54 protein-coding genes and 1 tRNA gene (1 of these 55 only partly in view) are annotated in these 57,066 nt (G+C 52.8%); 35 read left to right on the top strand and 20 right to left on the bottom strand.

The genetic code is table 11. The annotated features are described in order from the left end of the window. On the top strand, positions 1 to 779 hold the 3' portion of the coding sequence (locus B152_RS0120345; protein WP_020594299.1) for a hypothetical protein. Its footprint begins 118 nt before the window's first position; the window shows 779 of its 897 coding nt (coding positions 119-897); its start codon lies off the left edge, out of view; it ends in the stop codon at positions 777 to 779. Positions 780 to 836: 57 nt separating this feature from the next. Here the strand turns inward: B152_RS0120345 and B152_RS0120340 are convergent, their stop codons facing one another. After that, on the bottom strand, positions 837 to 1,367 hold the full coding sequence (locus B152_RS0120340) for a MarR family winged helix-turn-helix transcriptional regulator (RefSeq protein WP_020594298.1): 531 nt from the start codon (positions 1,365 to 1,367) through the stop codon (positions 837 to 839). 113 nt (positions 1,368 to 1,480) lie between these two features. On the opposite strand from B152_RS0120340, the gene B152_RS0120335 reads away from it, so the two are divergent. From B152_RS0120335 to B152_RS25670, 3 genes are all read left to right on the top strand, one after another. Then, positions 1,481 to 2,119 (top strand): nitroreductase family protein, encoded by a 639-nt coding sequence (locus tag B152_RS0120335; RefSeq protein ID WP_020594297.1) that lies wholly within the window; start codon positions 1,481 to 1,483, stop codon positions 2,117 to 2,119. A gap of 106 nt (positions 2,120 to 2,225) precedes the next feature. Then, positions 2,226 to 3,194 (top strand): DMT family transporter, encoded by a 969-nt coding sequence (locus B152_RS0120330; protein ID WP_020594296.1) that lies wholly within the window; start codon positions 2,226 to 2,228, stop codon positions 3,192 to 3,194. Positions 3,195 to 3,464: 270 nt separating this feature from the next. Then, the gene (locus tag B152_RS25670) at positions 3,465 to 5,240 is read left to right on the top strand and encodes a sensor histidine kinase (protein WP_020594295.1); all 1,776 of its coding nucleotides are present in this window, start codon (positions 3,465 to 3,467) and stop codon (positions 5,238 to 5,240) included. 50 nt (positions 5,241 to 5,290) lie between these two features. Here B152_RS25670 and B152_RS0120320 read toward each other — a convergent pair whose 3' ends face one another. Next, on the bottom strand, positions 5,291 to 5,524 hold the full coding sequence (locus B152_RS0120320) for a DUF2164 domain-containing protein (RefSeq protein WP_020594294.1): 234 nt from the start codon (positions 5,522 to 5,524) through the stop codon (positions 5,291 to 5,293). Positions 5,525 to 5,851: 327 nt separating this feature from the next. Between B152_RS0120320 and B152_RS0120310 the strand changes: the two genes are divergently transcribed. Together B152_RS0120310 and B152_RS0120300 are read left to right on the top strand one after the other, a co-directional pair. After that, complete coding sequence (locus B152_RS0120310) at positions 5,852 to 6,058, top strand: cold-shock protein (RefSeq protein WP_020594292.1); 207 nt, start codon at positions 5,852 to 5,854, stop codon at positions 6,056 to 6,058. Positions 6,059 to 6,504: 446 nt separating this feature from the next. Further along, positions 6,505 to 6,684: a hypothetical protein gene (locus tag B152_RS0120300; RefSeq protein ID WP_157231201.1), complete on the top strand. Its 180-nt coding sequence runs from the start codon at positions 6,505 to 6,507 to the stop codon at positions 6,682 to 6,684. Between the two features lie 82 nt (positions 6,685 to 6,766). Here B152_RS0120300 and B152_RS0120295 read toward each other — a convergent pair whose 3' ends face one another. The 3 genes from B152_RS0120295 to B152_RS0120285 are packed head-to-tail and all read right to left on the bottom strand — an operon-like array spanning position 6,767 to position 9,465. Continuing rightward, complete coding sequence (locus B152_RS0120295; protein ID WP_020594289.1) at positions 6,767 to 7,570, bottom strand: endo alpha-1,4 polygalactosaminidase; 804 nt, start codon at positions 7,568 to 7,570, stop codon at positions 6,767 to 6,769. A gap of 12 nt (positions 7,571 to 7,582) precedes the next feature. Further along, on the bottom strand, positions 7,583 to 8,377 hold the full coding sequence (locus B152_RS0120290) for a cobalt-precorrin-6A reductase (RefSeq protein ID WP_020594288.1): 795 nt from the start codon (positions 8,375 to 8,377) through the stop codon (positions 7,583 to 7,585). Then, on the bottom strand, positions 8,374 to 9,465 hold the full coding sequence (locus B152_RS0120285) for a cobalt-precorrin-5B (C(1))-methyltransferase (protein WP_020594287.1): 1,092 nt from the start codon (positions 9,463 to 9,465) through the stop codon (positions 8,374 to 8,376). Before B152_RS0120285 ends, B152_RS0120290 begins: the two co-directional genes overlap by 4 nt. Positions 9,466 to 9,625: 160 nt before the next feature. Here B152_RS0120285 and cobA point away from each other — a divergent pair, with 160 nt between their 5' ends. The 5 genes from cobA to B152_RS0120260 all read left to right on the top strand — a co-directional run bounded on the left by cobA (position 9,626) and on the right by B152_RS0120260 (position 16,172). After that, positions 9,626 to 10,474 carry a uroporphyrinogen-III C-methyltransferase gene (cobA, locus tag B152_RS0120280; RefSeq protein ID WP_020594286.1) on the top strand — a complete coding sequence of 283 codons (849 nt, stop codon included), beginning with the start codon at positions 9,626 to 9,628 and terminating at the stop codon, positions 10,472 to 10,474. 32 nt (positions 10,475 to 10,506) lie between these two features. Beyond that, the gene (locus tag B152_RS0120275; protein ID WP_020594285.1) at positions 10,507 to 11,826 is read left to right on the top strand and encodes a cobyrinic acid a,c-diamide synthase CobB; all 1,320 of its coding nucleotides are present in this window, start codon (positions 10,507 to 10,509) and stop codon (positions 11,824 to 11,826) included. A 168-nt stretch (positions 11,827 to 11,994) separates the two neighbouring features. Beyond that, positions 11,995 to 13,386 (top strand): alpha/beta hydrolase, encoded by a 1,392-nt coding sequence (locus B152_RS0120270; RefSeq protein WP_157231200.1) that lies wholly within the window; start codon positions 11,995 to 11,997, stop codon positions 13,384 to 13,386. Positions 13,387 to 13,700: 314 nt separating this feature from the next. Continuing rightward, the gene (gene mnmA, locus B152_RS0120265) at positions 13,701 to 14,858 is read left to right on the top strand and encodes a tRNA 2-thiouridine(34) synthase MnmA (RefSeq protein WP_026261749.1); all 1,158 of its coding nucleotides are present in this window, start codon (positions 13,701 to 13,703) and stop codon (positions 14,856 to 14,858) included. A 99-nt stretch (positions 14,859 to 14,957) separates the two neighbouring features. Next, positions 14,958 to 16,172, top strand: a complete 1,215-nt coding sequence (locus B152_RS0120260; RefSeq protein ID WP_020594282.1) for a winged helix-turn-helix domain-containing protein — start codon at positions 14,958 to 14,960, stop codon at positions 16,170 to 16,172. Between the two features lie 39 nt (positions 16,173 to 16,211). Here the strand turns inward: B152_RS0120260 and B152_RS25665 are convergent, their stop codons facing one another. Further along, entirely contained in the window at positions 16,212 to 16,763 is a 552-nt protein-coding gene (locus B152_RS25665; protein WP_020594281.1) for a DUF6653 family protein, read from the bottom strand. Between the two features lie 201 nt (positions 16,764 to 16,964). On the opposite strand from B152_RS25665, the gene B152_RS0120250 reads away from it, so the two are divergent. After that, a tRNA-Met gene (locus B152_RS0120250) sits at positions 16,965 to 17,041 on the top strand. Between the two features lie 76 nt (positions 17,042 to 17,117). Here B152_RS0120250 and rtcR read toward each other — a convergent pair. After that, positions 17,118 to 18,722, bottom strand: coding sequence for an RNA repair transcriptional activator RtcR (rtcR, locus tag B152_RS0120245; protein ID WP_026261748.1), 1,605 nt, complete (start codon positions 18,720 to 18,722; stop codon positions 17,118 to 17,120). A gap of 189 nt (positions 18,723 to 18,911) precedes the next feature. Here rtcR and B152_RS0120240 point away from each other — a divergent pair, with 189 nt between their 5' ends. The 3 genes from B152_RS0120240 to B152_RS0120230 all read left to right on the top strand — a co-directional run bounded on the left by B152_RS0120240 (position 18,912) and on the right by B152_RS0120230 (position 22,135). Further along, positions 18,912 to 20,297, top strand: a complete 1,386-nt coding sequence (locus B152_RS0120240) for an RtcB family protein (protein WP_020594279.1) — start codon at positions 18,912 to 18,914, stop codon at positions 20,295 to 20,297. A gap of 193 nt (positions 20,298 to 20,490) precedes the next feature. Continuing rightward, a complete protein-coding gene (locus tag B152_RS0120235) occupies positions 20,491 to 21,624 on the top strand; it encodes an alpha-hydroxy acid oxidase (protein ID WP_026261747.1) in 1,134 nt (377 codons plus the stop codon). Positions 21,625 to 21,712: 88 nt separating this feature from the next. Continuing rightward, entirely contained in the window at positions 21,713 to 22,135 is a 423-nt protein-coding gene (locus B152_RS0120230; RefSeq protein WP_157231199.1) for a hypothetical protein, read from the top strand. A gap of 38 nt (positions 22,136 to 22,173) precedes the next feature. On the opposite strand, the gene B152_RS0120225 is transcribed toward B152_RS0120230, so the two are convergent. From B152_RS0120225 to tmpA, 3 genes are all read right to left on the bottom strand, one after another. Continuing rightward, entirely contained in the window at positions 22,174 to 23,010 is an 837-nt protein-coding gene (locus B152_RS0120225; protein ID WP_020594276.1) for an alkaline phosphatase family protein, read from the bottom strand. Positions 23,011 to 23,107: 97 nt separating this feature from the next. Continuing rightward, positions 23,108 to 23,686, bottom strand: coding sequence for a (R)-1-hydroxy-2-trimethylaminoethylphosphonate oxygenase (gene tmpB / locus B152_RS0120220; RefSeq protein ID WP_020594275.1), 579 nt, complete (start codon positions 23,684 to 23,686; stop codon positions 23,108 to 23,110). Next, positions 23,683 to 24,837: a 2-trimethylaminoethylphosphonate dioxygenase gene (tmpA, locus tag B152_RS0120215; RefSeq protein ID WP_020594274.1), complete on the bottom strand. Its 1,155-nt coding sequence runs from the start codon at positions 24,835 to 24,837 to the stop codon at positions 23,683 to 23,685. The genes tmpB and tmpA overlap by 4 nt, the downstream gene beginning before the upstream one ends. A 121-nt stretch (positions 24,838 to 24,958) precedes the next feature. On the opposite strand from tmpA, the gene B152_RS24560 reads away from it, so the two are divergent. From B152_RS24560 to B152_RS24555, 4 genes are all read left to right on the top strand, one after another. Next, positions 24,959 to 25,840 (top strand): LysR family transcriptional regulator, encoded by an 882-nt coding sequence (locus B152_RS24560; protein WP_020594273.1) that lies wholly within the window; start codon positions 24,959 to 24,961, stop codon positions 25,838 to 25,840. A gap of 164 nt (positions 25,841 to 26,004) precedes the next feature. Then, positions 26,005 to 26,568 carry a DUF2589 domain-containing protein gene (locus tag B152_RS0120205; RefSeq protein ID WP_020594272.1) on the top strand — a complete coding sequence of 188 codons (564 nt, stop codon included), beginning with the start codon at positions 26,005 to 26,007 and terminating at the stop codon, positions 26,566 to 26,568. Positions 26,569 to 26,581: 13 nt separating this feature from the next. Next, a complete protein-coding gene (locus B152_RS0120200) occupies positions 26,582 to 27,220 on the top strand; it encodes a DUF2589 domain-containing protein (protein WP_020594271.1) in 639 nt (212 codons plus the stop codon). Between the two features lie 323 nt (positions 27,221 to 27,543). Then, positions 27,544 to 27,705: a hypothetical protein gene (locus B152_RS24555; RefSeq protein ID WP_020594269.1), complete on the top strand. Its 162-nt coding sequence runs from the start codon at positions 27,544 to 27,546 to the stop codon at positions 27,703 to 27,705. Between the two features lie 3 nt (positions 27,706 to 27,708). Here the strand turns inward: B152_RS24555 and B152_RS0120185 are convergent, their stop codons facing one another. Continuing rightward, a complete protein-coding gene (locus B152_RS0120185) occupies positions 27,709 to 29,502 on the bottom strand; it encodes an SLC13 family permease (protein WP_020594268.1) in 1,794 nt (597 codons plus the stop codon). Positions 29,503 to 29,866: 364 nt separating this feature from the next. Here B152_RS0120185 and B152_RS0120175 point away from each other — a divergent pair, with 364 nt between their 5' ends. Continuing rightward, positions 29,867 to 30,823, top strand: a complete 957-nt coding sequence (locus tag B152_RS0120175; RefSeq protein ID WP_020594266.1) for a calcium/sodium antiporter — start codon at positions 29,867 to 29,869, stop codon at positions 30,821 to 30,823. An 89-nt stretch (positions 30,824 to 30,912) separates the two neighbouring features. Here the strand turns inward: B152_RS0120175 and B152_RS0120170 are convergent, their stop codons facing one another. Further along, complete coding sequence (locus tag B152_RS0120170) at positions 30,913 to 34,050, bottom strand: efflux RND transporter permease subunit (RefSeq protein WP_020594265.1); 3,138 nt, start codon at positions 34,048 to 34,050, stop codon at positions 30,913 to 30,915. Between the two features lie 3 nt (positions 34,051 to 34,053). Beyond that, on the bottom strand, positions 34,054 to 35,235 hold the full coding sequence (locus B152_RS0120165) for an efflux RND transporter periplasmic adaptor subunit (RefSeq protein ID WP_020594264.1): 1,182 nt from the start codon (positions 35,233 to 35,235) through the stop codon (positions 34,054 to 34,056). Between the two features lie 116 nt (positions 35,236 to 35,351). Between B152_RS0120165 and B152_RS24550 the strand changes: the two genes are divergently transcribed. Next, complete coding sequence (locus B152_RS24550; RefSeq protein WP_020594263.1) at positions 35,352 to 35,957, top strand: TetR/AcrR family transcriptional regulator; 606 nt, start codon at positions 35,352 to 35,354, stop codon at positions 35,955 to 35,957. 150 nt (positions 35,958 to 36,107) lie between these two features. Next, entirely contained in the window at positions 36,108 to 36,476 is a 369-nt protein-coding gene (locus B152_RS0120155) for a hypothetical protein (protein WP_020594262.1), read from the top strand. Between the two features lie 51 nt (positions 36,477 to 36,527). Here the strand turns inward: B152_RS0120155 and B152_RS0120150 are convergent, their stop codons facing one another. Next, on the bottom strand, positions 36,528 to 37,916 hold the full coding sequence (locus B152_RS0120150) for a multicopper oxidase family protein (protein ID WP_020594261.1): 1,389 nt from the start codon (positions 37,914 to 37,916) through the stop codon (positions 36,528 to 36,530). A 123-nt stretch (positions 37,917 to 38,039) separates the two neighbouring features. Next, positions 38,040 to 38,945, bottom strand: coding sequence for a LysR family transcriptional regulator (locus B152_RS0120145; RefSeq protein WP_211212261.1), 906 nt, complete (start codon positions 38,943 to 38,945; stop codon positions 38,040 to 38,042). A 186-nt stretch (positions 38,946 to 39,131) separates the two neighbouring features. Between B152_RS0120145 and B152_RS0120140 the strand changes: the two genes are divergently transcribed. After that, complete coding sequence (locus B152_RS0120140; protein ID WP_020594259.1) at positions 39,132 to 39,896, top strand: SDR family oxidoreductase; 765 nt, start codon at positions 39,132 to 39,134, stop codon at positions 39,894 to 39,896. A 62-nt stretch (positions 39,897 to 39,958) separates the two neighbouring features. Here B152_RS0120140 and dtd read toward each other — a convergent pair whose 3' ends face one another. The 3 genes from dtd to B152_RS0120125 form a co-directional block, all read right to left on the bottom strand. After that, a complete protein-coding gene (gene dtd / locus B152_RS0120135; protein WP_020594258.1) occupies positions 39,959 to 40,420 on the bottom strand; it encodes a D-aminoacyl-tRNA deacylase in 462 nt (153 codons plus the stop codon). A 13-nt stretch (positions 40,421 to 40,433) separates the two neighbouring features. Beyond that, positions 40,434 to 40,850, bottom strand: coding sequence for an OsmC family protein (locus B152_RS0120130; RefSeq protein ID WP_026261742.1), 417 nt, complete (start codon positions 40,848 to 40,850; stop codon positions 40,434 to 40,436). Between the two features lie 199 nt (positions 40,851 to 41,049). Next, a complete protein-coding gene (locus B152_RS0120125) occupies positions 41,050 to 41,541 on the bottom strand; it encodes a PAS domain-containing protein (RefSeq protein ID WP_020594256.1) in 492 nt (163 codons plus the stop codon). A 167-nt stretch (positions 41,542 to 41,708) separates the two neighbouring features. On the opposite strand from B152_RS0120125, the gene B152_RS0120120 reads away from it, so the two are divergent. After that, entirely contained in the window at positions 41,709 to 42,128 is a 420-nt protein-coding gene (locus B152_RS0120120; RefSeq protein ID WP_026261741.1) for a secondary thiamine-phosphate synthase enzyme YjbQ, read from the top strand. 37 nt (positions 42,129 to 42,165) lie between these two features. On the opposite strand, the gene mog is transcribed toward B152_RS0120120, so the two are convergent. Next, positions 42,166 to 42,705: a molybdopterin adenylyltransferase gene (gene mog, locus B152_RS0120115; protein WP_020594253.1), complete on the bottom strand. Its 540-nt coding sequence runs from the start codon at positions 42,703 to 42,705 to the stop codon at positions 42,166 to 42,168. Positions 42,706 to 42,913: 208 nt separating this feature from the next. Between mog and ubiT the strand changes: the two genes are divergently transcribed. The 9 genes from ubiT to B152_RS0120065 all read left to right on the top strand — a co-directional run bounded on the left by ubiT (position 42,914) and on the right by B152_RS0120065 (position 51,884). After that, on the top strand, positions 42,914 to 43,648 hold the full coding sequence (gene ubiT, locus B152_RS25660) for a ubiquinone anaerobic biosynthesis accessory factor UbiT (RefSeq protein ID WP_020594252.1): 735 nt from the start codon (positions 42,914 to 42,916) through the stop codon (positions 43,646 to 43,648). A 2-nt stretch (positions 43,649 to 43,650) separates the two neighbouring features. Next, positions 43,651 to 44,631, top strand: a complete 981-nt coding sequence (gene ubiU, locus B152_RS0120105; RefSeq protein ID WP_020594251.1) for a ubiquinone anaerobic biosynthesis protein UbiU — start codon at positions 43,651 to 43,653, stop codon at positions 44,629 to 44,631. Positions 44,632 to 44,633: 2 nt separating this feature from the next. Then, positions 44,634 to 45,536, top strand: a complete 903-nt coding sequence (ubiV, locus tag B152_RS0120100) for a ubiquinone anaerobic biosynthesis protein UbiV (RefSeq protein WP_020594250.1) — start codon at positions 44,634 to 44,636, stop codon at positions 45,534 to 45,536. A 101-nt stretch (positions 45,537 to 45,637) separates the two neighbouring features. Then, positions 45,638 to 46,102, top strand: coding sequence for a PAS domain-containing protein (locus B152_RS0120095; protein WP_020594249.1), 465 nt, complete (start codon positions 45,638 to 45,640; stop codon positions 46,100 to 46,102). Positions 46,103 to 46,301: 199 nt separating this feature from the next. Next, entirely contained in the window at positions 46,302 to 47,624 is a 1,323-nt protein-coding gene (locus B152_RS0120085; RefSeq protein WP_026261740.1) for an acetyl-CoA hydrolase/transferase family protein, read from the top strand. A gap of 145 nt (positions 47,625 to 47,769) precedes the next feature. Next, complete coding sequence (panB, locus tag B152_RS0120080; protein ID WP_020594246.1) at positions 47,770 to 48,540, top strand: 3-methyl-2-oxobutanoate hydroxymethyltransferase; 771 nt, start codon at positions 47,770 to 47,772, stop codon at positions 48,538 to 48,540. A 261-nt stretch (positions 48,541 to 48,801) separates the two neighbouring features. Next, entirely contained in the window at positions 48,802 to 49,026 is a 225-nt protein-coding gene (locus B152_RS0120075) for a hypothetical protein (protein ID WP_020594245.1), read from the top strand. A 96-nt stretch (positions 49,027 to 49,122) separates the two neighbouring features. Continuing rightward, a complete protein-coding gene (locus B152_RS0120070) occupies positions 49,123 to 49,482 on the top strand; it encodes a hypothetical protein (protein WP_020594244.1) in 360 nt (119 codons plus the stop codon). A gap of 92 nt (positions 49,483 to 49,574) precedes the next feature. Beyond that, positions 49,575 to 51,884 (top strand): molybdopterin guanine dinucleotide-containing S/N-oxide reductase, encoded by a 2,310-nt coding sequence (locus tag B152_RS0120065; RefSeq protein ID WP_020594243.1) that lies wholly within the window; start codon positions 49,575 to 49,577, stop codon positions 51,882 to 51,884. A gap of 15 nt (positions 51,885 to 51,899) precedes the next feature. Here the strand turns inward: B152_RS0120065 and B152_RS25655 are convergent, their stop codons facing one another. Further along, a complete protein-coding gene (locus tag B152_RS25655; protein WP_020594242.1) occupies positions 51,900 to 52,742 on the bottom strand; it encodes a trypsin-like serine peptidase in 843 nt (280 codons plus the stop codon). A gap of 303 nt (positions 52,743 to 53,045) precedes the next feature. Here B152_RS25655 and B152_RS0120055 point away from each other — a divergent pair, with 303 nt between their 5' ends. Both B152_RS0120055 and B152_RS24535 read left to right on the top strand, forming a co-directional pair. Beyond that, positions 53,046 to 53,963 carry an OmpA family protein gene (locus tag B152_RS0120055; RefSeq protein ID WP_020594241.1) on the top strand — a complete coding sequence of 306 codons (918 nt, stop codon included), beginning with the start codon at positions 53,046 to 53,048 and terminating at the stop codon, positions 53,961 to 53,963. Between the two features lie 383 nt (positions 53,964 to 54,346). Next, the coding region (locus B152_RS24535) for a DUF5801 repeats-in-toxin domain-containing protein (RefSeq protein WP_033407088.1) at positions 54,347 to 57,066 on the top strand (2,720 nt) is incomplete at its 3' end.

The raw sequence follows: 57,066 nt of genomic DNA, 5'->3' as shown, positions 1-57,066 counted from the left end.
AGGATCGCCGCTATGAATATCAGCATCAGTTGCTGGAACTGGCGCTTGAAAAAACCGTTGAGGAATTTGGTCCCTATCGGCTTGAACGCTCAAAAATGGGTGCAAACACCAAGCGGGCGATGATTGAGGTTGAAAAGGGATACTACCCGAATTTCTTTGTTGCCAATGCGGTCACGCTTGAACGTACCCAGGAGATGGTGGCGGTGCCTTTTCCGATAGATCTGGGCATTCTTGGTTATCGGGTGTTTTTTGCATCCGAACAGACCCGAGAGAGGTTGCGTCTGGTTAGCTCGCTGGAGCAGTTACAGAAATTCACGGTAGTTCAGGGAATTGGCTGGGGAGATACCAAAATCCTGAAGCAGGCTGGTTTCAGGGTGACAGAAGCCAGTGATTATCACGGTATGTTTCAGATGGTCGCCAATAACCGGGTGGATCTTTTTCCCAGAGGGATCAACGAGTTTTTACAGGAGTGGGAGGCCAACCGTGAGGTTGAGAACCTGTCCTACGATACGCAGCTGATCCTCTATTATCCCTTTCCCAAGTTCTTCTATACCGCAAAAGGCAACGAGGCTCAGGCGCAGAGGGTTATGACCGGGCTGATTGCCGCCTATGAAGACGGGGCGCTGCTCAAACTCTGGCAAGCAGAATATCAGGCCAGTATTGACAGGATCAACCTGTCTTCGCGCCGAATACTTTCGGTCGAGAACCCTGATTTGGACAGGATTGACCCGACCTACAAAAAGTATTTCTACCTGCCGTCCCAGGTCTTGACCCAGTAAGGGTATCCTTATCTTTCTGATCCAATGTTATCGGATCCGGGGCTATCGGATCCCCGGCTATCGAATCTTGGCCAACAGGCTTCGCAGCTGATCGCGCTCGATCTCTGTCAGTGCTGAAATCATGTTTTCTTCTGTCCGGACGTGAGAGCCGACGATTTCATTGGCCAGGGAAAAGCCTTCCTCGGTCAGGGCTATTTTAAGGCCGCGCCGATCCAGGGGATCACTGGCACGGAGGACAAGTCCCCGCTTTTCCAGACGGTCGAGTCGATTGGTCATGGCTGATGTAGAGAGCATCATATCCTTGGCCAATGCCGAGGGAGAGAGCGTTTCGCCCTTGCCCTGACGACGCAGGGTGAGCAAGACGTCAAAACCGGCAAAATCCAGACTGTACTGAACCAAATTGGCCAGAACCTCCTGGCGCAGTCTTTCTCCGGCACGCCAAATCTCGCCGCAAACCGCCATGGGCGAGGGGTCAATATCCGGTCTTTCCCGTCGCCACTGCGCCAAAATCGAGTCCATCGGGCCGCCTTCGGCATTTGCGGAGGCAGATGACGGGCGTGATTTTTTCTTCAAGGGATCTTGACTCATGGCACTTGGCACCTTAATTGTTCGATATAAAGTAATTTGATATCGAAATAATTATTGTCGAAATACATGATGTCAAATTAAAATGAAATCTCTTTGATGTAAAGGATAGGGACATGCCTTTTGATGCGAATGATGTCGATGATGTCAGGAAAAATTCGAGAATCCCTGATTTTCCAGTGGAACCTCTCTTTATCGAACGCTGGTCACCAAGAGCCTATGATGGCGTTTTTCAGCTGTCGGAAACAGACTTGATGACAATGCTTGAGGCTGCGCGCTGGGCGCCTTCGTGTTACAACATCCAGCCCTGGCGCTTTCTTTATGCTTTTCGGGGAGACAGGCACTGGGATGATTATCTATCTTTGCTTGATCCTTTTAATGCTGGCTGGGCAGCCCAGGCTTCTGCCCTGGTGATTGTTCTGTCTGATAAAATGATGCCGGGCGATGAAACCCATCCTGCCAAACCTTCGGGGTATCACTCGTTTGATACCGGGGCGGCCTGGGCGCAGATGGCACTGCAGGCGACGGCGCTGGGGTACCAGGCTCATGCCATGGCCGGGATCTTTCATGACCAGATTGCTGAAAAACTTCAGGTTCCAAAGCAGTACCAGGTCGAAATTGCTGTGGCGCTTGGCAAGCGGGCTGATCCTGCTGTCTTGCCCCAAGAATTGCAGGAGCGGGAGGAACCAAGCCAGAGATATGGGTTGCAAGAGATTGCTTTTTCGGGGTTATTCCCCACAGAGGCACTGAGATAATCTCATATGGGTTTCCGCCGGGAGTTTAATGGGCCGGGAGCTTATGGAAGGCGATTTGTAAAAACACCGGGCAGTCTTGTCTGGTTAGAATTCAGGAAAGTGAAGCATGATGCCGGTTTCTTCTGAAAATTCTGTTGATGGCGGGAGTTATGGGGAAGGTGCGATGAAAGGGCCGAGGCTTTTCGGCAGTCCGGTTTCTCTTCTGCTGGTGACGGGGACGCTGATCGGTTTTAACTTCCCCCTGGGCAAGATTGCGGGTGAAGCCGGAGTTTCACCGATGATCTGGGCGCTGATTGTCTCGCTGGGGGCCAGTGCAATGCTGTTGCCCGTTCAGCTGTTGCGCCGTCGGCTGACGTTGCCGAAAGGGCAGATGCTGCGCTATGTCATTGTGTCTGCGCTGATTTCGTTTGTTTTTCCGAATGTGCTTTTGTTCAGTGTTATTCCCCATGTTGGCTCAGGTTATGCCGGGTTGATGTTCGCCCTCTCGCCTGTTTTTACCCTGACACTGGCTGTGCTGTTTCGGCTTAAAACTCCGGGACGTCTCGGGCTTGCGGGTATCGGACTGGGACTGGTTGGTGCGATGCTTGTCAGCATTACCCGGGGGGCTGCGCCTGAAGCCCCTGAGCTGATCTGGATTATTGCTGCATTGCTGGTCCCCGCGACCTTGGCCTGTGGCAATATATACAGGACAATGGACTGGCCGGATCAGGCACAGCCGGATGGGTTGGCCTTCTGGAGCCACGGCTTTGCCCTTGTGGTTTATCTGCTGCTTCTGCTGGTGAGTGAAGGGACGATCCCTCTGGCTCAATTGAGCCTGGTTCCCTGGACCGCCGTGGCGCAAGGGGTTGTGGCTGGCTTGACCTTTCCAGTATTCTTCAGGCTTCAGCAGCAGGGGGGGCCTGTGTTGTTAAGTCAGATCGGCTATGTCGCTGCAGCTGTCGGGCTGCTGGTTGCGACGGCCCTGCTGGGCGAGGTCTATAGTGCGATGACCTGGTTTGGGGCGGGGGTGATTGCCCTGGGGATCGCTGTGACAGTCATTGCTCAGGTACAAGAGAGAAAAGAAATGACCAGGTGAAAGAGAACGCATTAGAAGAGGCTGTGAGCCAGTTGATCATCTGGATTGATCGGCAGAACTAATCCGAATGAGTTTGCTATAGTATCTGGTATGACAGAGAGCTTAGCCCTTACTGCTCAGGCCGATATTGAGTGCTGTCAGAATAGAGAGTTAAAGTGAAGTTACGTCTATAGGTGCACTATTCCCCCTGAGGGCTTGTCCTCATAGTGTTATGGCGATAGAAAACATTGTCACATAGCAGGCAGATAGCGGGAATAAGGCGCGTAGTAGATGATATCCTGGTGGAAAAACCCTTATTCGGTGCGCGGACCTCTTATTCTGATTATCGGCCTGATTCTGATGGCCGGATTTCTGATCACGAATATTCTGAACTATCAGGTTTCGAAGAAGACACTGCGTGATGCTCTGATCCAGAACGAGCTGCCGCTGACCAGTGACAATATCTATTCAGAAATCCAGCGCGATCTCCTGCAGCCGGTTTTTGTTGCTTCCCTGATGGCCAATGATGTTTTTGTCCAGGACTGGCTGACAGAGGGAGAACAGAATGTTGAAAAAATTTCTCAGTACCTTGGAGAAATTCAACGGGAATATGGGTTGTTCACCAGTTTTCTAGTGTCAGAGAAAACCCGGAATTATTATCATTTTTCCGGCTTGAGCCAGTCTGTTTCAGAACAGGACCCAAAGGATAACTGGTTTTTTCGGGTTCGTGAAATGAAGGAGATTTACGAGCTGAACGTTGACCTGAATGAAGAACAGGGCAATACGGCTACTATCTTTATCAATCACAAGATTCTGAATGCGAAGGGTGAGTTTCTTGCTGCAGTCGGGGTTGGGCTGGAACTTGATACCGTTGCCGAGATCGTGGGGCGTTACGAAGAAATATACGGAAGAAGTGTCTACTTTGTTGATGAAACAGGTACGATTTCTGTGCGCTCTCGCGGAGCTTTTGTTACAGAAGACAATATCTACGAGGCCCAGGGGGTCTCTGGTCTGGCCAAAGACATAATGTCTCCCAACCCCGGTTTTTTCGAGTATGAGCGGGACGGGGAAATCATGCTGCTCAACTCTCGTTATATTCCAGAGCTTGGGTGGCATGTCATTGTCGAGCAGCAAGAGGCAGAGTCTCTTGAGGCCATCCGCCAGGGATTGCTGGCCAATTCTCTTGTTGGTGTTGTTGTGATTGCGATCACGATGCTGATTGTCTTTCTGACACTGAGTATTTTTCATTCCCGGCTTGAACAGATGCTCAAAGAAGCCAAGGTTGCACATCAGAAAATGGCAAGACAGGCTGCGGAGCTTTCAGAACTCGCGGAACAGGAAGCCGAGCTGAACCGGAGACTTAGCTATGAAGTTGATATCAGAAACAGGTTCTTTTCCATCATATCACATGACTTGAAGAGCCCCTTTACTGCGCTGTTGGGCATGACCCAGATGATGTCACAAAAGGCGGGGGATTTGAGCAGGGAGAAATTGACCAGCTATGCTGCGGATGCGCATGAGGCTGGAAGCCGGGTTTATGGCCTGTTAAATAACCTGTTGGCCTGGTCACGGTTGCAAATGCTGGAAAGTTCGCCTGATCCGGAAAATGTTTCGCTAAAAGAACTGGTCAAGGAAAGTATCGATATCGTCAGGCCGCAGGCCCTGGAAAAAAACATAAACCTGGAAAACCAGGTCGAGGGCACCACAGTCTTTGCGGATAGAAATATGGTGCTGACGGTCTTACGCAACCTGCTTACCAATGCGGTTAAATTTACGCATGAAGGTGGCCGGATCGAGGTTTCTGTCGATTCTTCTGGTAACAATATGTATGAGATTATTGTCTGCGATAATGGAGTTGGTATGACTCCAGAGCAGATTGGGAAAGTTTTTTCACTGGATGAAAAGACCTCGACAAGGGGGACTTCTGGTGAACCGGGGACGGGCTTAGGCCTGCCGCTTTGCAAAGATATTCTGGAGCGAAACAGTGGGGAAATCCGGGTAAAAAGCGCTGTCGGAGAAGGCGCCTGTTTTTATGTCCGTCTGCCAGGAGAACGAAAGGGAGAATAATTTACACGCGGGGTTCTTTCAGCCTCCTGTTTGCCTGTACTTGGATTGTTTTATTCTTCAGGTAGATAAAACTGGGCATCGAGGTCGTCAATTTTCTCTGCCATATACTTTCGGGCATCTGCGATTCCCTGATTGTAGTGAGAAGGACCTAACTTCCTGTGTAGAAAGTCGACGAGGGCTTCAGCGCGAAAGTCGCTTAGATTCTCGTCAAACTCTGAATAATAAAAGCTAACGAGCTCTTGAATAATTTCGGATTTACGATCGCTTGCAAGCTTGACGGACATTGGTTTTCTATTCCTGTGTTTTCTATTCAAATCTGGTTGCTGGAGGCGATGAACAGTGGGGCGGGGACCAGCGAGATCAGACAAAGTGACTGATTGAGAAGACAGCATACAATTGGCTTACCCCGTTAAGATGAAAATCTTTCCCAGTTGACTCTTCTCCAATATCAGCTATAAGTGCGGCATACGTATTGCATCTACTTAGTGTTATTTGAACTTTCGGTTCGCCGATGAGCTTTCTAATCCCTGACAGTGTGAGCGTTGAAAAAACCGTGTTTTGCATGAGGTAAGACACAAAATCTAATTCTTCCTGTCATGAGGATATATATTATGACTATCGGTACAGTAAAATTCTTTAATGCAACTAAAGGCTTCGGTTTCATTGAGCCAGAAGATGGTTCTAACGACGCTTTCGTTCACATCTCTGCTGTTGAACGCGCTGGCCTGTCTTCTTTGAACGAAGGCCAGAAAGTTTCCTACGATCTGGAAGCTGGACGCAACGGCAAGTCTTCTGCTGAAAACCTGAAACTGGTTTAAGCTTTAGACAAACGTCTGAATGCGAGGAAGGGTTCGCGGTTTCGCGAACCTTTTCTTTTTCTGTTCAAGATGAATGATCTTCCCGGAATGATTTTTCCGAAATGAATTTTCTGGAAAATTCGGGAAACAGTCAGGCTGGATATTCAGGCCTGATTTCTGGTCTGGTTTTGGCCTTTACGGAATTATCGAGCTCAGCTCTAATCTCCGGTTTGTTATGAAGCATTTACTCCCCATATATAACAGAGCGATGAAGCTCAGGGGCAGGTTTCAGACATTTGTATCTCCGGCAGTGATCTGAAAATAGAATCTGCACGACTGTTTCTGATTCGCGGTAAAATATACCGTCCAGAGGCCAAAGCAGGCCTATCTTGCGCAAATTTTTCAAAACTGGGCTGATTTATAACCGCTTAGTACCTAAAACTATACTCAACAATAAGAAGAAAAAAATGACTAAAGAACTTAATTTCCTAATTACTTATGGCCTTCATAATTTTGTGACCCATTCACTTAAGAGCGGACGCCATACCTTTAAAATTCATAAGGCTGAAAGCCTGAAGATGATTGCACATGCCAAGAATCTTATTCAGGAAAATTTCGGGCGCTCGGTAAAGATCCAGGTTGTCTAAGCCAGAGTGCTTGGAGGTTCTGTCCTTTTCGGAAAACCCCTGGTTTCACAAAGCTCAGTGATCTTGCCGTATCCAGTAAACATTAGGGGCAGCTAGCACCTGTGATCCGGGTTAATTCCCTGTTTTTCAGGATCAGGCTTATCCCTGTTTGTTTTGCTTTCTGGCAATAGGGGGCTATCGTCTGTTGCCTGTCGGTATATTCGGCAGCAAAAACAGCTTTGCCCACGTCAAGGAAGGGTGACATTTCCTGGCACCAGCCCTCGGTAAAACAATCCTCGGTCAAAGCCCAGTCAAAATGGACTACCAGGTCGCGGGCCAGATCAGGCGCATTTTTCTGGCCGATGGACAGCCCGCGGCTGTGGGCTTCTTCGGCCAACCAGATGTTATAGACAAGCTGATCCTGTCGCGAAATTTCAAAGCCGGTTTCCTCGTTGTGCAGATCCATATTGTCGGGTTCAACCCCGTCAAAACCTTTGGCTGCACAAAGGTCGAGGCGCGCCAGCATAATCGGTGCGAGCGAATCCCGTCGACGGATATCAAGCCACTTTTCCCCTGCCCATCCTTCATAATCGTTACCCAGAATTTCAGGAGGGAAGATTCCGGCGTCGGCGCGCCAGTCTTCCCAGGCGCCGACATTGATATAACAGACTACTTTAGTGCCACTTTGCTGGAGAGCTTCGATGGTTTCCCTTGAGATGTCGAAGAGATCGAGGTCTATAATCTGGACCTTGCGATCAAAATTGTGTGGCGGTTGCAGCTGCCAGTCCCAGTCAAGAATGCCCTGTGGTTGCCACCAGCTCCCGGCAACTGCAGGCACAGCCGGGACGGTCAAAAGCAATAGGGAGAGAAGCAGGCGGTATTGTTGATGAGGCAGGTTGAAGTGCAAGGTCGGCCTGTCCTAGTTTGTCATGCTGTTTAGCAAGTCTTCAAGCCACTCTACTGTCTGTCGGGGTGTTTCTATGACAAAGGATCCGGCAGGGATTGCCGGGCGCTCGATCATCAACACAGGCAGAGCAAGGTCGCGGGCGGCTCTGAGTTTGGCCTCTGTCGCCCTGCCGCCGGAATTTTTGCTCACAAGCAGATCAATCTGATGTCGTTTCATCAGGGCCAGCTCCTGCGTCAGGGAAAAGGGGCCGCGTTCGAGAAGGAGATCCATGTTAGCTGGAGGTTTCTCGAAACAGGGGGGTTCGATCATCCTGGCGATAAAGTGATGCTGTGAGAGGGTCAAAAAGGCTGGGAGTTCCTGCTGTCCGGTGGTGAGAAATACACGCCTGCCTGAAGGCAGGTTTTTTATATAACTCACGGCGCTGGAAAGGTTGGGAAGGGAAATCCACCGGTCTTTTTCTTGAGCTTTCCATGTCGGGCGACGTAAAACCGCGCGCGGAATAGCTAGCTGATCGCACGCGCGGGCGGCATTATCGGTCATGTTCCTGGCAAAGGGGTGTGTGGCATCGATAACAGCATCAATGAATGTATCTGCCAGATAGCTTTTTAGGCCTTCAACCCCACCAAATCCGCCAAGGCGTTCGGTGCCGGAAACAGCGGCCCTTTGGCTTGTAACACCCGCGCGTGAGGTAACAGGTGTAAAGTCATTATGTTTTTCAAGTAGTTCAGCAAGTTCATTGGCTTCGGTGACACCGCCGAGGATCAGTACTTTCAATTGTGAAACGGACCTCAGGATGGGGGCTTTCATGAAGCGATCTCGCTACGGGCGATAATTTTACCCGGACGGTCGATGAGAATAACATCGACGGCAGTTTCGCCTTTGAGGATTTTAAGGGCTTCATCGCGTGCCAGATTTGCAATGCACTCAGCCAGAGGGATGTTTTCTTTCAGGCTGCGGGTCAGGATCTGGTTGGCTGTGTTTGCGGTTTCGGCTTCTTTGAGGAAATCTTCCGAGGCTCCAAGCTCCCTGAGCCGTTCAGCCAGCCAGCTCATGTCGACCTGGCTGCGACCGGAATGTAAATCCAGATGGCCCATAGCCAGCTTGGTCAGCTTGCCAAAGCCACCGCCGATTGTCAGGCGGGGCAGGGGGTGAGTTTTGAGGTACTTCAGCATGCCACCTGCAAAATCCCCCATATCGAGCATGTCGCCTTCGCCGAGGCCGTAGAAATCCATGACGGCTTTTTCTGATGTGGAGCCTGTGCAGCCCGCAACATGAGATCTGCCTGTGGCTATGGCGACGTCGATACCGCGATGGATAGAGTGAATCCAAGAAGAGCAGGAAAAGGGAACAACGACACCCGTAGTGCCGAGGATGGAGAGGCCGCCGACAATACCCAGTCGCGGATTCCATGTTTTCTGGGCCAGGGTTTCACCGTCAGGAATGGAGATCGTAATCTCTACATCACCCGTGCCGGTATGCGCGGCAGCAACTTCGGCAATGACGGCCTGCATCAATTGGCGTGGTACAGGATTGATTGCTGGTTGCCCCGGCGGAATTGGAAGACCGGGTTTGGTTACCATTCCCACGCCTTCGCCTGCGTGAAAGACTACGCCGCTTCCAGGCAGGCCATGGCGAACAGAGGCCATGATAATGGCACGGTGGGTTACATCGGGGTCATCGCCTGCATCCTTGATGATTGCTGCCATGGCCATATCTGAAGTTTTTTCTTCACGGCAAAGCGCAAAAGCAGGTTGCTCTCCCTTGGGCAGGGTTATAGTAACGGGATCGGGAAAGTTATTTGTAAGGAGAGCTGTATAGGCCGCTTTGGTTGCCGCAGTGGCACAGGCACCGGTAGTCCAGCCTCTTCTTAATTTTCCTTCAGGTTTTCGTGCCATGACGTTATTCTACAGACCGTTTGGCTTGTCTCCGGGTGGGCCCGCCAGTTACCGATGTTTCTCAATACAGCAGACTTTTCCACTGGTAAGGCTGTGTAAGGAAATAGCGGGTATGGTGGTGTCAATCAAGCGAAGCTACACGAGAAGGACAGTGTGATAAATGGATAAACTGCTTCTTGATTTGCCGGAGTTTCAACCCGGCTGGGTCTGGCTGGTCGGGGGAGGCCCCGGAGATGCCGGATTGCTGACGCTTTATGCCCTGCATGCGCTGAGGTCAGCCGACGTGTTGGTCTACGATGCGCTGGTCGGAGAAGATATTCTCAAGATGGCCCGGCCGGATTGTCTGCTTGAATACGCGGGTAAACGGGGGGGCAAGCCTTCGCCAAAGCAGGCCGATATTTCCCAGCGGCTGGTTCAACTCGCCCGCGAAGGCAAGAGGGTTTTGCGCCTGAAGGGCGGTGATCCCTTTGTTTTTGGCCGCGGCGGAGAAGAAGCACTGACCCTGGTCGAGGCCAATGTTCCTTTCCGGATTGTTCCCGGTATCTCCAGCGGTATTGGCGGGCTGGCCTATGCCGGGATTCCGGTAACACACCGCGAATGTAACTCTGCTGTGACCTTTCTGACCGGGCACAATGCCAACGGGATTGTGCCGGATAATATCAACTGGGCGGGTATTGCTCAGGGATCTCCTGTGATTGTGATCTATATGGCGATCAAGCATCTGGGCGAAATCGCTGCCCGGCTGATGGAAAACGGACGATTGCCAAGTGAAGCTGTTGGCATTGTCAGTAAAGCTTCTACGCCTCAGCAGGAAGTGTTGGAAACCACCCTCGGCAGCTGTGTCCAGGATGTGGAGGCCTGTGGCATCCAGCCGCCCGCTCTGGTGGTGGTGGGTGAAGTGGTTCGGCTGCGGTCCGGGTTGGACTGGCTCGGGGCAATCAATGGACGGGTACTGGAAAGTGATCCGCTCGGCCATCGGGACAAGCCGGAAAAGACTGCAAGCGCCTAATGTGGTGATATAATCTTAGAGGGGAAGCGCAGATGCAACAATCCAGCAAGGGCCTGATCATTGCCGCGCCGTCCTCTGGGAGCGGCAAAACCACGCTGACCCTCGCTCTGCTGCGGCATTTCCGAAATAATATGGAACGTGTGTCGCCAGTAAAGGTGGGGCCTGACTATATCGACCCGGCCTATCATGCTGCTGCTGCGGGCAGGCCCTGTTATAACCTTGATCCCTGGGCTTTGCGTGCCGAAAGTCTTGCCGCGCTTGTTGCCCTGGCCGGACGGGATGCGGAGGTCATTCTGGCCGAAGGGGTGATGGGGCTGTTTGATGGTGCCGTAGGTGGTGCTGGATCAACCGCTGCCCTTGCCAAAAAAACCGGCTGGCCTGTGGTTCTTGTCATCGATGTCAAGGGCATGTCGGCTTCTGCCGCCGCGGTGCTGCACGGCTTTGCGAGCTTTGATCCTGAACTTGATATTGCTGGAGTTATCTTTAATCGGGTTGGGTCTCCGCGTCATGCGGCATTGCTGGATGAAGCCTGCCGTCCTCTCGGAATTCCAGTACTAGGGCATTTACGCCGACAGGACGAGATGGTGCTGCCCAACCGGCATCTTGGTCTGGTACAGGCTGTTGAACACAGCGAACTGGATGGGTTTCTGAACCATGCCGCTGAACAGGTTGCCTGGGATGTTGACTGTCGTGCCTTGCTTGATCTGGCACGTCCCTCGCGTCTGGCTGTGCGGGAAATGGGCACGCTGGTGCCGCCGATCGGTCAGCGCATTGCTGTGGCGAGTGATGTTGCTTTCTCTTTTTGTTATTCGGCCTTGCTTGAGGGATGGCGTCAGAGCGGGGCAGAATTGACGTTTTTCTCTCCTCTTGAAGATCAGCGCCCCGCGACAAATGCAGATGCAATCTATTTGCCCGGCGGTTATCCGGAGCTTCACGTCGGACAGCTTGGTGCCAACCAGAATTTCATGGGGGCGCTTCGCACTGCTGCAGAGAAAAAAACCACCATCTTCGGTGAGTGTGGCGGTTATATGGTTTTGGGACAGGGGTTGATCGATGGTCGGGGGGATCATCACGCCATGGCAGGGCTGTTACCTGTCGAGACTTCTTTTGCTGTTCGCAAGTGCTCCCTCGGCTACCGGGTTGTGCGAAACCTGGTTGAAAGCCCGCTTGGCTTGACAGGGCAGGGGTTTGCCGCTCATGAATTTCACTATTCCACAGTCGTCAGGGGCGAAGGAGAGCAGCCGTTATTCCAGGTCGAGGATGCGGGAGGAAAGGATCTGGGGACAGCGGGCTGCCGACTCGGGTCTGTGCTGGGGTCCTATATTCACCTGATTGATCGTCTGCCAGAGTGATGATTTGAAGCAGCTTTTCCAAAGAAAATAGAAAAACGAGGCCTCAAGTGTTAGTGTTCGGGGGCAATTGTCGCGTATTTTAGATAAATTTTTGCTATAGTGGTGATGCGCCGACCTGAAGTGACAAGCAAAACAAGTTCCTTTTGAACAGCATGTATAGAAAATCAGGTGAACAGAGAACGGTTTCATAGTTCTGCCCAGTGTCTTCCGCCCCCGCGTCCCTTTCCCATGGTACGGGGAACGATAGGGCGATATCTGGCGCGCCCCTGGTTTGATGCCCTGGCGTTGCGTCTGGGGGTCAACTATCTCTTTCCTTTATCGCGCATCCTCCATACAGCGATTGCTTGTGAGGGTGATGCGCGTGTCCTTGCTGACAGGCTTCAGCTTAAACAGGCCCTGCCTGACAGTTGTGATGATGCGCTGACCGAGGTCAGTATTCGTCATTATGTTGCCAAGTCTGCTTTTGAGCGCTGGAAGGTTGTCATGTTCGGTGACGATCTCAGCATTGCCGGACGGATTTTTTCAGAGTTGCGCCGCCAGGAAACCGCCCAGAGGTTACTGGAATCGGCTCTGCTGTTTCGTGATCTGCGCCGTCAGGTTGCCCCGATTGGCTGGGATCTGCCGACACCAAGAGATTTTCAGGAAAAATATGCTGATTTTCTCAAAGAGCCGGAAAAAGCCTTTGCTCCGCCCTCTGCCATGCCCCGGATGGTGATGTCGCATTCCATTCACGGGGTCTACGGGCGCGAATACTGGTTGCGATATCCCTCTCTTCTGGGAGGAGGGGAAAACTGGGTACGCTGTTATGAGCCTTTGACGGGCCTGGAGCCTGATGCACCGACCTTTATATTTTTGCAGGGGCTTGGTGTGGAACAGGATTGCTTCCAGGATCGGGAAGATCCGATTTGCGCCTTGACCGAGGCCGGATTTCGGGTTTTGCGGGTGCAGCAGCCGGAACATGCCTTTCGTAAAACCTCTGGCTGGTTTGCCGGGGAGAGAACCCTGGCCCGCGGTCCGATCGGGCTGGTCGAATTCTTTCGTCAATGGATCAGTGATCTGTCCGTCCTGATTGACTGGGTGCGCTGGCAACGCGGTGGTCCGGTCATTCTGGGGGGAGTCAGTATGGGAGCTCTGACCGCGCAGCTGCTCTCTACTGTTGCCTGGAACTGGCCGGACAGACTGAAGCCAGACGCGCTTTTGTTAATTGCCACCAGTGGTGATGTTATGGGGGTGTTGAAAAAAAGTTGCCTGACGGGTGCGCTGGGGGTGCCGAACCAGCTTCACGAACTGGGCTGGCGAGAAGAAGACTACACCCGCTGTTTGCCTTTTGTGCAGCCTGCCGGTCATTCCGTGGTTCCGCCCCATAAGACAATCATGATGCTGGGGCAGTCCGATGATCTGACTCCTTATAAGGGGGGGCTTGCTCTGGCCGATCGCTGGCGCGTCCCGCCGGAAAACCGTTTCTTGCGCAGAGGAAAAGGGCATTTCTCCCTGCTTATTGATTTGGTTCGGGACCCCATCGTTCTTCGCAGATTGGTTGATGTTGCCCAGGCAGACTGAGAATAAGTACCTTTTCAAGCCCGGAAAATTGTTGATTCCTGACCTTTACCAGTATGAATTACCCTGTATGCATTTCTTGCACAGGGCCTCTGTCGTCCAGACCATTAACAAAAGACAGCTTCTCTGTTAAGCTGCGCAAAATTCCGGAACAGGTTTGTGCTGGCTATGCCCGATTATCTTCCTCGGGTATTAAGGCTTGATTGCCAGTGCTGTGCGCCTTACATAGGCCGGGAGAGTAAACAGGCTTTGGATGTCAGTCTTTATCCCTTTTGAAAAATGGGCTGACAACACAAGACAAACGAGATGGCAGATCGATGAATTCTCTTGGCATAGATAAAGACCCCAAGGACACGCGTGTGGTTGTTGCCATGTCCGGTGGTGTGGACAGCTCTGTTGTCGCCTGTCTGCTCAAGGAAGAAGGTTATGACGTCATAGGTGTCACGCTGCAGCTCTATGATCACGGGATCGCGCTGGAGAAAAAAGGTGCCTGCTGTGCGGGGCAGGACATCTATGATGCGCGGATGGTCGCGGATCGTTTTGGTTTTCCCCATTACGTGCTCGATTATGAATCCCGTTTTAAACAGGATGTAATGGAAGACTTTGCCGACAGCTATATGCGCGGCGAGACCCCCATTCCCTGTGTGCGCTGTAACCAGAAGGTCAAGTTCAAGGACATGCTGGCCATGGCCAAGGATCTGGGCGCCGATGTTATGGCGACCGGGCATTATGTGCAGCGGATTGAAGGGCCAAACGGCCCCGAATTGCACCGGGCTTTTGATGACAGCAAGGACCAGACCTATTTTCTCTTCACCACAACGCCGGAACAGCTTGATTTCCTGAGGTTTCCTCTGGGCGGACTGCCTAAAACCGAAACCCGCGAGATCGCAGAGCGGATGGGTCTGTCGGTGGCCGACAAGCCGGACAGCCAGGACATTTGTTTTGTGCCGGACGGGTCCTATGCCCGGGTGGTTGAACGCCTGCGTCCCGGTGCACTGGACCAGGGCGATATTGTCCATCTGGATGGGACCGTTCTGGGGCAGCACGACGGCATTATCAAATATACAGTTGGACAGCGCCGGGGGATCGGGGTTGGCGGGACAGCAGACCCGCTTTATGTGATCCGCCTTGACGCCGAGAAGAAACAGGTGGTGGTTGGCCCGAAAGAAGCCCTGTCGCGCGATGTTATTCTGGTCAGTGAACTGAACTGGCTGGGCGCGCCACTCAGCGATCTTGGACGCAAGGTCTCGGTCAAGATCCGCTCGGCATCAAAACCCTCCGAAGCGACGATCTATCCCGAAGGCCAGGGCCTGGGGATGGGCGGTGCCCGGGTGGTGTTGCATGATCCCCAGTTCGGTATTTCCCCGGGGCAGGCGGCCGTGTTCTATGACGGCAACCGCGTGCTGGGCGGTGGCTGGATCGTCTCGACAGAAAAGCAGCCACTTGCCGCAGAAAAAGAACAGGGTGCCGCTTAAGACTGAAGGGCGAAGCCCAGCTTTTCATCTTGACTGGATTTTCTAATTTGTTCCTGTTATGTTCGGGGTGAATTCTCATCGCCCGCGAGCTTTTTCCTTATGCTTCTCCAGATATCAAATTCCCAGGCCCGCCGTCTGTTTATGTCCCGGCAGGGGCTATGCGATAACCCGACCTCCAAACAGAGCAGGGGGGCGCTGCTCGAATTGATCGAACGTATGGGCTTTGTCCAGGTCGACAGTATCAACACGGTGGAACGGGCGCATCACATGATCCTGTTCTCGCGCAACCAGACCTATCGAAAAGAAAACCTGAACGGCTTGCTGGAACAGGACAGAGCGCTCTTTGAGCACTGGACCCATGATGCCTCTGTCATTCCCACCCGCTTCTTCCCCTATTGGAGGCACCGATTTGAGCGGAATGAAGCTGCCTTGCTTGAGCGTTGGCGGAAATGGCGCCGGGAGGGTTTCGAAGAAAGTTTTGCATCGGTACTGGAGCATATCCGGGCCGAAGGTGCGGTTTTGTCACGGGATCTGCTGGCGCTTGAAGGTGGAAGCAAAAAGCCCAAAGGCAGCCAGGGCTGGTGGGACTGGCATCCGTCAAAAACCGCACTGGAGTTTCTCTGGCGTACCGGGGCGCTTTCTGTGGACCGAAGGGAGGGATTCCAGAAAGTCTATGATCTAACCGAGCGGGTATTGCCACCTTCGGTGACTGAAAAGAGAGTGATGGATGTTGATTTTCTCGACTGGTCCTGTCGCTCGGCGCTGGACAGGCTCGGTTTTGCTACAGCAGGCGAGTTGGCCGCTTTCTGGGACGGGATTTCTCCGGCCGAAGCAAAGGCCTGGTGCCAGAGACAGTTGGGGAAGGATCTGGTCGAGGTCGAGGTGGCTGGCGCAAATGGTTCCAGTTCGCGCCGGGTCTTTGCCTATGGGGATATCGAGCAGCAGCTGGAGCAGTTGCCTTCGACACCGGGGCGGGTTCGGGTGCTCAGTCCTTTTGATCCCCTGATCCGGGACCGCAAGAGAACCGAACGGCTGTTCGACTATCATTACCGGATCGAGGTCTTTGTTCCTGAAGCAAAGCGTCAGTACGGCTATTATGTTTTCCCGCTGCTTGAAGGGGAAAAGCTGATTGGCCGGATCGATATGAAACGGCAGGAACAGGCGCTTGTGGTCAAGGGGCTGTGGCTTGAACCCAAAGTTAAGTACTCGGCGGGCAGGCAGCGGGCGATAGAAGCCGAGCTCGAGAGGATCAGGCGCTTTGTCGGGCAGGACGGACTGCTGTTTGAAAAAGGATATCTGAAAGATACTTCCTGAGGGGGAGGATATTCGTCGAAAAATCAGCGGGAAGAAAAGTCAGTAAACCCAGTCGGCCAGTTCTGGATGGGCGTCGGTGGCATCATTGAACAGCCAGACCATGCGGTCACAGAACCACATCTTACCAACAATCATGGCGAGGGCAAAGAACATGGTCGGCCAGAAGAGATTCAAGGCAGCTGTTATAATCCCGCAGATAAAACCGATGCCCGCAAGTGCGCCGAGTAAACGTGTGGCTGTCCGGTGCAGGTCGAGAATTTCCTCCAGCCCGTTAAAGGGGACTTCTTTGAGCCAGACTCTCTCGCCGAAGGTGACCTGTGACGCCCAGGAATCAGTGTGCCGGGGTTTGGGGAAGGCACGCGGGTTGAGGTACATCCAGAAGGCAAAAGTCAGGATGAAAATACCGGCAAGCGTCCAGCCCCAGCTGCTGTGGCTCCAGACCGCCGGGAAGATCATCCAGCCGGTTGCCAGCCTTGACCAAACGCTTAAGGGGTGAGAGTGATGTTCCCAGGTGGTGCGGTTCATCGAGAATTTGATCGCCATTTCAGCTTTTGTCCGGTTGGTTATGGTAGAGAGAGTAATTTCTGCCATACTATTCATCAAGTTAATGTTGGGGGCTCTGGTTTCTGACAAAAGGGGCTTCTGCCCCGGTTTACGGAGAAAAAAATGTTTCTGGCCCTATTCGACTATTGACAGTTCTGTTCCGGGGCATTATCACCCTCTCACCACGCAGGAAGATGACGAATCAGGCCTGCGACAGTCAGATCAGACACGATGTGATTGTCACTCTGTGGCGGAGTAGCTCAGCTGGTTAGAGCAGCGGAATCATAATCCGCGTGTCGGGAGTTCAAGTCTCTCCTCCGCTACCATTTCTCTCCCCTTATTATCTTTCCGGTTTTAGGCAATTTGGCTCGTGTTGGTTCAGAGATATTCTGAAACTGATGTTCATTTCTGAATTTTTTCAAACATCAGATCAAAGCGCTGCAGGTACTTGCGTAAACGATCAGCATCGTTGCCGCTTTTTTTATTGTTGCGAGAGATCGCAAACAGGGTTCGCCCCGCGGCGCTAAGTGTTTTGCTCTGCTGGCAAACCGACAGCACGGTGCCGAGCTGTACCCTGTCAAACAGATCAAGCTGGTCGATCTGCTGTTTGTCCAGGTGGTGTTTCAGGAGATCGTCATTTGAGTTCCGGTTCTCTGCTGCGGCGTTCCAGTGTTGTTTTAGGCGGTCGATTTCTTCCCGGACAGTGGTTTCGTCGATCCGGCCCTTTGGCGCCAGAGTAGCCATACGGGTAATGGATGCGGAAAGATCCCTGAAATTTGCTCGCCACAGGGCTTCAGGCTCATGGGCAAAACTAAGATAAAGGTCCCGGGCTTCCTTGTTGAAGGTGATGTTGTCGCCCTCTTGTTCGGAGTAGCGCCGCAATTCAAAATCCAGATTGGGTTCAATGTCTTCAAGGCGGTCTTTCAACGCGGGGAGCTGAAAAGTCCAGAGATTCAAGCGGGCATAGAGATCTTCGCGAAAGCTGCCCTCTCTGACACAGGCGGCCAGATCCTTGTTGGTGCCTGCCAGAAGCTGGAAATCTGAAGTGCTGTCCTTGTCTGCGCCTACGGGGAGGAATTTCTTTTCTTCGATGGCCCGCAGACACATCGCCTGTTCATCCAGACCCAGTTCACCGATCTCGTCCATGAAAAGCACACCTTTGTCGGCTGATTTCATCAGGCCTGCGCGATCAGACTGGGCGCCAGTGAAGGCCCCTTTGGTGTGGCCAAAAAGCGTCGACATGGCCTGATCCCCGCGCAGGGTGGCGCAGTTGACCTCAATAAAGTTACCGGAGACTTGGCGACGGGCCTTTTTCAGTTCAAAGATCCGTTTCGCCAGCTGGGATTTCCCGGCCCCGGTTGGGCCGGTGAGCAGAACGGGCGCCTTGGAGCGGATCGCAACCTTTTCTATCTGGTCTATCATCAGGTTGAAGGCCGGGTTTCTGGTCGCGATACCTGACTTGAGGAAAGATGCGGCTTCGTCGCGTTCAAGGGCGAAACGCCTGGAGATTTCGTCGTAGCGCGAGAGGTCTAGATCAATGATCGCATGGGCCCCAACTGGACTGTAATCCCTGTCCGCTTTGCTGCGGGGGGAAAGCTGGAGCAGGCGGGCGGGGATAAAATGGGCCTCGGTCAGGAGAAACCAGCAGATCTGGGCCACATGCGTTCCGGTGGTGATGTTGACCAGATAGTCTTCCTTGTCCGGGTCAAAGGGATAGCTGCGGGCAAAGTCGTGCAGGACAGTATAGACCTCACTGAAGTCCCAAGGATTCTGCATGGGAAGGATATGTTCCCTGACTTTGGTATGAGGAGAGACTTCGGCAATGTCTTGAATGATAGAGCGGGCGAGATTGGCGGAGCGACCGCCCCTGATCAGCTCTAGGCGATCAACAGACAGTCCCGGTTGCTGGCACAAGGCAACCGAAGGGCGCCATCTCTCCCAGCGTTTGTCTTTGGCACCGGTATCAAGGGTTGTGCCAAGAAAACCAATGATCACTAGCTTTTTCATAATTTATCCCAAGTTATAATTTTTATATTATTATATACATAATTTTATTTATTGGAAATTTTGTCTTTTGGTCTGGTTTTGAAAATTATCATTTAAAATTAAATGGATATGGTGGAAATAACCTCTGTGACGTCAATCTGGCATGTAACTTGAAATATCTCTGTCATCAAAAGAAGAGAAAGTGAAAAAATGACTGAGAGTATTACAGGTCAGGATCTGATCGATGCGGGTTTCCCTACCGGAAAGTGGTTTGGCAAAGCATTGAGAGAAGCGAACGGAGTTCTGGAAGCTGGCGGCAGCTTTGAAATGGCGATCGAATTGGCGCGAACTTTTGAGCCTGCGCCTGCTGTGCCGTTAAAAGCGGTCGAGGCTGTAGACTTTCATCTGAACATTGAAGCTGAAACCGAAGATGAAACCGCGAATGTGGAAGCCGTAAAGCGCACCATGGCAGAGCTGATGCGAACACCCGTCGTTCGGTCCGGAGCTGTGATGCCGGATGCCTGTCCTGCGGGGCCTCAGGGGACGATCCCGGTTGGCGGAATCGCAGTTTCTGAAGCAATTCATCCGGGGATGCATTCGGCTGATATCTGTTGTTCGATGGCGCTGTCGGTCTATCCCGGAATTGCGCCTGCAGTTCTGCTGGATGCTGTGCATGCCGTCACGCATTTTGGTCCGGGCGGGCGTCCGCGCGGACAGCAGATTAGGCCTTCGGATGCTGTCATGGCCCGGTTTGACGCCAATCCTTTCCTACGGAATGTTGCGAGCAAGGCGATTGAACAGTTCGGTACCCAGGGCGACGGGAATCACTTTGCCTATGTCGGCACGATCAAGTCGAGCGGAGAAACGGCGCTGGTCACCCATCATGGGTCCCGTGCACCCGGTGCCCGACTTTATAGTGCAGGGATGAAACTGGCGGAGAGATATCGCCGGGACCTGTCGCCGGAAACCCTGAAAGAGAATGCCTGGATTCCTGCAGACACGCGGGATGGGGACGACTATTGGGAGGCCTTGCAGATTATCCGTGACTGGACCAAGGGCAATCATCTTGTGATTCACGATATGGCAGCAGACCGTCTGGCGACGTCGGTTTCCGACCGTTTCTGGAACGAGCACAACTTTGTCTTTCGCCGTTCGGACGGGCTGTTCTCTCATGCCAAGGGGGCGACACCGGCGTTTAACGGCTGGGCAGAGGACGCCACCGATCTGACATTGATCCCGCTGAACATGGCGGAACCCATTTTGATTGTTCGTGGCAGTAATGCGGCAAATGGTTTGGGATTCTCACCACATGGAGCCGGGCGGAATTTTTCCCGTACCCAGCACAAAAAGCGGCTGATGGGGCGCAGCAACGAGGAAATCTTCGCCGAGGAAACCAGAGGTCTGGATGCCCGGTTCTTTACCGGGCAGATGGATATTTCCGAATTGCCCAGTGCCTATAAAAACGCGGCAACAGTCCGAAAGCAGATCAGTCGTTATGGCCTGGCCGATATTGTTGACGAAGTTTTGCCCTATGGCTGCATCATGGCCGGGGACTGGCAGATCAATGCACCGTGGCGCAAGAAAAAGAGGTGGTGATATTTCCATAAATGTTTCGTATTAAATAATCAGCCCCGGCAAAAAGTCGGGGCTGATGTGTAAGTGGGGACTGCGATAATTAACCGCAGATACTGGTATACAAGTTTAAAGGCTGGTAAGTATGGTGACCAGTGCCCTGATGCTTTGGTTGTGACAGGGGAGTTTGATCGTTTTTGCGGGAGATAAAGGTATCATGGCAGCTGTTCTGGAAATCGCCGATCTGAAAAAGTTGGCCCGTCGCCGGGTGCCGAAGATGTTTTTTGATTATGCGGATTCCGGATCCTGGAGCGAAGGTACCTATCGGGCCAACGAAAGTGATTTCCAGAAGATCAAATTCCGCCAGCGGGTGGCGGTGGACATGACCAACCGGTCCCTGGCGACGCAGATGGTCGGGCAGGATGTTGCCATGCCCGTGGCGATTGCCCCAACCGGGCTGACGGGTATGCAGCACGCGGATGGTGAAATCCTGGCGGCGCAGGCCTGTGAGGAAGCGGGTGTACCCTTTACCCTTTCGACCATGTCGGTCTGTTCCATTGAGGCGGTCGCGGCAGCAACGAGCAAGCCGTTCTGGTTTCAGCTCTATGTGATGAAAGACAAGGATTTTGCCGGGCGCCTGATTGACCGGGCCAAGGCTGCGGGCTGTTCGGCTCTGGTCTTGACTTTAGATTTGCAGATCCTGGGGCAGCGCCACAAGGATCTGCGTAATGGCCTGTCCACACCACCGAAGTTTACGCCGCATCATATCTGGCAGATGGCGACAAGGCCGCGTTGGTGTCTGGGCATGCTGGGCACCAGCAACCGATCCTTTGGCAATATTGTCGGGCATGCCAAGGGGGTGAAAGATCTTCGTTCTCTCTCCTCCTGGACCGCGGAACAGTTCGATCCCAAACTCTCGTGGGAAGATGTAGCCTGGATCAAGGAACGCTGGGGCGGCAAGCTGATCCTTAAGGGTATCCTTGATGCTGAAGACGCCGTCATGTCCCTGCAAACCGGCGCAGATGCTATCATCGTTTCAAACCACGGCGGCAGGCAGCTTGACGGGGCGATTTCCTCTATCGAGGCTTTGCCCGAGATCGTGGCAGCCGTTGGCGACAAGGTTGAGATCCATATGGATGGCGGTATTCGTTCGGGGCAGGATGTGCTCAAGGCTGTGGCTCTTGGAGCCAAAGGCACCTACATCGGACGTCCTTTCCTCTATGGACTTGGGGCCATGGGCAAGGCGGGGGTGACAAAGACGCTGGACATTATCCGCAGTGAACTGGATGTGACCATGGCTCTTTGTGGCAAGCGGGATATCAGGCAGGTGGACAGCACGATCCTGCGTTAGGTCGGGATCTTTTGATCTGTTTGTGTTTGAGTTGCTCCGGCGGATCCGTTAAAGCTTTGACCTGTTCAAGTTTATGGAGAAATGTCTGTTGCCTCGCTACGATTTTTACATCGCCTATCTGCGCTTTCTGGCCAAGCGCACAGAACGGATCAACGATGAAGTGGCCGAGATGATGGATATTCTGGGCTCTGTTGCTGATCAGATCGAAGCCGGACAGGCTGAAACTGGTCAGGCAGAGACTGGTCCGGCAGAAGGCAAACCGGTGGCTTTCGTTCTTTCGGCAGTGCAGCTGCGTTTGGGGGCCAGAGCCCTGGCCGGGGTAGCCGGGTTCTTGCAAAAACAGATCTTGCCGGAAGTGGTGGCCAATCAGAACAGCGCGGGCGAGCGCGATGTGCGCTGGGTGATTGACACTTCTATGGCCCTGACGTCAAAAATCCTGATGCATGCGGAAATCACCAAAGATGCCGAGGAACTGGCGGTGACTTTACCCCAGCCGCCCACAGTTCATTAGGGGCTGATCTTTAGTAAACCAACTGTCAGAACAGTTCCCTATTTTGCAAAGAGGGGTGTTGCTTTCATGCTGTCGGGGATTGTTGCACCAAGGCGCTGTAGTACCGATGGGGCAATGGCCAGCTGATCAAGCAGACTGTCTGGCTTGGCGGTAATATTTCCCTGGCCGATATAGTAAAAGGCTACGTTGCGCATGATGTCTTCTGCGCCGCCGTGATGACCGTCTGCATTCATCCCGTGATCCGCCGTGACGATGATTTCGTAACCAGCCTCGAGCCAGCGGGGGATGCCGCGGGCCAGGGCATTGTCGATACGCCAGGTCTGGATGCGGTACTGGGATGAGTCGGCGGTATATCGATGGCCGAGGCTGTCGACCGATGAGCTGTGCAGCAGCAGGTAATCCGGTGCGTGACGGTTGATCAGCAGGCTGGCCTGGGCGCAGAGGTCAATTTCAGCCGGGGCACAGATATTGGTGCCGTTGTAGCCTTCCATAGAATAGAAGCGCCCGTACTGGATATTTTTAGTCTCGTCTTCGACCTCGATATGATCAAAAAGATCATAGGGACCGTTGTAGAGGGTATGGAAATAGGAGTGGGCAACTGCAGCGGTTTTGAAGTGCTGGTTGTGCAGGCTCTGGAATATATTGGGTACGATGGAGGGGCGCAGGGCTTCGTTGCCTGTTACGCCGTGGTCGATGGGGGAGAGGCCACTGTGGATGGTTTCATACATGGCGGCAGAGATGGTCGGCAGGGCTGCGCGCATTTTCCAGCGTTTGGCCCGGCCCAACTCTACCAGTCCTTCAAGATAACCGCATTGGGAAACAGCGGTGTCATAACCGACACCATCCATGATCACGAGGAGTATCTTGTTGCCCATCAGTGCTCGCCTGTCTTGTTTGTAAGGGGTCAGCAGTAAAATTCAACCTTGTGACCCCGGAGAGCTTAACACCGGGGGCACAAGGTCGCTGGTTTTTTTATCCGGCAAAGCCGTCAACGACGCGCTGGAGAATGGGGGCATAATATTCAAAGGGCGGTGTTGTTACCTTTGGATCCTTGCCTGCATCATCCCAATAGCGCACCTGGACGATTTCTTTCAGGTGCGGATTTTTTTGCATTTCGGTGATTTCCTCAGCGTTCATCGGTCCCCCCTGAAGGTTCAGGGTGTGGATGGAGGCATCGGAGAGTTTACCAAAGTAGCTGTCATCGGTGGCACAGAGATAGCGTTTTGCTGCGACATGCTGGCGGACACATTCGGTAATGACCGGCGGGAAGAAAGCCTGCAGAACGGCGGCTCCTGCTTCGTCGTGATGATTGTTGATCCCCTTGGCCAGAGCATCGTCGGGAAACTCGTTGGTGTAGTGGCCGATATCGTGGAGCAGAGCGGCGGCAATCAGGATGTCTCCGGCACCTGCCTGTTCGGCCAACTGGGCACCCTGAAGCATGTGTTCAGACATGGTGACCTGTTCGCCGAGATAGGAATCTGCGCCGCGACGGTGAAAGATATCGCCAATAAAATCAACGATGTTGTCTTTGTTTAAAATATCAAAAGTCATTCTGCTGCCTCCTGCATTTTTTCTTCCAGGGCGGCAAGGGTCGAGAGCAGCCCGTCCTTGTCAGCGTAGCAGCCTTGAAGCCAGCGGGTTCCGGCACCGGAGAAGCCTTTTCGGGCGTGCAGAACGCGGGTGTTGTCGACGATGAAAAGATCTCCGGCTTTCATCTTGAAGGTCACTTCCATCTCTGGCCGTTCGATGATTTCTGCCAGTTTGCGGTAAGCCCAATAATAATCAGCCATAGAATCAAAGGGGATATCGGTATAGGGAGCTGAAGAACGGTTATTGAAACGGATGGCGATCAGTTCGCCATCGGGGCCGAGTTCGATCATCGGACGTTTGGCGCGCAGGCGGATATCGTCGGCACCGGCATATTCAAAGCGTACGGGGAAACGGGCGAGAAGCTCAAAGCTCTCCGGAGATTCCTGTCGCAGAACCTGAGCGGCTTTGAAACCATCGACCACCATGGACTCGCCACCATCGGCAGAGTTTTCCAGGCAGGCGAGAAGTTGCAGTGTCGGAACCGGATCGCGGTAAGGGTTGTCGGTATGTGCCTGAAGCCCCAGGCCGGTATAGGCGAGGTTGACCGGGTTGATCTCGGAGCGGACCTCGAACCAGCGGCCATAGTTGGTTTCGCGGATGTAACCGAAGAGTTCCGCCACTTCGCAGAGGCTGCCGCTGTCTGTGGACAGGCCGGTCATGATGGCAAGACCATAACGTCGTACGCCCTCAAGCCAGTGAGCAAGGGAATTTGGGTCAACTTTGGCCTGGGTGAGGTCAACGGTCGGGACCGAGGCATTGAGGCCAGCGTCCCAGGGCGTGATATGGTCCGGGCACCAGCCGCGTTCTGTGACAGCCGGGGTGTCATAAATCCTTTTGCGCAGCCAGTTGCCGGAGAAAACCAGTTCTTTGTTTTCTGGTGCCATACGCAGATGCAACTGGTCTCCTGCACCGATTTCGGCGGAAGTCATTCTGGTGTTGGCAGGAATATCGAGGATGGTGATCAGGCGCTGACCATTGCCACTGGCCCGGGTTTCCGGGTCCTGGGCATTGTCTCTGAGCCAGATCGCATGAAAACGGGCGGTTTTCCCATCGCTCCACTGCAGGCAGATGGCTTCACCGTCCTGAAGGATACCAGCGGTTTCCAGTGACATTTCTCTCTCCGTAAGGGCTGTTTTTAATAATTGACTCGATTAGTCACCTAAAAAGCAATAAGAACAATAAATATAAAATAGGTCTTTGACCCTGTTATAATTATGCCTTGGGGATAACATATTGTCTTTATTGCCACCTCTGGATTGGCTGAAAACCTTTGAGGCGGCAGCCCGTCACGAAAACTTCACAGAAGCTGCTGATGAACTCGGCCTGACCCAGGCGGCGGTCAGCCAACAGATCCGCAAGCTTGAGGCGCATTTCAAGGTGACACTGTTTCACCGTCTGGCGCGCGGGGTTGAGCTGACGGCGGAAGGGGATGCTTATCTGCCCTCGGTGCGTTCTGCCATCCACGCCCTTGCCCGCAGCACCGAGGATCTTTTTGGTAAAAAAGGCTCGAAGGTGGTCACCATTGCCTGCCCGGCGTCAATCGCCTCGCTCTGGCTGGTGCCGCGGTTGCAGTGGATTATTGCGGCGCGTCCCAAGATTTCTCTCTCCGTTGCCGCAATCCACCGCCCGGCGGATTATGAGGCGATCAAGGCAGATATCGAGATCCGTTTTGGCAATGGCAAGTGGGACGGTAAAATTGCAACCCATCTGTTTTCCGAAGTTCTCTCGCCGATCTGTGCGCCCTCTCTTTTGGCTGGTGTTCCTGAAGGAAAGTGGCGCAGTCTGCCCTGCATCCGACTGGCCGGGCGGCGCAGTGGCTGGTCTGAATGGGCAATTGAAGCCAAGATATCGCCACCGCGTAAAACCGCGATCCGTTTTGACAGCTTTATCACGGCACTGGATGCAGCCAAAGCCGGGGTTGGGGTCCTCTTGGCCTCGCTGCCGCTGAGCGAAGCCGCGCTGGCAAAACGTGAGGTTGTCCGCCTGTCGCCAGTGGAGCTGGCCATGCCGATCGGCAACTGGCTGGTGCGTAATCCGGAAGTGCAGATGCGGGCCGAGGTCGAGGAACTCTGCCGCCTGATATCGCATTCGGTTACCCGTGATCCGCTCCTGTAACTTATTGTAAAGGGAGAAGCTGTTATACATCTGACGCTCGAAGTATCCTTCCGAACCGGGATAAATTCTGGCGATAAGGGATGCATTCATATGGTTGTGACTAAATAGGTTTGATATCCCATGGGTTGATGTTAACGTTATGTTAACCAACCTGGAGGGTCAGCTTGTCTCAATCTCTTCAAAACCTTCTCGAAGGGATTTACTCTTCGGTTCTTGAAGCCCGGCGCTTTGTGAACATGCAGCATCTGAAGCTGTTCCAGTCCTATTTCGAAACCAAAGTGATAACGGATCCGGACACGGGCGACAAAATTGAGATCTATGTCCCCCGTCTGGTTGCGATGGCCACGAGCAAGGGAGTGGGGGATCAGGAGACGTTCGAAATATTCGAAGCTGCTGCGGTGACACTGGTGCCAATGTCTACGCTGTCGATTGATACATTGGAAATTGAATTTGAGACCAAGCTGACCAATCTGGATGTCACCCCGACAACCAAATCATCCGATGAAGATGCAGCTACGAAAGATAAATCGGAAGACGACAGCGGTATTATCCGGCGGACGATTGATGATCTGTTTGGAACGGCGTCCGAAATTACCATTATGCCCAAGGGCGATGGTTTTCAGTCCTCTACTTCCCCGGCCAAGGTGAAAATCAACTTTAAAATGTCAGATCCTCCAGAAGGTGTCAGCCTGATTCAGGAACAGCTACTGGATTATCTGAGAACATAAGGAGAGCAGACAGATGGCAGATGACAAAACACCCGCCAAAGGGAGTGGCGGATCAGCAATTGGTAATGAGCTGGGCAGTATTCCAATGGAATACCTGATTGCTGCTCCGCTGGCGGCATCGATCAAAGCGCAGAAGCAACTGGGGCACGAGATGGTCAGCTTCATCAACATGCTGGCCTACGGGGAAGAAGGGACGCCGAAAACAAAAGGGGCAACGCCCAAGGATATTCTGAGCTTGCCGATGAAGCTTGAACGCCCTGTTACCGGAGACGATGGCCAGATTTCGGTGCATTCACTTACCGTTGCTCCCCCCGTGCTGGGGCTGGTGCCCATCCCAGCTCTGTTAATTGACAGCGTTGATATTAATTTTTCGATGGAAATCCATACGGTCGATACGGCAAAAAGCAGTTCATCGGCAGAAGTGGAAGCGAAAGCCAAGGCCGAAGCCAACGGGATTTTTTATAGCGGCAGCCTTGAGGTGACAGGAAAAATGTCGGCTCAACGTGAAAATACCCGCTCGACGGACAAGACAGCCAAATATGATGTGACTGTCAGAGCGACACAGCAACCTCCGACTGAAGGCATGTCAAAGCTGATGGATTTGCTGGCAAGTACCGTTGAGCCAATCAAGCTGGAGAAGAGCAAACCCTGAACTGATATCTATATAAAGGGAAAGCTGAAATGTTAAGGTGCACGCAATGCAACGCAACGTTTGCTGCGGGGACCTGCCCGCGGCACCCGTCAGCTCGAGCGACAAGATTTGGAATTAAATCGGATGGCAGTGTGGATAGCCCCCCGCAGTCTGCTCAACCCGCCCGGCAAGGCCGTCAAGCCCGGCAACCTCTTCCTCCCCAGTCAGCAAGTTTCAATCAGGGAAGACCGCAAGGCGTAAATTTGCGGGTCAATCGGAGAGTCCTGCAAAGCGCGATTGACCGTCGTCATGTTCAAGACATGAGAGGAGGAGGTTTTGGCTGGATGACTGTGCGAGGGGATCGGCTACATGCCTATGGATACCGTGATGAAAGTGGCGACTTTATCGTCAATGGCATCGCTGCTGGTGCCCATGGTGCCGCAAGGCGACCCCAGCTTAACCGTGCACAGGCTGATTCTGCATTACAGGAATTGTTCCGGCGCTGACTGTTATTCGACCAGCAAAGGCCAGATGTAGGGGATTGTGAAAACTGTTGTCACCCCGACGACAATGTTCATCGGGATACCGATCTTCAGGAAATCAGAAAAGCGATAGCCTCCGGCGTTATAGACCAGCGTGTTGGTCTGATAACCCAGCGGTGTGGCAAAGCTGGCGCTGGCGGCGAACATGACGGCGACGACAAAGGGGCGGGGATCAAGGCCGAGTTGTGCCGCTATTCCGGCAGCAATCGGGGCCATGAGGACGGCAACGGCGTTATTGGTTACCAGCTCGGTCAGGATCGAGGTGACTGCATAGATCAGGGTCAGGGCGAGCAGGGGGGATACCGTGCCGAGTAGAACGGTTAGCTGCCCGACAATCAAACCAAGCGCGCCGGAACCTTCAAGGGCAGCACCGAGGGTCAGCATTGAGACAATCAGCAGCAGCAGACGGCCATCAATGGCACCAACACCTTCATCTGCATCAATGCAGCGGGTAAGAAGCACAACAGCAACTCCCAGAAGGGCGAGGGGAAGGATTGGTGCGATATCCAGTGCGGCCAATAGAACAACACCGATCATGCTTGCCAGAGCAATGGGGGCTTTTGTGCGGCGGAAGGCGCGCGAAGCTATCGGGGAGAGCAGGATCAGGCGCTCTTCCTCTTCCAGCCGTTTGATATCCTCGGTCGACCCCTCCAGTAAAAGGGTATCTCCGACCTCCAGCCGGATTGTCTGGAGTTTCTGGTCCTGCAGGGTTCCCTCGCGGTGCAGGGCCAGAGGGTAAACACCAAAATGGCGTCGCCATCTCAGTCGGCCGAACATTCTGCTTCTTGCCCGCGTATTGGGGCCGACCAGGGCTTCGACCACGACGGATTGCCGGGCTTTAGATGCCTCTGCTCCGGCAATGGAGGCACCCTGGGCGGTTCCTTCGCGAAAGCCCATGATTTCTGCATCAGCAGTCTTGATTACCACCTGGTCTCCGGGAGCCAGCCGGGTTGTTTCCAGGCTGTCCCGCAAAGAGAAATCTGCGCGGATAACATCGACGACCAGTCCGCCACCTCGACGGAAAGCATCGACCTGAAGAGGAGACTGTCCAACAAGTGGAGAACCGACCGGGATCAAAAGCTCAGCGAACCACATACGCTGTTCTCTTGCTGCTTCGGACAGGCTGGAGTTTTTGCGATCGGGCAAGAGTTTCGGGGCGGTGAGGGCGAGAAAACTGCCGCCGACCAGAGCAACAATGATGCCCAACGGAGCGATTTCAAAAAGAGTAAAGGGAGCCAGGCCGATTTCCCTGGCGACACCATCGATCAGAATGTTGGTTGAGGTGCCGACCAGAGAGCAGGTTCCGCCGAGGATGACCATAAAGGAAAGCGGCATCAGCAGCCGGGATGAGCTGGTGTTGGCATCCCGCGCCAGACTGATAACAACGGGGATCAGAACCATGACAACCGGGGTATTGTTCATAAAGGCCGAGATGCCGGCAGCCGCACAGAAAAACAGACCGATGGTCAAGAGAGGGCGGCGCTTTGCCTGTGCGCTGAGACGGACAGTTGCGGCCTCCAGCACCCCTGTCCGGACCAGTGCGGCACTGAGGACAAACATGGCCCCGATTGTTGCGGGAGCCGGGTTGCCAATGGAGTTGAGTACCTGTTTTGTGTCGACCAGTCCAAGAGCGAGAGCTGTTGCTGCCCCGGAGAAAGCAATGATTTCCGGGGATCTTATTTCAAGAAAAAACAGCAGGAAAACCCCGAGCAGCAGGAACAGGGCGATGTAAGGGGCGCTGGCTCCCAAATCAACAAGCATGGAAGGTTCTTTCTGCTTTTTTCATGCCTATTATTCCTTTTCCAAACAGGATCTCAAGCTCATCTTGGGGTCCAGCCCCGGTGTGGCGGCTGGAGACACAAAACGCGTGCCGGAAGTTCAGACGATACATAACGAATCCAGACTTGTGGATGTAGTTGTGTCCTGATGAAATCTACTGTGTCTTCTCCCGGGCGTCACAAAATATATATTTTCTGGGCAGACTTGCTTTTAGCCCAAACTCTCCCAATTCATGGGCTGCAGCAGGAGGAGGCATAACGTGCGATCCCCGTTCTTCCAATTTCAGTGCTGATGTACTCCTCGTTTGATTCAATCTTATCTAATCTGCTGCGGAAGGCTGGTTTCCATGCTTACATTTGCCGGAATTGTTGGTGGTTTGATATTGCTGGTGGCAGGTGGTGATCTGCTGGTGCGCGGAGCCTGTTCACTCTCTCTCAGGCTCGGTGTTTCTCCCCTGTTGATCGGCTTGACGGTTATTGGCTTCGGGACCTCAACACCGGAACTGGTCACCAGCCTGCTGGCTGCCTCACTTGATCTGCCCGGCATTGCAATTGGTAACATCGTCGGCAGCAACATCTGCAATATCCTGCTGATTCTGGGTGTTTCTGCGATCATCTATCCCCTGGTGATCTCTCGCGCGGCTTTCTTCCGCGATGGGGCTGCCCTGGTCATTGTGACTCTGCTTTGTGTTGTTGTTCTGCTGACGGGCTATCTTGAGCGCTTTTGGGGGGCTGTGTTCGTGTTGCTGCTTCTTGCCTATATTGTCCTTAGCTATCTGAAAGAGAAAAGATCATCTCCGGAGGGAGGTTGCGGGCAGGAAGTCTCTGCTCAGGATCAGATTTCCCAGATGAGTATTCTGAAAGCGTCTCTGTTCACAGTGGGCGGGATTGCCCTGACTATTGCCGGGGCCAAGTTTCTGGTCGATGCGGCTGCAGGGCTGGCTGTGGAGGCAGGGATATCGGAAGCACTGGTCGGTGTGACGATTGTCGCGATCGGAACCTCGTTGCCTGAACTTGTGACCTCGGTGATTGCAGCGCTGAAGCGCCAGACGGATCTGGCCTTGGGGAATGTTATCGGCAGTAACATCTATAACGTGCTGGGTATTCTGGGCATCACGGCCCTGGTTCAGCCGATTACCGTTCCCGATGAGATTGCGGGCTCTGATGTCTGGGTTATGCTGGGGGCGACACTGCTTCTGATCGGATTTTCTGTTTGGGGCTGGAAACTGAGCCGTTTGAAAGGCGGTGTGTTACTCGGTTGTTACGGCGGATATCTTGGTTACCTTGTTGTGCCGTTGCTGTAGATCAGAGGCAAAGACGGTTTCATCTCTGATCTATTTGAGGAGGGAGATCCCTTGTCTCCCTCTCTTTATAGTCAGCTTGAGGCGGTTCGTTATGTTGGTTCCGGCGGGGCAGGGTCGTTGGCGTCATTCTGGCCAACCCCAAGAAATGCACGCCTGAAATCTTCGGTAATCGCAAGGAGTACCGGTACCAGAATCAACATGAGTGCCGTCGAGAACAGCTCGCCATAGGCCAGGGAAACCGCGGCAGGAATAAGATACTGTGCCTGCTCGGAAGTTTCGCTGAGCAAGGGAGTAAGACCGATAACTGTTGTGGCTGTCGTCAGGAAAATGGCACGGAATCTGCCCAGACCAGCCTGACACAGGGCGTCAGAAGCCGCTATGCCTCTTTCGCGAAGCTGGTTATAGCTGGTTATCAGGACGAGACTGTCATTGATGACAACACCTGTCAGAGCCAGCATCCCAAAAAAAGACAGGACCGAGAGTGGCAGATCCATAATCAGATGGCCGAGCGCCGCAGAGACAAATCCCAGCGGTACGATGGCAAGAATGATAAATGGTTGCCAGTAGGATTTGAGTGGCACGGCCATCAAGACATAAATCATGACGGCAGCAAGCAGCAGGGCCTGTTTCATTCCCCCCTGTATTTCACCGATTTCTTCCAGCTCCCCTGCCTTTTTGACCTCCAGGCCGGGATAGCGGGCGACCAGTTCGGGAACAAGCTGTTCAAACACCGCCTGGGCAACTTCCTCGGGGGCGACCAAAGAACGGTTTATAGAGGCAGCGACTGTATTGACCAATTTTCCGTTCTCACGATGTATGGTGCCTGAGACGTACCCTCCCCTGATCTCGGCAACAGACTGAAAGGGGATCCAGTTTCCGTTATTACTGCGCAACCGGCTTCGCAGCAGGTCGTCGATGCTGTCGCGTGTCTTGTCCGTGTTCTGGGCGATAACCTTGAGTTCTGTGCCGTCCCGCATGATTTTCTGAACCTCGGCTCCGCCAAAGGCATTGCCTATCTGGGAGGCCAGCGTCTCTGTGGTAAAGCCGAGATGTCGTGCTTCGGGTTTGACTCGGATGTCCAGCTCGGGCTGGCCCGGGGTCAGGCTGTCGCGGACATTGTTTACACCATTGATCCCGGCCAGAAATTCGCGCAGATCTTTACTGGCTAAAGCAAGAAGATCAGTATCTTTTGCATAGAGGCGCAGAAGAAAACCCCCGGCGAGTTCTTCCGAACCTGTGAACTGGAGCTGGGTCGCGCCTTCTATTTGTCCTGTGCGTTGGCGCCACTGTTCCATAAATTCTATAATCCCGAGATCAGGGCGTTCTGAAACGGGTGTCAGCTCGGCAAAAAGCTGTGCTGTACTTGTATCCGATATGATCAGAAACATGGAGCGTACGGGAGCAGCTTCCAGTGATTTTTCCTGCTGGAGGGATTTGCTGAGCTCTTCTCCGATAACCCGGATGCGGTCGAGGTTGTCTCTGGTCAGTCCAAAGGGGGCGCGGGCGTCCATTTCCAGATTCACAGTAATGACCTGTCCGGGGACATCAGGGAAAAAGACTGTCCTGATCTTGCCAAGGCCGATCAGACCGATCCCGAGCGTGGCCGCAGCGATAAAGAGTACGAGGGTGGCATAACGGTGCCTGATGGCACTGACGAGCAGTGGTGCATAGATTCTGTCGCGAAATTCCAGCAAGAGATGCTGGGTGGTTTGCTGTATTCTGGCCCAAAGCCGACCCGGAAAGAAACGGGGCTGCTGGTGCAGGTTTGTATGAGCGAGATGGACCGGGAGTATAAATTTGCTTTCAATCAGAGAAAAGACCAGGGCAAAAATGACAATTCCGGAAAAACCGGCAAGAACTTTTCCCAGAGGATTGTCCAGCAGCAGCATGGGGAAAAAAGCGGCGATGGTCGTCAAAACACCGAATACTGTTGCGACGGCAACTCTCTTGACCCCCTTTTCGGTGGCAAGAAACGGATCTTGAGCCGATTGACGTTCTTCGAAAACACTTTCCCCGACCACCACGGCATCATCAACGAGTATGCCAAGCACGATAATCAGGCCAAAGGTGGTGACATCGTTCAGGGAGTAGTCGACCCACTTTGAACCGGCAACGGCCAGAGCACCCATAAGGGAAACGGGAATGCCCATGGCGACCCAGAATGCCAAGCGTACATTCAGAAAAAGCGAGAGAACTAAAAGTACCAGCAAGAGACCCTGGATACCGTTGTCTTTTAAAAGGCCCAGCCGTTCCGCGATATAATCTGCGCTATCGCCCCAAATCGTGAGTTTAATGTCGGGTGGCAAGCGGGTCCTGAAAGTTTCAACAACGTCATGAACCACTTCTGATACCCGGAGCAGGTTTTCCTTCTGGCCGATCAGAACCTCCATACCGGAGGTCAGTTCACCATTAAAACGAAACAGATAGTCTCCTTCTTTGAAGTTGTCCTGGACTGTGGCAATTTCCCCCAGAAGAATGCGGGTACCATCTGTGCGCTCAACAACCGGGATTGCGGCATATTCTGTTGAAAACCTTGCCTGGTTATCAGCTTTCAGATAAATAGTCCCGCCTCTTGTGCGCAGGACACCAGACTGGAAATTCAGCGAATTTAACCTTATCCGGGTGACGACATCGGCAACCGTGAGGTCGTGGCGCTGGAGGATTTGTGGATCGAGTTCAATCTGCATTTCCCGCTCATACAGCCCCCAGATATTCATCCGGGACAGTTCAGGGCGCGAGAGAAGCTCCTCGCGCAGGAGTTCGGACAATTTTTGCAGAGTTACTGGATCGGTCTGGCCATGGAGATTGAGATAGAGTGCCGGAAAATCAAAACCACCGTCTTCTATGACGGGGCGTTCTGCTGCTGAAGGGAAATCTGAAATGCCATCTATCCGCAAGCGTACCTTGTCCAGGAGCTTTTGCAGGTCCTGTCCACCACTGCGACGCAGGGTTACAACCGAAATATCGTTGTTTGATTGAGAGCTTATACTGCGAACACCCTCGAGACCTTCGAGTGCTTTTTCGATCTTCCGGGTTATCAGTTCGTCAATCTGGGCCGTGGATGCACCGGAATAACTGGTTGTAATGCTAATGCTTTCCGGAGGGATGCGCGGAAAGCCCTCAATGCGAATTGTGGTCAGTGCCAGCCAGCCAAGGAACAGGAAAAATGCCATCATCAGGTTGGCGGCCACGGGATTTTTGATGAACCATCCGGTCAGGGAATGCATGACTTATTCCTCCTTTTCCCGGGCACGCACTTTCAGGCCGGGCAGAAAAGAAACCAGCGGGGTGATCGCGAAGCGCCAGGAGGTCTCCCCGACTGGTGCCTGAATGATAATACGGTCATTTCGGCGCGAGAGGACAAGCGGCTCGAGCCTTTGCAGGCGGTCCTGCTTGTCGAGATACCAGAGATATCCGTCTTTGGTGAGGGAGGAGGCCGGAATATCCAGAGCTTCGGAGATGGTTACACCGGGGAGGGACAGTTTGACAAAATCGCCGGAAAGGACCTTTGAGGTGTCTGCTTCTTCTATATCAAGAAAGATTTTATACTGGCGAGTGGCTTCATCCAGAAACCCGCCGCCCCGACGGATCCTTGCCAGCGCGATTACTTCGCCGGCTTGCCCTGTTACCTTCGCTTCCAATCCGGCAAAGGGTTTCTGTAGCAGGGTCCAGTCCCGTCTACCAATCTCGGCCTCCAGCTCGAACCTTGTGTTATCAACCAGCATGACCAGGGGATCGCCCTCATTCACCATCTGACCGGGGCTGACAAAACGCCGGGTTACAAAAGCAGGGAAGGGGGCAAGGATCATTGTATCATTTAGCTGTTGTCTTGCTGCGCGGACGCGGGCTTCTGCCGAGGCGACCAACTGCTTGGCAATTTCCAGCTGGGGTATTTTCAGAGCAAAATCGTTCGGTGCTTTTCTGCTGCTGCGCTCGAACTCTTTCTGGGCAAGGTAGTTGGCGTTCTTTGCTTTCAAAAGTTCGAGATCAGCTTCCTTGCGGGCCAGATCAGCGGCAGAAAGTTCGGCAAGATAGCGGCTGTTTTCTATTTCAACAAGCGCAGTGCCCTTATCAATGACTTCACCGGCAAGGGCGCTGTTGTGGACCCGGTTTATTTTCCCGGATACTGCAGCCCGCAGCTCGGCAGACCAGCGCGGGCGTATTTCTGCAAAAGAAGTTATCTCCAGAGTTTCCGGTCCGGTCTGAACCAGTTCAAAGGAAACCAGTGGTAACGGGGCGAAGGTTTCTGTTCTGGCGATATCGGCGGTGTCTTCCTCCAGGGCAAGCAGGAAAAGTACCCCGATCAGCGTTATCAGAGAAATGGTTATCCATAACCACCGTGCATGTGGCTTGCCTGCGCCGAGTGGCTTGGTTATTCCTTCATTGGGAGCTGGCGGCGCGTTGTCAGTCATTATGCCCTCAAAACATCAGTTGCATGGATTCATGATACACCTTAACAAAAGCGAACGTTCGTTCATTTAATTAAGATTGTCTTTGTTCCTTTGCAAGCCGAAACTGGAGTAGCCTTATGGAAAAAAGTGGCAAGCGCGATAAATCAACCCACCAGCGGCGACAGCTGATTGTCGAGACAGCCATAAAATGTTTTGCGGAAAAAGGCTTTCATCAGACAAGTATGCGGGATCTTGCGAAAAATGCCGGAATCAGTCTGGGGAATGTCTATAACCACTTCGACAGTAAAACCGCGCTGGTGCAGGAGATCGCAACACTGGAAGCTCAGGAGTTTCTGGAGTTTCAGTCTGTTCTGGAAAACACACGGGATCCGGTTAAGGCACTGGACCGCTTTCTGGTAATCTATCTCGAAGCCTGTTCTGAACCGGAATATGCCTTGCTTGCGGCAGAAATTCTTTCAGAAGGTTTGCGCAATCCAGAAATTCGCTCCGGTTTTCTCAACAACCGATCTCTTCTTGTATCGACCCTGGCCAGGGTTGTGCAGGAAATAGCAGATAAAAACTTGTTGATTTTAAATCCTTCTGCTGTTGATTGCGCCGAGTTGATTCTGGACATTGTTGAAGGGTTTTCAATTCGGCAGTCATTTTCCGGCAACAGCGAAACAAACAAATCTGCTGCCCCTGTCAAAGCCGGAATATATCGGTTAATCGGACTAAAGCCGTGAGGGCAAACTTTTGCTTTAGCTGCTGAACAGAAAATCGGTAATTCTGTTGAAAATTATCTCAGACCTTAAACAGGTGATTGCCTCGTCCTTTCTGCTGGGCTAGAAGCCGAAAAGAAACAGCAGAAATACTGCCGTCACAGGTGCGGACTGATGAATAGAAAAACGTCTTTTGATCTGTCGGTGATCAAGGATACCCATTTGAGAAACCGTCTTGCTGAAATGTTTGAAGCAGCAGCCAAGATGTTTGCGGAAACACCCCTGTTGCAAATCGGTGAGCCCCAGCGACAGAATCTGCTGAACATGCGTCAGGAATATCGTTCGGAACTTGCGCAGCTCTGCAAGGAGGGAACGGATATCGGGTACAAGGAAGAATGCCTCAAGTCGATCAGCTGTTTGCTCAGCGGGTTTGACCAGTTTCTGTCGGCCATGGATGTGGCCCGTAAGGGGCTTGAGGTCATGGCCTTTTGGCCTGATGCGCTGCGCAACAAAGCAGACTTGGCGGAAACTGCTAACGACTAGCTGGCGATCTGACTGTTCAAGAAAAGAAATTCAGGTCTGAACCGGGTTTACTCAGGTAATGCGGATAAAGCTGCTCATCCCGGTTTTCTGGTGTTCGATGATATGACAGTGCAGTAGCCAGTCCCCCGGATTGTCCGCGACAAAGGCCACATCTATCTGTTCGTCCGGCAACAACAGGGCTGTATCCGTGATCAAGGGAGCGAGAGGACGCTTGTTGGACTTCAGCAATGTGAAAGACAGGCCGTGCAAATGGATCGGGTGGCTGTGCGGTGTGCGGTTGATAAAGCTGAAAATATAGCTTTTGCCGAGTTTCAGTTCTGCCATCGGTGCCATCGGATCGGGCGACACTCCAGGCCAGGGCTGACGGTTAATGGCCCAGAAGGAAAAACCCAGGCTGCCGCAAAAGCCGCTTTTGGGGGCTGATTCAGCCGTGGCTGTGAATTCAAAGGGGATGTGTTCGGCAGAGGCCAGATCGGGAAGCGGTACTGGATTGGCAGGCAAGGGTCTGAGGTCACCCAAATCACGTTTGAGGGATTGCCCTCTGGTTTTCAGGGTTGAGACCGTCCAGGGAGTTGAGGAAGAGTAGTTGATTAGGGTGACTTCTCTGTCTTCTTCACCGGGGAGAAGGATGGCAAGATCCATGCGTTGTCCTGGACCAACACTTTGTTGATCCAGTTCGGGTTGGCCCGGCGTTGGATAACCATCAAGTGCAATGATCTTTGCCTGGGCACCCGAAATTCCCAGTTTAAAAATCCGGGTGACGTCGGAATTGACAATGCGCAAACGGATCAGCCCGCCACTGGAAACCTCGTAGTGCGGATTTTCCTGCCAGTTTGCGGTCTTGACCGTGCCAAAGGTTCCGGAACGGGCGCTTTTTCGTGCCTGATACAGCTTGATAAACTGGCCGTCTGATCCCAGCCGCCAGTCCCGAAGGTTCAGGGCAATATCCTGATCAAAACCCGGGTCGGTTTCTTCCTCGACCACCAGAACACCATTGAGACCATAACTCATCTGTTCCAGTGTATTGCAGTGGGGATGATACCAGAAAGTACCCGCATCAGGTGGGGTAAAGATGTAATCGAAACTTTCGTGCCGGTTAACATAGGGCTGGGTCAGGAAGGGAACACCATCCATTGCATTGGGCAGGCGCAAGCCATGCCAGTGAATTGTGGTCTCTTCCGGCAGGGCATTTTCCAGCCTGACATGAAAAGGCTGTCCCTGTCGTGCGCGCAAAACCGGAGCCGGACCTGTGCTGTTGTAGGAAAAGAGTTTTCTGGTCAGGATACCGGGCAGGAAGCTGTATTCTGTCAAAGCGGGTTTGAGCAGAAGATCAGGCTGTGCCTGTGCCCTTGCCCCGAGAAAGCCGACGGTAGTCCCCCCGGCCACGGCAGAGGCGGTAAGCAGAGAGTTTTTCAGAAAGTTGCGCCGAGTTTGAGCCACTTGAACACCAGAGATCAGAACAAAAAAACAGTATAAAAATCAAAGAATTGTCTGACAAGAAAAAGCCGGGGAAATCGACGGCGACATTTTGACCCGGATCAGGAACAGCTGGTTGGCTGTGGTTTAAGCCAGGGGCGCGAAGCGGGAGAGGCGTGGACGCAGAAAGTCTACCGCGGCTCTTACTTTCAGGGGGAGGAAATTCCGGCTGGGATAGAGCAGCCAGGCCCCGGTATCAAAAGTCGTTGCCGTGACGCGGTATGTCGGGAAGAGATCCTGACAGCGACCCTCGGCAATAGTCTGGTCGATCAGCCAGTTGGGCAGCAGAGCAAGTCCCTGATCTGCAAGTACACTGTCGCGGATTGCCAAAGCATTGGAGATCACCAGATTGCCCTTGACCGGGATTGTGCGGGACTTGTTGTCTGCCGTGCGGAAATGCCATTCCGTCCGGTATTCGGGCAGGTCGAACAGGATCATATCCTGACGGGCAAGATCTTCAGGGGTTTTGACAGGCTGAGATCTGGCAAGATATTCCGGGCTGGCAACGACGCGGTAGCGGGTGGCATGAAGCTTTGTACAGATCACATCTGTTTTGATTTCCGGGGCGAGACGGATCGCCAGATCAATTCTGTTGTCGACAAGATCGAGTTTTTCGTCGGTCAGCAGCAGTTCCAGCTTGATATCGGGAAAAGCAGTGCGAAAAGCGGGGATCTGTGCAAGCAGACAGCTCTGCCCATAAGCGACGGAGGCGGTAATACGCAGGGGGCCACGAGGTTCTGTATGGACGGCAAGGGCTTGCTCCCGGGCGAGTTCCAGTTCTTCGGGAATGGCCTGGACCCGGGCGAGATAAAGCGCTCCTGCTTCAGTCAGTGTCAGGTTGCGGGTTGTGCGCTGGAACAGGCGGACAGCCAGTTCATTTTCCAGTCCGGCGATGATCCTCGAGACAGAGGAGGGATCAATATTCTCCTTTCGTGCAGCAGCTGCAAAGCTGCCGAGCCTGGCTACAGCCATAAAGATCTTGAGAGCATTCATATCCATTCATGTATTTTATGCATGATATAGATGAATATAAAGACATTTCGTGAAAATTTATCTTTGACATACTGGGACAAATTCGGCTGTAAAACAGACAGACAGACAGACAGACAGACAGACAGACAGACAGACAGACAGACAGACAGACAGACAGACAGACAGGCAAGCAGGAAGCAGGGAGTAATGATGACAGAATTGGCGGGTAAGGTGGCCTTGATTACTGGCGCAAGCAAGGGGATCGGGGCAGCAACGGCGCTTGAATTGGCGCGGCAGGGTGTATCGGTTGTTCTGGCCGCACGTAGCGCTGAAGCGCTTGAGGAAGTCGCCGGGAAAGTTGAGAAAATGGGCGGGAAAGCCGCGGTGATTTCCTGTGATGTGAGCAGCTATGAGGATCTGTCTGCTGCTGTGCAGCTCTGTCAGGAGCAGTTTGGCGGGCTGGATATCCTGATCAACAATGCCGGGGCGATTGATCCCATCGCCAGGCTGGCTGACTCTGATCCTGTGCTTTGGGCAAGGGCTGCGGATGTGAACTACAAAGGGGTTTATTTCGGAATACACGCGGCGATTCCGGTGATGCAACAACGCGGCAGCGGCGTGATCATCAATGTCAGTTCCGGTGCTGCGACTGCCGCACTTGAAGGCTGGAGCCACTACTGCTCAAGCAAAGCCGCGGCCCTGTCCTTGACCCGTTGTGCAGATCTGGAATACCGGGCGCAGGGGATTACTGTAATCGGCCTCAGCCCTGGTACCGTGGCAACGGACATGCAGGTCTCGATCAAACAGTCGGGAATTAATCCGGTAAGCCAGCTTGATCCATCGGTACATGTTCCTGCGGACTGGCCTGCCCGGGCGATTGCCTGGCTTTGCACTGGAGCTGCAAAAGACTACGCGGGTACAGATTTTGTCCTGAAGAATGAGGAAAATCTTCATAAAATCGGGCTGATTTAAAAGGGCGGAAAGGGTGACGCAAGCCCGGTGCAAGAGGCCAGGACAGGCTGGTCCGATGGAGATCAGCCCTTGTCCTTTGAATCCATAATGATGGTTACAGGACCGTCATTGAGTAGCCTGACTTCCATCCGGGCACCAAAGACGCCCTTCTCGACAGGATGTCCAAGCTTTTCCAAGCTGTGGCAGAAATGCTCGTAAAGCCGCCTGCCGTCATCGGGGCTGGCGGCTGCTGAAAATCCCGGGCGGTTTCCCTTGCGCCAGTTGGCAGCAAGAGTGAACTGGCTTACAGCGAGGAGGGAGCCGCCAATATCAGCAAGCGAGAGGTTTATCTTGCCCTCCTCATCGGTAAAGATGCGCATTTTGCTTATCTTGCTGGCAAAATAATCTGCCTCGGCCAGTTGATCGCCCTGTTCAGCGCAGAAAAGCACCAGAAGGCCCTTGCCGATGGCACCTGTGATCTCTTTGGTGGTTGCTCCCTCGACAGTGACGGAGGCTTCGCTCACCCGCTGAACAACGGCTTTCACTGAATTTTTCCGATCATGACGGCAAAATTTCGAAGCTGTGGGTAACTTCGGCGGTCTTGCCCAGCATAATCGAGGCGGAGCAGTATTTGTCTGCCGAGAGTTCAACTGCACGTCCGACTTTTTTGTCCGTCAGTCCGGCGCCCATAACTTTAAAGTGCAGGTGAATTTTGGTGAAAACCTTTGGTTCACTGTCTGCGCGTTCCGCGGAGATATCGACCTCGACGTCTTCGATATTTTCCCGCCCCTTGCGCAGAATATGCACCACGTCATAGGCCGAGCAGCCGCCCATGCCCATCAGCAGCATCTCCATCGGACGAGGGCCGAGGTTTTTCCCGCCACCTTCCACGGCTCCATCCATAACCACAGCGTGCCCGGACCCACTTTCTGCCATGAAGGCTACATTTTCTATCCACTTGATACGTGTTTTCACCCGGGGTTACTCCGTTTATGACTGTTGGTTATGACTGTTGGCTATGGTGGCTGAAAGTGCAAGGTAACGCCAGTATCCAGAGCTGTTCAAGAAGAAAGATGAGGCTGGCTGTCACAGAAGCGGCTGAGGGAAAAGGCCGAGCTTTTCGGGAGCGAATCTGAAGATAACTGACAGAAACCCTCGGATAGAAATTTATGATCTAGCGGTGAAAATAGATGGAATTGAGTATCTTCAGCTTGATCTGGGGGTGCTCGATCCGGAAGGGCAGGAATAAAACGGTATAGGCTTTTTTTTGCTCTTCGGGGCTGGCCTCGATTTTCCAGTTCATGTTTTTTTGAACCAGATGGGGCTTGTTGCTATTGAGTACGTGAGTCAGGCGATTTTTGACATCCCCAAGAACTCTTGCGGGGAAAACATCATCCAGTGGGGAGCGCTTGGATGGAATACCAAAATTCTCCCGGCAGTTTTCACCTGTGATACAGACAAAAAAATTTCCGTCTTTGTAGGCATCGTAGAGCATAATATCAGGCAGGCTCTCGCGCACCACACAGGGATCAAAGTCCTGCCAGTCCGGGGTATCTTTGTCAGCCTTTAGCTGTAACCAGTAGCGATAGAGGTTTGCCTGAACTATTGATCTTATATTTAGTTCGGATACTTCTAAAACTTTAGGTATATCAATTGTTTCTGCCATTATTGTTCATTTGCTCTATCGACTTGAAACGGAACTGTTCTGCGGCAAGGACACTGTATGTAACATGTTTCATTTGAACATGGGTTAATAACAGGCAAAAATGTGATAATTGTCAGGCGCAGACAAAATCACATCACAGTGGCGGTAAAACCGACCGGATAAAGCAAATGAAACAGTGGCAGACGATATTTGATATTGATACCCGGGGGCAAGGTTTTTATGAGTTTTCTCGTGAAATCCGGAATTGGTGTACTGATCAGAAGCTCTATTGCGGGTTGTTGACNCTGTTTATTCGCCATACCTCTGCCTCCCTGGTTATTCAGGAAAACGCTGATCCGGATGTACGGCACGATCTGAATCGTTTCTTTTGCAACCTTGTTCCCGAAGATCCTGAACTCTACAGGCATCGCTGTGAAGGCCCCGATGATATGCCAGCCCACATCCGCTCTGTTTTGACATCCGTACAGCTCAGCATTCCGGTGGTGCAGGGCGAACTGGCCCTGGGAACCTGGCAGGGGGTCTATCTGTTTGAACATCGCACGACACCGCACAGCCGACAGGTTGTCGGGCATCTGATCGGGGAGTGAAACTGGTCAAGGTTTGTTGCGCTCAGACCTCTTTTGATCAGATCTGTTTGGGGCGGAATGCCTTGCAGACGCTTTCGTCAGTCTCCAGATAAGCTCCGTCAATCAGGTCAATACAATAGGGAACAGCCGGGAAAACCGCCTCGAGGCAATCCTTGATCGCAGAGGGTTTGCCGGGAAGGTTGAGGATCAGACATTTCCCCCGTATCCCGGCGGTCTGGCGCGAGAGAATGGCTGTGGGGACAAATTTCAGGCTGACCTGTCGCATCAACTCACCAAACCCAGGCATAAGTTTTTCGCTGACGGCCTCGGTCGCTTCGGGGGTGACATCCCGTTTGGCCGGGCCTGTGCCTCCGGTTGTGACAATCAGACTACAGGTTTCTTTGTCGGCAAGATCTTTCAGGGTTTGCTCAATCACGGGCTGATCATCGGGGATCACCCTTTCTACTGCTTCCCAGGAGGATGCCAGCATGCGGGATAGCACCTGATGAATAGCGGGGCCACCCAGATCTTTGTATTCTCCCCGGCTTGCCCGGTCAGAGACAGTGATAATGCCGATACGGGCGGGCTTTGAGCTCATGAAATTCCCTTAAACTCTTTGTGAGAGGCTGCAACACGCGGTCATACTATGATTCCATAGATCGGGTGTCTTTGATAAAGATCAACCACCAAAAACAGGGGGACTTAATAATCCGGGTTTCTTGCGATGCCTTGATGAAGATCAATGTCTGATCGGGGCGTGATCTTCATGCTCTGGCTTCTTAGCTTGGAAAGATCACGTCAAAGACATGCAGGATCAAAAATTCTCTCAAGAGTACCCCCCATTTTCCCCGGTTCTTCTGGCCGGTATGGCTCTCGCTCCGGTGCCGCTCCGTTTTTTTGCTCCGGTTGCAAAGTATATGCTGGAGCGGATAACCAGACTTTATCCTGATGTGTTCAAGAGGCTTGAACCCCTGGGACAGTGCCGTTTTATGGTGCAGCCGACTGATCTTCCCTGTCGTTTTGTTCTCGAACTGGATCATGGAAAAGCCCGATTATCGCTTTTTTCTCCACTTGATGACTTGCCTGTGCCGGATGCAACGATCCGTGGGCCGCTCTCTTCTCTTGTTCTGCTGCTGGAAGGGAAGGTTGACGGGGATGCGCTGTTTTTCTCCCGGGAGCTGGCCGTTACCGGCGATACCGAGGCTGTGTTGACCCTGCGCAATGCAATTGATAGCGCGGATATTTCTCTTGAGGAAATCTGGCTGGGGAAGACGGGTTCTTTCCGGCCAATCGCAGGAAAAGCCCTCTCAGGTTTCTCTGCACTATATGATAAAGCCAACCGAGATCTTGCCCAGATTAAAAACGCTCTGATTTCCCCTGCTGCCCGACAATATCAATTATTGGGAGACGATCTGGACCGTCAACAGGAACAGCTTGACAGGATGGACAGAGAGCTCCGGAAGATCAGGGCCCAGCAAGCCAGATCTGAGAAAACCAGATCAGGCAAGCCAATTCCTGTTGCCGAAAATGAGGAAGACTGATTATGGAACTTGTCTGTCCCGCCGGAACCCCCTCGGCACTGCGAGCCGCGCTGGACGCCGGAGCCGATGTTGTCTACGTCGGCTTTCGCGACGAGACCAATGCACGGAATTTTCCCGGGCTGAATTTTAGTCCGGAGGAGCTGAAAGAGGCGGTTGTCCTGGCCCGGGGGATGGGGCGCCAGATCTATGTGGCAATCAACACCTACCCGCAGGCGGGCAATCTTTCCCCTTGGCATAAAGCTGTGGATCGTGCTGCTGCTATTGGAGTAGATGCGGTTATCCTGGCGGATATCGGCTTGCTGGACTATGCGCAGAAAAATCATCCGGGATTGCGCCGTCATCTCTCGGTTCAGGCTTCGGCCTCCAATCCGGAAGCAATCAATTTCTATCGTTCCGCCTTTGATGTGCAACGTGTTGTGTTGCCCCGGGTACTGACGGTCAGGGAAATTGCGGCCCTGATCGGAGAAATTGATGTCGAGACCGAAGTTTTTGCCTTTGGGGGGATGTGCGTGATGGCAGAGGGGCGTTGTTCGCTTTCCTCCTATGCCACGGGCAAGTCGCCCAATATGCTGGGTGTCTGCTCGCCTGCAAGTCATGTCAATTATGAGCAGCGACGGGGAAAACTGGTTTCGAAACTGGGAGATTTTACCATCAACTCTTTCCCGGATAATGAGCCTGCCGGTTACCCTACGCTCTGCAAGGGGCGGTTTGTCGGGCAGAGTGGTGACCCGTCCTATCTGTTCGAGGAGCCGACCTCGCTGAACGTTATGGCAATGTTGCCAGAGCTGATTGCAGCAGGTGTCAAAGCGCTCAAAATTGAAGGGCGTCAAAGAGGCAAGGCCTATGTCACGCAGGTTGTTTCCAGCTATCGCCGGGCACTTGATGCAGCTCTTCGTGGAGAGGTCGTTCCCTTGATGGATATGGGGAATGTCGCTGAAGGAGCCCGCAGTACCTCCGGTGCCTACCAGAAAAACTGGAGATAATAATGAAGAATACAGCTTCCCACCTTACCCTTGGGCCACACCTTTATAACTGGCCAGCGGAACAGAAACGGGATTTTTATTTTCGTATCGCCGATGAAGCAGAGGTGGATGTCGTTTATCTAGGCGAGGTTACCTGCTCCAAACGGGCGCCCTTTTTTCTGCCTTTTATTCCTGAGATATGTGAACGGCTGGAAGCAGCGGGCAAGGAAGTTGTCCTTTCCTCTCTGGCGCTGGTGATGACCGGACGGGAAAGGAAAGAACTGCATGAGCTTTCCGATGATTGCCCCTGGGATCTTGAAGCCAATGATCTCTCGGCTGTGGCTTTGTTAAAGGGGCGCTCGCATGTTATCGGCCCCTTTATCAATATCTATAATGAAGGAACGCTGGACTATCTGTATGGCAATGGTGCCAGACGCATTGTCCTGCCCTGCGAGCTGCCGGCTGAATCTTTGCGGGCCTTGGGGAATATGGCAAGAGGCCGGGAACTGGAAGTCCAGGTGTTTGGTCGATTGCCGCTGGCACTCTCAGCCCGCTGTTACCATGCACGCGCCCACAATCTGAGCAAAGACGGATGTCTTTATGTCTGTGAAAAAGATCCCGACGGCATGGACGTGATGACACTTGACGGGACGCCCTTTCTGGCGGTTAACGGGACGCATACCATGTCCTATAGTGTCAATAGTCTGGCGGGAGAGCTTGATGCCCTCCAGAAATTCGGAGTGAGCCATTTCCGCCTCTGGCCGCAACAGGTGGATATGGTGGCAGTTATCCAGACATTCAGGCAGGCACTCGATGGTCAGATAGATCAGATCGAAGTTCAGGAACGGCTTGATAAACTGGTGGATTTTGCCCCTTTTTCCAACGGCTTTTTCCACAGTGTCGAGGGGGCGCGAATGGTTGAATAGGGCAGCTCTGTATGATCGGTTTGTGATCAGGGAACTTTTCAGATAAGACTCTGGGCAGTGAGCCGAAGCCGGAAGGTTTTCGGAATGTTTCAGAGGACAAAGTGGGTTTGTATTCAGAAGTTGAACTTGCAGGGTGGGACCAGAGAGTCCGGGCCCTATACGACCATTGGATCTCGCTCCATCCAAAAGGGCAGGAGCAGCGTTTTCTGCCTGGGCGTCAGCATTTTGATCCTGTCGATGTTCCCTCTCTTTTGCGACACATCTGGTTGGTTGATGTTGCAAGGAACCCGACTCGTTTCAAATTTCGCCTGTTTGGTACGAGCCATGTCGAAGCGATACGGAGTGATTTTACCGGGCGCTGGATCGACGAGGTTTTTAGCGACTTCAAACCATCGGCTGTATATGGGGATTACCTGCTGGTTGCAGACAAGGGAGTGCCAAGTTATCGCAAAGGTCCTGCGGGGTATCATGTCCCAGATTATAACACGATAGAGCGTATCATGTTGCCGCTGGCAGAAAACGGGCAGGATGTGGATATGATCCTTGCCCTTACGGTTTATCTTTAACAGTTGTGAGACTGTTGTGATCTTCCTTCTTCATCTCGGCTTTTACAGGTAAACTGGCGATCTCTTGAGGCAGATCATCGTCGCCGAAGTTTTTCTGCAGCATTTTTCATTCATTCTGTAAGAACGGGTATCTTGTACGTGCAGAGTTTTTGTATCGCCAGGGTCTGTCTTGGCAGGTACTCCCCTGAATGAGGTAATGATGAAGACATCCCAAGAGCAATATCGCGAAAAGTTCTGTTCAGCAGAAGCGGCTGCCTCTTTGATTGATGAGGGCAGCAACCTGATGATCTCTATGGGTGTTTCGATGCCTCCGGCTCTGCTGTATGCGATTACCGAGCGGGCCAGATCCGGTTCTTTGAGCCACCTGAAAGCTTATTATATGCACGCCAGTGCTCATGCCGGAGAAAGTATTCTCTCTCCGGATGTGATGCAGGTGATCAAACCCTATTCCCTGTTTATGAGCGGGTATGACAGGGAGATTGCAAAACTGGGGCGGTCAAACGGGCAGTGCTGGATGAATTATGTTCCCAGTACCTTTCATCAGGTGGGCAGGTTGATGACAGAAACAATCGGGGCCGATGCTTTTATCGCGACAGTCTCTCCCATGGATCAGCACGGCTATTTCAGCCTGGGGACAAACAGTGATTATGGCACAGAAGTTGCCCGCAATTGCGGTAAGCTGATTGTCGAGGTCAACAGGTCAATGCCAAGGGTTTTTGGCGAGGCGCTGATACATATCTCTGAAGTGGATGCCCTGGTTGAAAACAGCTGCCCTTTACTTGAGGTTTTACCAGCAGAGCCTGGTGTCGAAGATGACCTGATTGCCCGGCAGATTGTCGCTCAAATTCCTGATGGTGCGACGATCCAGATGGGGGTGGGCGGGGTGCCAAATGCGGTTGCTGCCTATTTAAGAGAACACAATGATCTTGGCCTGCATTCGGAACTTTTGGCACCCGGGCTGGTCGATTTGATCAGGCGAGGCGTGATCACGGGCCGAAGAAAGACACTGCATCGCCTGAAACATCTTTTCACTCTCGCACTGGGAGACCGGAAGATGTATGAATTTATGGATGACAATCCTTCGTTGGCTGGTTATCCGGCCTCCTATATCAATGATCCCCGGATTATTGCCCGGAACGATGATATGATATCGGTTAATTCTGCCCTGCAGGTTGATCTGAGCGGACAGATCAATGCAGAATATCTGCAGGGAAAAGAATTCAGTGGCCCCGGTGGGCAGCTTGATTTTGTCAGAGGAGCCTATGCCTCCAGAGGGGGGAAGTCTTTTGTTGCCTTGCACTCTACAGCTAAAAATGGATCACTGTCGCGTATCGTCCCCCAGCTTGACGGCCCGGCAACGGACCCGCGTATGGATACCCATCATGTTGTCACAGAATATGGTATGGTGAATCTCAAGGGGCTTTCCCTGAATGAACGGGCAAAAGCCTTGATTTCGCTGGCGCACCCGGATTTTAGGGATGCTCTTGGCGAAGCTGCGGTGGAACAGGGGGTTGCTAGTTAGCCTTTTTGTACCAGAGTGTTGCCTGTTTTTACCCGAGAGATATTGTATCGGTGCAATGAATTTTTTATTACAGGCCATGTTGCGACGCACAATAAAAGATGTCTATAGTTTTGTCCGAGTTTGTTTCTGACAATCGAGAAGTATAATGACCAAACGTATAACCGTCCCCCAGATCATGAGGCTGAAAGGGCAGCGCCCTGTCGTCAGTCTGACTGCCTATACGGCTTCCCTTGCTGCGCTGCTGGATGATCATGTGGACTTCCTGCTTGTTGGCGACAGTATGGGTATGGTTCTCTATGGGATGCCGAATACCCTGTCGGTGACAGTGGAGATGATGATCGCCCATGGTGCTGCCGTCGTTCGGGGCAGCAAAAAAGCCTGTGTGATTGTCGATATGCCTTTTGGCAGCTATCAGGCTTCCTCCGCTCAGGCTTTTGAAAATGCAGCCCGTATTATGGCCGAAACCGGCTGTGCCGGGGTTAAACTTGAGGGTGGAGCCGAGATGGCAGAGACGATCTCGTTTCTGGTGGAACGGGGAATTCCTGTTCTGGCTCATGTCGGACTATTGCCACAGCACGCCAATACGGTCGGTGGTTTCCTGACCCAGCGCAATGAAGAAAAAATTCTGGCAGATGCTCATGCTGTTACCAATGCCGGAGCTTTTGCGGTGGTTATCGAATGTACCGAACCTGCTATTTCCAAAAAAATCTCTGGCGAGATTGCCATTCCAACTATCGGTATTGGTGCGGGGGTGGATTGTGACGGCCAGATTTTGGTAACGGAAGACATGATTGGCCAGGGAACAGGCTATGTGCCTTCTTTCGTCAAGCGCTATGCCGAGGTTCATGAAGATATTACCCGGGCCGCGCGGGATTTTGCAGAGGACGTGATGAACAGGCGCTTCCCGGCCAAATAGTTCATCATCTGGTTTGTACCGTGATCGGTACGAGGCCAAGCGAAGAGAGACCTTTAGATCACAGGGTCAGCTGCTATCCAGCTGACCCTGTTGCCGTTTAAGTCTCTCCACAACTGTTCGTGCAGGGGGGGGCAGCTTCAGGACAGAACAAGAGCGTAAGCTTTTTGCTTTTCTGATTCTTCCCGCTCTGCCATAAAGTCGGCAGAAACACATGAATAAAAGGCTGTCGGCCTTATTGTAGAGATCAGAGAAGGATTGGTTATGAGTGAAACCGGGATTGAAACTGAAGACCTTCTGGAAGGTTTGCGTGAAGAGCTGGAAGAGTACGGTGCAGAGGACCTGATTGTTTTTGGCCTGAAATACACCGATGACGACGAGATTGACATGTCGATCTGGGATTCTCTTGGGGATCCCGAGCTGGTCGCAGACCTGTTGGAAGACTATGTCAAAGCTTACCGCGAAGAGACAAAGACCAAGAAGAAATAAACGCGCGTTTAACATTCTGCAGATCAGGCACTGGCTCGGCGAGGGATACCCGCTGATTCGGGCCGTGTCTGGCAAGGTACAAAAGAAGACAAGATCATGACTGACGTCGCCGAAAATGAAGATGAGTTTTCCTGGGAAGTCACTGTTACTCTTCAGGGAGCCGAGGTTGCTGTTCCCCTGCGGGCATCAGTTATCAAACAGGAAATAGAAGATCAGATTTCCATCAAGGGTGCCCACAGAAAGGCAATCCTGCGTTCAACGATCAAGAAATTTTCCACTGGACTGAAGAAGGGACCTGAAAATCTGAAAACAGTCGCCCTGAAAGAATTCCAGTGGAATGCCTTTATATTGCTCGTTGATGATGTCATTGCGAACCGGCACCTTGCGATGCGGAGTGATCCAGCCTTGATTGAAGAGGCGCTGAAAGATCCACGTCTGATTTCACCACAGAACTAGGGTTCAGGCCCCCAGAAGAATCAGGACTGGACAGATTCAGTAATCGGGTTGATCTATTGTATAGTGGGACCAACCTTATCGAGTGACCGGCAATGAACAAGATACTGACAGCGGCGCATTGGGGAACTTATCTCCTTTCTGTAGAAGAAGGCAGGATCACGGGAGTCGAGCCTTTTGCCCGGGACCCTGATCCTTCGCCAATCGGTCAGTCCTTCATTGACGGTATTCAGCACCCCTGTCGTGTTACCAAACCTGCAATCCGAAAAAGCTATCTTGAACAGGGACCCGGCGCAGCAACAGAGCTGCGCGGGGCAGAGCCCTTTGTCGAGGTTGAGTGGGACACAGCTTTTGATCTAGTCAGCCGGGAACTGGATCGCGTGCGGCAGGATTACGGTAATCAGGCGATCTTTGCCGGGTCATATGGCTGGGCCAGTGCCGGGCGATTCCATCATGCGCAAAGCCAGATCCACCGCTTTCTGAACTGTATTGGTGGCTATACCAAGTCAGTGAATACCTACAGCTATGCTGCGGCAGAGGTGATTTTGCCGCATGTGGTCGGGCATATGGACTGGCTGCTGAAAAATCACACCTCCTGGCCAGTGCTGGAAAAACACTGTGAGCTGATGGTTATGTTCGGCGGGATCGCGCTGAAAAATGGCCAGATCAATGTTGGAGGTGTGGGTAAACACAGTGCCAAATCAGGTCTGCGCGCCTGTCGCGATGCCGGAACAAGATTTGTCAATTTTGGCCCGGTGCGAGATGATGTGGATGCCTATCTTGAGGCCAGCTATCATCAGCCACGGCCCAACAGCGACGTATCAATCATGCTGGCGCTGGCTTATATACTCTGGCAGGAGGGGCTGCACGACGAGGAATTCCTTCAGCGGTACTGTGTTGGTTTTGAGCAGTTCCTGCCTTATCTGACCGGAGAGATTGACGGGCAACCCAAGACACCGGACTGGGCCGCCGGGATCTCTGGACTGGACGCCGGGGTGATCCGGGATCTTGCGCTGGAGATGGCAGGCAAGCGGACAATGGTGACGGCGAGTTGGTCGATGCAGCGCGGTGATCACGGCGAGCAGGCCTATTGGATGACGATTGTTCTGGCGGCGATGCTGGGCCAGATTGGCTTGCCCGGCGGCGGTTTCGGCCTGGGCTATGCTGGTGTCAATGGTGTCGGTCATCAGTTTATGGACTTCGCTTGGGCCTCTCTGGATCAGGGTGTCAACGAGGTCCGTGACTTTATCCCGGTTGCGCGAATCAGTGACCTGTTGCTCAAACCGGGGGAAGTTTTCCAGTACAATGGCAAGGAATATACCTATCCCGAGACAAAGATAGTTTATTGGGCGGGTGGCAACCCTTTCCACCATCACCAGGACCTTAACCGTCTTTTGCAGGCCTGGCGCAAGCCAGACAGCATTATCGTACATGAACAGACCTGGAACGCGCTGTCCCGGCATGCGGACATCGTCTTGCCGGCGAGCATGACCGCCGAGCGAAATGATATCGGCTGTGCCAAGCGGGATGAATATCTCTTTGCACTCAAGCAGGCGGTCAAGCCTGTCGGTGAAGCGCTGGATGATTATGCCATCTTTTCCGGCATTGCCGAGAAAATGGGGGTTGGTGAGAAGTTTACCGAAGGGCGCAGCGAGATGGACTGGCTGCGCTATCTTCATGCGATCAATCGCCAGCGAGCGGCTTCCCTTGAAATTGATATGCCTGACTTCGATGCTTTCTGGGAAGAGGGGGAGTTTACCCTTCCGCTGGGACATGATCTGATTATGATGGCAGATTATCGGGCTGATCCGCAAAAGCACCCCTTGAAAACGCCCTCTGGGCGGATTGAGATCTTTTCCGAAACGGTGGCTTCTTTCGGGCTGGCGTCCTGCCCGGGACATCCGACCTGGATTGAACCAAAAGAATGGCTCGGTTCACCCTTGACCAAACGCTTTCCCTTACACCTGATGTCAAATCAGCCAGTCACCCGTCTGCACAGTCAGTTTGATCATGGCAAGGCCAGTCAGGATTCCAAGGTTGCCGGTCGGGAGGCCCTGACGATGCATCCCGAGGATGCGCGGGCTCGTGGACTGAAAGTCGGGGATGTCGTGCGAGTCTTTAATGATCGCGGGGCGACGCTGGCGGGGCTGTGTCTGGGCGAGAACGTACAAAAAGGGGTGGTGCAGCTTCCGACGGGGGCCTGGTATGACCCGGTTGAACCGGGCGTGATTGGCAGCCTCGACAAGTCGGGCAATCCGAATGTTCTGACCAGAGACGAGGGAACTTCCGAACTGGGACAGGGACCCGTTGCACATTCTGTCCTGGTAGAGGTCGAGCGCTTCGAAGGGGAAGCGCCCGTCGTTACCGTTTATCAGCCGCCTGAAATATTACGCCATTTGTCCTGAGGCGTTGTGGGGCGCTCAAAGATTGGGGCGCTGGCTGTGCCCCCATTCGCTGGAAGCGGTTTTTAGGCTGGCAAAGGCATGGCTATCCTTGCGTTTGGGGCCGTCGTTTCGGTTAAAAGCGGCTGATGAGACCAGTTTATATGTCCCGTTTTGATACAGGATTGTCGGGAGAGAACGCTGGTTCTCCCGGCTTTCTCTGCAGGGGATGCTGCCGATACCGGGGATAGTTTGTCTGGAAACATCCTGAGAGCAGTTGGATGAAAGCTTTACCGCATGGCTCCAGCCGCTGTGATAACCGGCATTGAAGACACTGGCTGTGCCGCTTCGAAGTTTTTGACGCAATCCCTGATCCATATTTTTGAGGCCAAGCCACCCGGTGCGACGGCCGAGGGGTTCTTTCAGGGTAATGAGAGCCCAGTCCCCGGTCATGCTGGCCAGGCTGTTGGGATTGGATGGATCATAACTTTCGGAAATTTCTATTCTGGTGATGTCAGAAGAGCCGATATGCCTGTCGCGCTGATAGCCGGCACGGTAGTGAAGCTCTTCTGCTTTCCACCAGCGTTTCTCTGACTTGTTATAGAGACAGTGTGCCTGGGTATAGAGGTGGTTTTTGCCAACCATGACACCGGTACAAAAGGCTCGCCCCCCGATGTTGAGCCGCCCCAGCGTGCTCCAGGGGTAACCCTCGGCATTAACAGTTCCCTTGGTCAAATCGAGATGTGCTGTTCCCTGTAAAGGAGATGCTTCTGGAAGGGAGAAGGGAAGCAGGCACAGGAGTGCAGCGGCCAAAAGAGGTTGCCGCCAGAAATCAAACAGAGTTGTTACCTGGCGGCTGGGGGCTTGTTGCAGATGTGGCATGGGGAAGAATGCTTTTGCTGTTTCTGGTGTGTCTCAGGCAAAAGCTAACAGGAAGGGTGGAGCTTGCGTGTGATCTTTTTGAGTCTGTTATTTTTACAAATTATTAACCTTTTAGGCGTGGATTCTGTCGTGCTGTCTTGCCTCTGTCATAAGTAATTCCCCTGATTTTGGATAAAACCGGATGATTTTGCCGTTGAATTACTATAAAGTGTGTTCTGTCACTTGCTCTTCATCTCGGGAGGCGTTATAGGTGGCACTGAATTATTTCTGCTGTGAGTTGCAGCACTCATCAAGGGGTGGACAATGAAAACAAAGAGTTTTCTGTTCGGGGCTGTTGCGGCCATAATCGCTGCCGCTCCGGCTAATGCTGGACCGCTGGACGCTGTTTTTGGCGGCCTTTTCGATACTGATTCTGCGCAGGATCGAGAAGTTACCGGAATTCAGTTCAGCAATGCATTGTATGATGGTTATCTCGCGCTTTCTGACGAGCGCGACAGTAACTGGGATCTGCTCGATGCTGAGCATTTTAATCACAAGGCACGGACAGCTGCGCGTCGTTCAAGCGTTCTTCCTGATGAGCCCGATGATCGCTGGCTGAGAGACGAAGACAAGCCTGTCTTTGCTGATGCCCTTTTGCGTATGCGCAAGGCGTTCGATCGTGGTGGCCGGGTTGTCGCGCCACAGCTGGCAGCGAAAGCCCAGGTGAACTACGATTGCTGGATTGAGGCGACAGAAGCTGCGCGTTCTGTGCAGTATCAGCCAAGCACACGTGGTGGCGAGTGCAAAGAAGCTTTTGATGCCGCGATGAACGGTCTTGATGCTTTGGCAACTTTCAAGCTGACTGATTTTCAGCCTTATGTGAGCCAGGCGGCAGCGCCGGCACCGCAGGCGGATTCTTTCCTCGTTTACTTTAACTTCGACAGTACTGTTGCAACGGATGCGGGACGTGTTTCTCTGGAGTCCGCTCTGGTTGCTGCTCAGACTGCCGATAGTACAACAGTACGTTTGGTCGCTCATGCTGACCGCGCAGGTGCTGTAGATTACAACCAGGCTCTTTCACAGCGCCGTCTGTCTGTGGTGATGGAAGCCATGGCCCGTGCTGGTGTGGATGTTGGTCGAATTGTTCCTGACGCCGTTGGTGAGACACAGTCTCTTATTCCAACAGAAGATGGTGTCCGTGAACCTGGTAATCGCGTTGTAGAGATTGATCTGGTTCAGTAAAATCCAGAAAATCTGAAAATGCTGAAGCCTTCTGGCTTCTGAATACAAGCCCCGCTAAACAGCGGGGCTTTTTTTTTAGATTTAAGGGATAAGCCTGATCCGTAAAGGAATGGGTAAGGTTTGCTTAGGGTTTTTTTAGGGCTTAGGTCCTACAAATATAGAAAGCTCATGAACGGGGCGTTCGCCTTGTTGCTTTGCCTGGATTCTGGAGATTCAATCAAGACTCATATATATGGCTGTAGCTTTTTGAGAACTAAAACTTGTCCGTGAAAATGGGGCTGTTAAAATTCCTGTTCGGATAAAAGCCAGCAGTCTGTTTGATTTTTGCTAATTCGTGTCTGAGATAGGCGCATAATAATACGGAACCTTAAGGGAGATTCCTAATGACTGATGATCTTACTCGTAATAACGGTGAGGCGAACCCAACAATTGATGCAGCTGATTCTGCTGAACTGGGTCGTACAACCCTGGTTGGGCAGGCGGCTGGTGCAATTGATGTATCTGCGCCTGCTACGGGTGAAGTGGTCAACATTTCTCTGGTTAAGGGGCAGGCAGCCGTTCTGAACTTTGACGCGGCCGCAGCGACGCCGGTTGTTGAGGGGAATGATTTTGTTCTGACATTCGACACTGACGGCGACGGGGCAGCCGACAGCAGGATTGTCTTCCTTAATCTTGTTGCTGAATCCCAGGGTGCGGATGCGCCGGTTCTTGTCATCGGGGGCGTAGAACTGGCAGCTGATCAATTGATCGGCCAGGCATTGGCGCTTGCGGGTGGCGACGGTACGCTTGAAACAGCAGCCGGTGCTGGTGCAGGTGCCGGACCAGCTGGCGGCGGTGGCAGCACTTACAGTGATGATCTCGGTAATTCGATCGATCTCCTGAATGCCCAGGGGGTTATTCCTCCAACTGAGCTGCGCTTCGGCCTTTTAAGCGGCATTGATGAAAATACAGACCCAGCTCAGGGGACGTTATTGATCAGCTTTCTGACCACTGTCACTGAAGTTGAAGAAGGTCCTGATGGCGGAATAACGGGTTCCTTCGGAGGGGGGTTCGAGGACTGGTTGCCAAATCATCATCTGGAACATGGAGATGTGGGCCAGGATAGCAATCCTTTTCTTGGCGATGGTACGCGTGAAGAGTTTTCTGCACCCATGCGGATGGTTCTGACCTTCACGCCGTCGGATAATGAAACGCTGGATTCTGTGGTTATTAACGGGCTGCCCGAAGGCGTACGCCTGTTCATTGGCGGTAGTGAAGAGGGCGATGAATACACCGGCGGGTTCCCGGTGACAATTTCGCCGTCTGACTTTGCCGATATCTACATTCTGCCTTCGCCACATTCTGATGCTGATATTACGATTACAGGGTCGGCTACTATTTCTGATCCTGATTCAGGTGAGAGTGCGACCCTTCCTTATTCTTCTGTTGCTATTATTGATGCCGTTGCCGACTTGCCTGAAAATTTGCAGATCGGTGGCGAAGGTGGTGAGAGTGGGCAAGGCTCTTCTACACCGGGAGAAGTTGTTAACACAGGTACCGAAGAAGAAACGGTTACTATTCCTGTGACTGTTGAATTTGCCGACTTTGCGGATGATTCCGAAGCGCATGAACTCGTTGTCGATGGCGTCCCTGTTGGTTGGGATATCCGCGAGATTGCCGGTGCACAGATCTGGCAGATGGATGGTGACAGTGTTTATAAAGTAACTTTTGACGGCGCTGGAAAGCCTGTTCTGACCTTGGTTACGGATCCAGCTGATCTTCCGGCATCTCTTCAGCACCAGATTGCCTTGGCGGCAGGTGTGGTCGCAGACCCTAACGCTTTACATACCCTTGAAGAGACGATTGGGGATGAAGTTGCCGGGGACGGATATGTTCGTTACTTCATTGACGTGTCAGAAAATGTGGATGAAGCAAATGGCGGCAATACCGCTGATACATCCGATGATGGTACAGGTAGTCTGACCACAAACATTGCCTTTGATCCAAATGACTGGACCAACAGTCGACTGCCTGATGGTACACCTCGTGGTGAAGACGGGGGACCTGCGACAATTACAGTCCATGCTGTCGCGACCGAAACCGTACCTGCGGGTTCTGGTTCTGAATTGACCGATGCAGATGGGACCCCTGTTGATGAAAATAATCAGGCGGTAACCAGCCCGGTGTCTGTTGATATTTCCATTATCGAAGATGTACCTGAATTCACGTCTCCAATCTCCTTGATTCATGATGAAACGGCTCGCACGAAAACTGGTGATGCTGTAACAGGTGTTGATCCTGATTCTGATGATATTCCTGCTATTCCTACTGAGGTCCAGACTGCATTGGGGGATAGTTTTTCTGAGCTGCAGGGAGGGATTATTACCCAGGGTTCCCTCGGGACTTCTGTTGGACAGGCAAGTAATACATTTACATATAATCTGAAATCAGATGGTGCAAATGACGAAGTTCCTGACGGTTCGGATGGGCCGACGGATACAGATAGCGGTGCGAGCAACACCTTTGATGATCTTGAGGCTGTTGAATTTGGGCTCACGGGAGCAGTGGATAGCGGTCTGACATCTGGTGGCTCAGTTATTACCCTGCATCAGGACCCGAGTAATGCCCAGGTTGTCTGGGGACTTGATGCTGGTGGCAATGTCATCTTTGCTGTGCATGTCGATGGTTCTCTACAGAATGATGGTAATACCGGAAATCTGACTTTTGTTCAGTATGGCCCGATTGATCATGATCAGCCTGGTGATGGCACTGCAGGATCACACGACGAAAATGCATCTTTCACCATTCCGATCAAATTGACCGATGATGAAGGTGACAGTGTCACCGCGACGGCAACAATTAATATTGAAGACGACGGTCCTGTAATCACGACCTTTGAGACCAAAGAAGGCGTCGAGATCCGTCTTGACGAGAGCGTTGGTGCAGATGCGGGTGATGCGAACGCTGACGATGAAGTCGGACGTCCTGCGGGTGTTATCGGTTATGCAACAATTGCAGGAACCGACCTTGTTACGCTGGTTAAAGATGCGGGAACTGATGGCGAGAAGTCGACAGTCTTCAGCCTGAGCCTCGATACGGGGACAGCCTCCGGTCTGGTTGATAC

The organism is Kiloniella laminariae DSM 19542 (assembly GCF_000374005.1).
Classification (GTDB): Bacteria; Pseudomonadota; Alphaproteobacteria; order Kiloniellales; family Kiloniellaceae; genus Kiloniella; species Kiloniella laminariae.
The sequence above is the reverse complement of the archived record's forward strand: the minus strand, read 5'-3'. Positions and strand labels throughout refer to the sequence as shown.

Bases quoted from the DNA above. Each gene is read 5' to 3' on its own strand.
- B152_RS0120340 (WP_020594298.1), bottom strand. From the start codon at position 1,367: ATGAGTCAAGATCCCTTGAAGAAAAAATCACGCCCGTCATCTGCCTCC.
- B152_RS0120125 (WP_020594256.1), bottom strand. From the start codon at position 41,541: ATGGCAGAAACAATTGATATACCTAAAGTTTTAGAAGTATCCGAACTA.
- B152_RS0120285 (WP_020594287.1), bottom strand. From the start codon at position 9,465: ATGGCACGAAAACCTGAAGGAAAATTAAGAAGAGGCTGGACTACCGGT.
- B152_RS25670 (WP_020594295.1), top strand. From the start codon at position 3,465: ATGATATCCTGGTGGAAAAACCCTTATTCGGTGCGCGGACCTCTTATT.
- B152_RS0120070 (WP_020594244.1), top strand. From the start codon at position 49,123: ATGACTGACGTCGCCGAAAATGAAGATGAGTTTTCCTGGGAAGTCACT.
- B152_RS0120300 (WP_157231201.1), top strand. From the start codon at position 6,505: ATGACTAAAGAACTTAATTTCCTAATTACTTATGGCCTTCATAATTTT.
- B152_RS0120310 (WP_020594292.1), top strand. From the start codon at position 5,852: ATGACTATCGGTACAGTAAAATTCTTTAATGCAACTAAAGGCTTCGGT.
- B152_RS25655 (WP_020594242.1), bottom strand. From the start codon at position 52,742: ATGCCACATCTGCAACAAGCCCCCAGCCGCCAGGTAACAACTCTGTTT.
- B152_RS0120225 (WP_020594276.1), bottom strand. From the start codon at position 23,010: ATGGGCAACAAGATACTCCTCGTGATCATGGATGGTGTCGGTTATGAC.
- B152_RS24550 (WP_020594263.1), top strand. From the start codon at position 35,352: ATGGAAAAAAGTGGCAAGCGCGATAAATCAACCCACCAGCGGCGACAG.
- tmpB (WP_020594275.1), bottom strand. From the start codon at position 23,686: ATGACTTTTGATATTTTAAACAAAGACAACATCGTTGATTTTATTGGC.
- mog (WP_020594253.1), bottom strand. From the start codon at position 42,705: ATGAGCTCAAAGCCCGCCCGTATCGGCATTATCACTGTCTCTGACCGG.
- B152_RS0120335 (WP_020594297.1), top strand. From the start codon at position 1,481: ATGCCTTTTGATGCGAATGATGTCGATGATGTCAGGAAAAATTCGAGA.
- B152_RS0120275 (WP_020594285.1), top strand. From the start codon at position 10,507: ATGCAACAATCCAGCAAGGGCCTGATCATTGCCGCGCCGTCCTCTGGG.
- B152_RS24555 (WP_020594269.1), top strand. From the start codon at position 27,544: ATGACTGTGCGAGGGGATCGGCTACATGCCTATGGATACCGTGATGAA.
- B152_RS0120155 (WP_020594262.1), top strand. From the start codon at position 36,108: ATGAATAGAAAAACGTCTTTTGATCTGTCGGTGATCAAGGATACCCAT.
- B152_RS0120170 (WP_020594265.1), bottom strand. From the start codon at position 34,050: ATGCATTCCCTGACCGGATGGTTCATCAAAAATCCCGTGGCCGCCAAC.
- cobA (WP_020594286.1), top strand. From the start codon at position 9,626: ATGGATAAACTGCTTCTTGATTTGCCGGAGTTTCAACCCGGCTGGGTC.
- B152_RS0120330 (WP_020594296.1), top strand. From the start codon at position 2,226: ATGATGCCGGTTTCTTCTGAAAATTCTGTTGATGGCGGGAGTTATGGG.
- B152_RS0120145 (WP_211212261.1), bottom strand. From the start codon at position 38,945: ATGAATGCTCTCAAGATCTTTATGGCTGTAGCCAGGCTCGGCAGCTTT.
- B152_RS0120085 (WP_026261740.1), top strand. From the start codon at position 46,302: ATGAAGACATCCCAAGAGCAATATCGCGAAAAGTTCTGTTCAGCAGAA.
- B152_RS0120240 (WP_020594279.1), top strand. From the start codon at position 18,912: ATGACTGAGAGTATTACAGGTCAGGATCTGATCGATGCGGGTTTCCCT.
- B152_RS25665 (WP_020594281.1), bottom strand. From the start codon at position 16,763: ATGGCAGAAATTACTCTCTCTACCATAACCAACCGGACAAAAGCTGAA.
- B152_RS0120185 (WP_020594268.1), bottom strand. From the start codon at position 29,502: ATGCTTGTTGATTTGGGAGCCAGCGCCCCTTACATCGCCCTGTTCCTG.
- ubiV (WP_020594250.1), top strand. From the start codon at position 44,634: ATGAAGAATACAGCTTCCCACCTTACCCTTGGGCCACACCTTTATAAC.
- rtcR (WP_026261748.1), bottom strand. From the start codon at position 18,722: ATGAAAAAGCTAGTGATCATTGGTTTTCTTGGCACAACCCTTGATACC.
- ubiU (WP_020594251.1), top strand. From the start codon at position 43,651: ATGGAACTTGTCTGTCCCGCCGGAACCCCCTCGGCACTGCGAGCCGCG.
- B152_RS0120290 (WP_020594288.1), bottom strand. From the start codon at position 8,377: ATGAAAGCCCCCATCCTGAGGTCCGTTTCACAATTGAAAGTACTGATC.
- B152_RS0120065 (WP_020594243.1), top strand. From the start codon at position 49,575: ATGAACAAGATACTGACAGCGGCGCATTGGGGAACTTATCTCCTTTCT.
- B152_RS0120200 (WP_020594271.1), top strand. From the start codon at position 26,582: ATGGCAGATGACAAAACACCCGCCAAAGGGAGTGGCGGATCAGCAATT.
- B152_RS0120075 (WP_020594245.1), top strand. From the start codon at position 48,802: ATGAGTGAAACCGGGATTGAAACTGAAGACCTTCTGGAAGGTTTGCGT.
- B152_RS0120235 (WP_026261747.1), top strand. From the start codon at position 20,491: ATGGCAGCTGTTCTGGAAATCGCCGATCTGAAAAAGTTGGCCCGTCGC.
- B152_RS0120175 (WP_020594266.1), top strand. From the start codon at position 29,867: ATGCTTACATTTGCCGGAATTGTTGGTGGTTTGATATTGCTGGTGGCA.
- ubiT (WP_020594252.1), top strand. From the start codon at position 42,914: ATGCAGGATCAAAAATTCTCTCAAGAGTACCCCCCATTTTCCCCGGTT.
- B152_RS0120260 (WP_020594282.1), top strand. From the start codon at position 14,958: ATGCTTCTCCAGATATCAAATTCCCAGGCCCGCCGTCTGTTTATGTCC.
- mnmA (WP_026261749.1), top strand. From the start codon at position 13,701: ATGAATTCTCTTGGCATAGATAAAGACCCCAAGGACACGCGTGTGGTT.
- B152_RS0120320 (WP_020594294.1), bottom strand. From the start codon at position 5,524: ATGTCCGTCAAGCTTGCAAGCGATCGTAAATCCGAAATTATTCAAGAG.
- B152_RS0120165 (WP_020594264.1), bottom strand. From the start codon at position 35,235: ATGACTGACAACGCGCCGCCAGCTCCCAATGAAGGAATAACCAAGCCA.
- tmpA (WP_020594274.1), bottom strand. From the start codon at position 24,837: ATGTCACTGGAAACCGCTGGTATCCTTCAGGACGGTGAAGCCATCTGC.
- B152_RS0120140 (WP_020594259.1), top strand. From the start codon at position 39,132: ATGATGACAGAATTGGCGGGTAAGGTGGCCTTGATTACTGGCGCAAGC.
- panB (WP_020594246.1), top strand. From the start codon at position 47,770: ATGACCAAACGTATAACCGTCCCCCAGATCATGAGGCTGAAAGGGCAG.
- B152_RS0120055 (WP_020594241.1), top strand. From the start codon at position 53,046: ATGAAAACAAAGAGTTTTCTGTTCGGGGCTGTTGCGGCCATAATCGCT.